General features: G+C 66.3%; 47 protein-coding genes and 2 pseudogenes (1 of these 49 running past the window's edge). 25 read left to right on the top strand and 24 right to left on the bottom strand.

Translation table 11 applies throughout. The annotated features are described in order from the left end of the window. The 4 genes from A5688_RS07630 to A5688_RS07615 all read left to right on the top strand — a co-directional run. Window positions 1–148, top strand: partial view of a sulfurtransferase gene (locus A5688_RS07630; RefSeq protein WP_067912603.1) — the 3' end only. It extends 707 nt beyond the left edge of the window; 148 of the gene's 855 nt are visible here — the last part of the coding sequence; its start codon lies beyond the left edge, outside the window; the stop codon is at window positions 146–148. A 202-nt stretch (window positions 149–350) separates the two neighbouring features. Continuing rightward, entirely contained in the window at window positions 351–1,133 is a 783-nt protein-coding gene (locus A5688_RS07625; protein WP_067912605.1) for an SDR family NAD(P)-dependent oxidoreductase, read from the top strand. Further along, window positions 1,130–2,008, top strand: a complete 879-nt coding sequence (locus A5688_RS07620; protein WP_067912609.1) for a TIGR03619 family F420-dependent LLM class oxidoreductase — start codon at window positions 1,130–1,132, stop codon at window positions 2,006–2,008. Before A5688_RS07625 ends, A5688_RS07620 begins: the two co-directional genes overlap by 4 nt. Continuing rightward, entirely contained in the window at window positions 2,008–2,736 is a 729-nt protein-coding gene (locus A5688_RS07615; protein ID WP_067912612.1) for a hypothetical protein, read from the top strand. The genes A5688_RS07620 and A5688_RS07615 overlap by 1 nt, the downstream gene beginning before the upstream one ends. Here the strand turns inward: A5688_RS07615 and A5688_RS07610 are convergent. From A5688_RS07610 to A5688_RS07600, 3 genes are read right to left on the bottom strand one after another with little or no spacing between them, the layout of a single operon-like run. Further along, window positions 2,733–3,155, bottom strand: coding sequence for an ArsI/CadI family heavy metal resistance metalloenzyme (locus A5688_RS07610; protein WP_067835567.1), 423 nt, complete (start codon window positions 3,153–3,155; stop codon window positions 2,733–2,735). The two genes, A5688_RS07615 and A5688_RS07610, sit on opposite strands and share 4 nt — an antisense overlap. A gap of 2 nt (window positions 3,156–3,157) precedes the next feature. Continuing rightward, window positions 3,158–4,678 (bottom strand): ACR3 family arsenite efflux transporter, encoded by a 1,521-nt coding sequence (arsB, locus tag A5688_RS07605; RefSeq protein ID WP_120312497.1) that lies wholly within the window; start codon window positions 4,676–4,678, stop codon window positions 3,158–3,160. Beyond that, the gene (locus A5688_RS07600) at window positions 4,675–5,034 is read right to left on the bottom strand and encodes an ArsR/SmtB family transcription factor (protein ID WP_067835571.1); all 360 of its coding nucleotides are present in this window, start codon (window positions 5,032–5,034) and stop codon (window positions 4,675–4,677) included. Before A5688_RS07600 ends, arsB begins: the two co-directional genes overlap by 4 nt. A 128-nt stretch (window positions 5,035–5,162) precedes the next feature. Here A5688_RS07600 and A5688_RS07595 point away from each other — a divergent pair, with 128 nt between their 5' ends. Further along, the gene (locus tag A5688_RS07595; RefSeq protein ID WP_067835574.1) at window positions 5,163–5,690 is read left to right on the top strand and encodes a lipoprotein LpqH; all 528 of its coding nucleotides are present in this window, start codon (window positions 5,163–5,165) and stop codon (window positions 5,688–5,690) included. A 44-nt stretch (window positions 5,691–5,734) separates the two neighbouring features. Then, window positions 5,735–6,724: an alpha/beta fold hydrolase gene (locus A5688_RS07590; RefSeq protein WP_067912632.1), complete on the top strand. Its 990-nt coding sequence runs from the start codon at window positions 5,735–5,737 to the stop codon at window positions 6,722–6,724. 75 nt (window positions 6,725–6,799) lie between these two features. Here the strand turns inward: A5688_RS07590 and A5688_RS07585 are convergent, their stop codons facing one another. Next, the gene (locus tag A5688_RS07585) at window positions 6,800–8,002 is read right to left on the bottom strand and encodes a cytochrome P450 (protein WP_067912618.1); all 1,203 of its coding nucleotides are present in this window, start codon (window positions 8,000–8,002) and stop codon (window positions 6,800–6,802) included. Between the two features lie 15 nt (window positions 8,003–8,017). After that, window positions 8,018–8,668, bottom strand: a complete 651-nt coding sequence (locus tag A5688_RS07580; RefSeq protein WP_067912620.1) for a TetR/AcrR family transcriptional regulator — start codon at window positions 8,666–8,668, stop codon at window positions 8,018–8,020. 216 nt (window positions 8,669–8,884) lie between these two features. On the opposite strand from A5688_RS07580, the gene A5688_RS07575 reads away from it, so the two are divergent. Then, entirely contained in the window at window positions 8,885–9,670 is a 786-nt protein-coding gene (locus tag A5688_RS07575; RefSeq protein WP_120312495.1) for a spirocyclase AveC family protein, read from the top strand. Between the two features lie 12 nt (window positions 9,671–9,682). Further along, window positions 9,683–10,795, top strand: a complete 1,113-nt coding sequence (locus tag A5688_RS07570; protein ID WP_067912623.1) for an ABC transporter substrate-binding protein — start codon at window positions 9,683–9,685, stop codon at window positions 10,793–10,795. A 3-nt stretch (window positions 10,796–10,798) separates the two neighbouring features. Here A5688_RS07570 and A5688_RS07565 read toward each other — a convergent pair whose 3' ends face one another. The 3 genes from A5688_RS07565 to A5688_RS07555 are packed head-to-tail and all read right to left on the bottom strand — an operon-like array spanning window position 10,799 to window position 13,863. Then, entirely contained in the window at window positions 10,799–11,773 is a 975-nt protein-coding gene (locus tag A5688_RS07565) for an LLM class flavin-dependent oxidoreductase (RefSeq protein ID WP_067912626.1), read from the bottom strand. A gap of 45 nt (window positions 11,774–11,818) precedes the next feature. Further along, complete coding sequence (locus A5688_RS07560) at window positions 11,819–12,880, bottom strand: NAD(P)H-dependent amine dehydrogenase family protein (protein WP_068268109.1); 1,062 nt, start codon at window positions 12,878–12,880, stop codon at window positions 11,819–11,821. Between the two features lie 11 nt (window positions 12,881–12,891). After that, a complete protein-coding gene (locus tag A5688_RS07555; protein ID WP_067913970.1) occupies window positions 12,892–13,863 on the bottom strand; it encodes an LLM class flavin-dependent oxidoreductase in 972 nt (323 codons plus the stop codon). Window positions 13,864–14,092: 229 nt separating this feature from the next. Here A5688_RS07555 and A5688_RS07550 point away from each other — a divergent pair, with 229 nt between their 5' ends. Continuing rightward, window positions 14,093–15,190 (top strand): NAD(P)H-dependent amine dehydrogenase family protein, encoded by a 1,098-nt coding sequence (locus A5688_RS07550; RefSeq protein WP_068268108.1) that lies wholly within the window; start codon window positions 14,093–14,095, stop codon window positions 15,188–15,190. Window positions 15,191–15,222: 32 nt separating this feature from the next. Further along, window positions 15,223–16,428 carry a MalY/PatB family protein gene (locus tag A5688_RS07545; RefSeq protein WP_067914449.1) on the top strand — a complete coding sequence of 402 codons (1,206 nt, stop codon included), beginning with the start codon at window positions 15,223–15,225 and terminating at the stop codon, window positions 16,426–16,428. 31 nt (window positions 16,429–16,459) lie between these two features. Here A5688_RS07545 and A5688_RS07540 read toward each other — a convergent pair whose 3' ends face one another. Continuing rightward, complete coding sequence (locus A5688_RS07540; RefSeq protein ID WP_067838419.1) at window positions 16,460–17,188, bottom strand: DUF2652 domain-containing protein; 729 nt, start codon at window positions 17,186–17,188, stop codon at window positions 16,460–16,462. A gap of 111 nt (window positions 17,189–17,299) precedes the next feature. Between A5688_RS07540 and A5688_RS07535 the strand changes: the two genes are divergently transcribed. Further along, complete coding sequence (locus tag A5688_RS07535; protein WP_067838428.1) at window positions 17,300–18,205, top strand: haloalkane dehalogenase; 906 nt, start codon at window positions 17,300–17,302, stop codon at window positions 18,203–18,205. Window positions 18,206–18,316: 111 nt separating this feature from the next. Further along, window positions 18,317–18,931 carry a TetR/AcrR family transcriptional regulator gene (locus A5688_RS07530; RefSeq protein ID WP_067838430.1) on the top strand — a complete coding sequence of 205 codons (615 nt, stop codon included), beginning with the start codon at window positions 18,317–18,319 and terminating at the stop codon, window positions 18,929–18,931. 60 nt (window positions 18,932–18,991) lie between these two features. Here A5688_RS07530 and A5688_RS07525 read toward each other — a convergent pair whose 3' ends face one another. Then, the gene (locus A5688_RS07525; protein WP_067914492.1) at window positions 18,992–19,720 is read right to left on the bottom strand and encodes a 3'(2'),5'-bisphosphate nucleotidase CysQ; all 729 of its coding nucleotides are present in this window, start codon (window positions 19,718–19,720) and stop codon (window positions 18,992–18,994) included. Window positions 19,721–19,868: 148 nt separating this feature from the next. Here A5688_RS07525 and A5688_RS07520 point away from each other — a divergent pair, with 148 nt between their 5' ends. Further along, entirely contained in the window at window positions 19,869–20,459 is a 591-nt protein-coding gene (locus A5688_RS07520; RefSeq protein ID WP_431602699.1) for a hypothetical protein, read from the top strand. A 27-nt stretch (window positions 20,460–20,486) separates the two neighbouring features. Here the strand turns inward: A5688_RS07520 and A5688_RS07515 are convergent, their stop codons facing one another. After that, window positions 20,487–21,662, bottom strand: coding sequence for a thiolase family protein (locus A5688_RS07515; protein WP_067838434.1), 1,176 nt, complete (start codon window positions 21,660–21,662; stop codon window positions 20,487–20,489). Between the two features lie 148 nt (window positions 21,663–21,810). Here A5688_RS07515 and A5688_RS07510 point away from each other — a divergent pair, with 148 nt between their 5' ends. After that, a complete protein-coding gene (locus A5688_RS07510; protein WP_067914455.1) occupies window positions 21,811–22,941 on the top strand; it encodes an NDMA-dependent alcohol dehydrogenase in 1,131 nt (376 codons plus the stop codon). Window positions 22,942–22,961: 20 nt separating this feature from the next. Continuing rightward, window positions 22,962–23,357, top strand: a complete 396-nt coding sequence (locus A5688_RS07505) for a DoxX family protein (RefSeq protein WP_067838439.1) — start codon at window positions 22,962–22,964, stop codon at window positions 23,355–23,357. Between the two features lie 285 nt (window positions 23,358–23,642). On the opposite strand, the gene A5688_RS07500 is transcribed toward A5688_RS07505, so the two are convergent. Then, on the bottom strand, window positions 23,643–24,224 hold the full coding sequence (locus tag A5688_RS07500) for a TIGR03086 family metal-binding protein (protein WP_067838442.1): 582 nt from the start codon (window positions 24,222–24,224) through the stop codon (window positions 23,643–23,645). A gap of 158 nt (window positions 24,225–24,382) precedes the next feature. Here A5688_RS07500 and A5688_RS07495 point away from each other — a divergent pair, with 158 nt between their 5' ends. Continuing rightward, window positions 24,383–25,279 carry a DMT family transporter gene (locus tag A5688_RS07495; RefSeq protein WP_067914458.1) on the top strand — a complete coding sequence of 299 codons (897 nt, stop codon included), beginning with the start codon at window positions 24,383–24,385 and terminating at the stop codon, window positions 25,277–25,279. A gap of 38 nt (window positions 25,280–25,317) precedes the next feature. On the opposite strand, the pseudogene A5688_RS07490 reads toward A5688_RS07495, so the two are convergent. Continuing rightward, a pseudogene (locus A5688_RS07490) lies at window positions 25,318–25,434 on the bottom strand (bleomycin resistance protein); the annotation flags it as partial. 195 nt (window positions 25,435–25,629) lie between these two features. Between A5688_RS07490 and A5688_RS07485 the strand changes: the two are divergent. The 3 genes from A5688_RS07485 to A5688_RS07475 all read left to right on the top strand — a co-directional run bounded on the left by A5688_RS07485 (window position 25,630) and on the right by A5688_RS07475 (window position 29,617). Continuing rightward, on the top strand, window positions 25,630–26,382 hold the full coding sequence (locus A5688_RS07485; RefSeq protein WP_067838453.1) for a sensor domain-containing protein: 753 nt from the start codon (window positions 25,630–25,632) through the stop codon (window positions 26,380–26,382). A gap of 218 nt (window positions 26,383–26,600) precedes the next feature. Then, on the top strand, window positions 26,601–27,935 hold the full coding sequence (locus tag A5688_RS07480) for a magnesium transporter MgtE N-terminal domain-containing protein (RefSeq protein WP_067838455.1): 1,335 nt from the start codon (window positions 26,601–26,603) through the stop codon (window positions 27,933–27,935). Next, complete coding sequence (locus A5688_RS07475) at window positions 27,932–29,617, top strand: Nramp family divalent metal transporter (RefSeq protein ID WP_067838456.1); 1,686 nt, start codon at window positions 27,932–27,934, stop codon at window positions 29,615–29,617. The genes A5688_RS07480 and A5688_RS07475 overlap by 4 nt, the downstream gene beginning before the upstream one ends. On the opposite strand, the gene A5688_RS07470 is transcribed toward A5688_RS07475, so the two are convergent. Further along, entirely contained in the window at window positions 29,607–30,629 is a 1,023-nt protein-coding gene (locus tag A5688_RS07470) for a TIGR03617 family F420-dependent LLM class oxidoreductase (protein WP_067914461.1), read from the bottom strand. The two genes, A5688_RS07475 and A5688_RS07470, sit on opposite strands and share 11 nt — an antisense overlap. Before the next feature lie 185 nt (window positions 30,630–30,814). On the opposite strand from A5688_RS07470, the pseudogene A5688_RS26770 reads away from it, so the two are divergent. Further along, window positions 30,815–31,003: pseudogene (locus A5688_RS26770) on the top strand (excalibur calcium-binding domain-containing protein); the annotation flags it as partial. Between the two features lie 40 nt (window positions 31,004–31,043). After that, window positions 31,044–31,544, top strand: coding sequence for a hypothetical protein (locus A5688_RS07465; RefSeq protein WP_207546620.1), 501 nt, complete (start codon window positions 31,044–31,046; stop codon window positions 31,542–31,544). A 9-nt stretch (window positions 31,545–31,553) separates the two neighbouring features. Here the strand turns inward: A5688_RS07465 and A5688_RS07460 are convergent, their stop codons facing one another. Together A5688_RS07460 and htpG are read right to left on the bottom strand one after the other, a co-directional pair. Continuing rightward, window positions 31,554–31,769 (bottom strand): hypothetical protein, encoded by a 216-nt coding sequence (locus A5688_RS07460; RefSeq protein ID WP_067838464.1) that lies wholly within the window; start codon window positions 31,767–31,769, stop codon window positions 31,554–31,556. Between the two features lie 68 nt (window positions 31,770–31,837). After that, window positions 31,838–33,763 (bottom strand): molecular chaperone HtpG, encoded by a 1,926-nt coding sequence (gene htpG, locus A5688_RS07455; RefSeq protein ID WP_067838467.1) that lies wholly within the window; start codon window positions 33,761–33,763, stop codon window positions 31,838–31,840. Between the two features lie 104 nt (window positions 33,764–33,867). On the opposite strand from htpG, the gene A5688_RS07450 reads away from it, so the two are divergent. Continuing rightward, complete coding sequence (locus A5688_RS07450; RefSeq protein ID WP_067914467.1) at window positions 33,868–34,488, top strand: TIGR03085 family metal-binding protein; 621 nt, start codon at window positions 33,868–33,870, stop codon at window positions 34,486–34,488. Between the two features lie 153 nt (window positions 34,489–34,641). On the opposite strand, the gene A5688_RS07445 is transcribed toward A5688_RS07450, so the two are convergent. From A5688_RS07445 to A5688_RS07435, 3 genes are all read right to left on the bottom strand, one after another. After that, window positions 34,642–36,174 carry an AMP-binding protein gene (locus A5688_RS07445; protein WP_067914469.1) on the bottom strand — a complete coding sequence of 511 codons (1,533 nt, stop codon included), beginning with the start codon at window positions 36,172–36,174 and terminating at the stop codon, window positions 34,642–34,644. Window positions 36,175–36,180: 6 nt separating this feature from the next. Further along, on the bottom strand, window positions 36,181–37,023 hold the full coding sequence (locus A5688_RS07440) for a thioesterase family protein (RefSeq protein WP_067838476.1): 843 nt from the start codon (window positions 37,021–37,023) through the stop codon (window positions 36,181–36,183). 120 nt (window positions 37,024–37,143) lie between these two features. Then, entirely contained in the window at window positions 37,144–37,857 is a 714-nt protein-coding gene (locus A5688_RS07435) for a VIT1/CCC1 transporter family protein (protein WP_067838479.1), read from the bottom strand. 315 nt (window positions 37,858–38,172) lie between these two features. Here A5688_RS07435 and A5688_RS28075 point away from each other — a divergent pair, with 315 nt between their 5' ends. Continuing rightward, window positions 38,173–38,829, top strand: a complete 657-nt coding sequence (locus A5688_RS28075) for a chitin-binding protein (RefSeq protein ID WP_082955207.1) — start codon at window positions 38,173–38,175, stop codon at window positions 38,827–38,829. A 96-nt stretch (window positions 38,830–38,925) separates the two neighbouring features. Here A5688_RS28075 and A5688_RS07425 read toward each other — a convergent pair whose 3' ends face one another. The 5 genes from A5688_RS07425 to A5688_RS07405 all read right to left on the bottom strand — a co-directional run bounded on the left by A5688_RS07425 (window position 38,926) and on the right by A5688_RS07405 (window position 44,446). Next, the gene (locus A5688_RS07425) at window positions 38,926–39,561 is read right to left on the bottom strand and encodes a class I SAM-dependent methyltransferase (RefSeq protein WP_067914476.1); all 636 of its coding nucleotides are present in this window, start codon (window positions 39,559–39,561) and stop codon (window positions 38,926–38,928) included. After that, window positions 39,558–40,490 (bottom strand): class I SAM-dependent methyltransferase, encoded by a 933-nt coding sequence (locus A5688_RS07420; RefSeq protein ID WP_067914478.1) that lies wholly within the window; start codon window positions 40,488–40,490, stop codon window positions 39,558–39,560. Before A5688_RS07420 ends, A5688_RS07425 begins: the two co-directional genes overlap by 4 nt. 522 nt (window positions 40,491–41,012) lie before the next feature. Continuing rightward, window positions 41,013–41,444: a nitroreductase family deazaflavin-dependent oxidoreductase gene (locus tag A5688_RS07415; RefSeq protein ID WP_067914481.1), complete on the bottom strand. Its 432-nt coding sequence runs from the start codon at window positions 41,442–41,444 to the stop codon at window positions 41,013–41,015. 105 nt (window positions 41,445–41,549) lie between these two features. Next, window positions 41,550–41,876 carry an STAS domain-containing protein gene (locus tag A5688_RS07410; protein ID WP_067914484.1) on the bottom strand — a complete coding sequence of 109 codons (327 nt, stop codon included), beginning with the start codon at window positions 41,874–41,876 and terminating at the stop codon, window positions 41,550–41,552. Continuing rightward, window positions 41,876–44,446 (bottom strand): SpoIIE family protein phosphatase, encoded by a 2,571-nt coding sequence (locus tag A5688_RS07405; RefSeq protein ID WP_067914487.1) that lies wholly within the window; start codon window positions 44,444–44,446, stop codon window positions 41,876–41,878. The genes A5688_RS07410 and A5688_RS07405 overlap by 1 nt, the downstream gene beginning before the upstream one ends. A 226-nt stretch (window positions 44,447–44,672) precedes the next feature. Here A5688_RS07405 and A5688_RS07400 point away from each other — a divergent pair, with 226 nt between their 5' ends. Beyond that, window positions 44,673–57,014 (top strand): BTAD domain-containing putative transcriptional regulator, encoded by a 12,342-nt coding sequence (locus A5688_RS07400; RefSeq protein WP_068268107.1) that lies wholly within the window; start codon window positions 44,673–44,675, stop codon window positions 57,012–57,014. Then, a partial coding sequence (locus tag A5688_RS07395) for a Type 1 glutamine amidotransferase-like domain-containing protein (RefSeq protein WP_242663196.1) occupies window positions 56,995–57,671 on the top strand: 677 nt, incomplete at its 3' end. The genes A5688_RS07400 and A5688_RS07395, both read left to right, overlap by 20 nt.

Here is a 57,671-nt window from a genome sequence, read left to right as displayed (position 1 = left end):
GGTGGCCGCCTACTGCGGCTCGGGCGTCACCGCCGCGGTCACCATCGCCGCGCTCGCCGCGATGGGCCGCGATGCGGCCCTGTATCCGGGTTCGTGGTCCGAATGGTGCTCGGACCCCGACCATCCGGTGGAACGCGGCGACGCATAGCCTCCCGCCGGCCGGCGCCTCCCGACCATGAGGTGAATTTCCAAAGCGCCAGCACATGCGCTAGCGGTTCTGCGAAACACCTCATGGTCGGAGCGGTGGTCCGCCCGCGCGAAGCCGCCTCGATCCCGGCAAACATCACCGCGGGCAAGATTCGCGAATTGTTAGACTCTGCCCGCATGAATCCGCTTGGGAAGAACCCGCCATGACCGGCCGACTCGAGGGCAAGGTCGCGATCATCACTGGCGCCAGCACCGGCCTTGGACCCGTGCTGGGCTCGCTGTTCGTCCGTGAAGGCGCCAGGGTGTTGCTGGCCGCACGGCGCGAAGAGCTGGTTCACGCCGCTGCGCACGCGGCGGGCCCCGGCGCCATCGCCGTGCGCGCCGACGTCACCGACGAGGACGACGTCGCGGCCATGGTGGCACGGGCGGTCGACGAGTTCGGTCAGGTCGACATCCTGTGCAACAACGCTGCCGCGCCCGGGCAGGATCGCTGGATCTGGGAGCAGACGCTGGACAACTGGAACTCCACCATCGCCATCGACGTCACCGCCGCGATGCTGTGCACCCGCGAGGTCTTGAACCGTTCGATGCTGCAACGCCGCCGCGGCGTCATCCTGAACTTCTCCTCCACCGTCAGCTACTCCGGCATGGTCCGCAAAACGCACTACGTCACCGCCAAGGCGTCACTGCGGGCATTCACCAAGGCCGTCGCGCTCGAGGTCGGCCCGCATGGCATCCGCTGCAATTGCATCGTGCCCGGTGCCATCGACACCGAGCTGTGGCGCAAATGGGTGCAGCGCACCGCGGACGAGCAGGGCGTCGACGCCGAGACCGTTCGCGCGAAGCAACTCAAAGGCGTTGCCTTGCAAGATATCTCCTCGGCCGAGGATATCGCCAACCTGGCGTTGTTCCTCGCCGGCGACGAAAGCCGCACCATCACCGGCCAATCGATTCCCGTCGATGCCGGGGGGTACATGCAGGGATGAGCGGACACGCCAAACTGTCGGTGGCAACCCCGGTGGTCACGATGTTTCCCGGAAGCAGCGGCGACTGGGAGAAGCACGCCAGCATCGAGGATGTGGCTCAGATCGCCGAGGCCGCAGACCGGTTCGGCTACCACCACCTGACCTGCAGCGAGCACATCGCGCTGCCCGCGGCCGAGCGGGCCCGCCGCGGCACCCGCTATTGGGATCCGCTGGCCACGTTCGGCTACCTGGCCGCACGCACCCGGCGCATTCGGCTGGCCACCAACGTGCTGGTGCTCGCCTATCACCATCCGCTCGAGATCGCCAAACGCTATGGCACTCTGGACCAGATCAGCGGCGGGAGGCTGATTCTGGGCGTCGGCGTGGGCAGCCTCAAAGAGGAATTCGATCTGATCGGCGCACCCTTCGACGATCGCGGTCCGCGCGCCGACGACGCTCTACGGGCGCTGCGCGCGTCGCTGTCGGTCGCCGAACCCGCCTACCACGGTGAGTTCTATTCGTTCGACGGCCTGGTGGTCGATCCGTGCGCGGTCCAGGAGCGCGTGCCAATCTGGGTAGGCGGGCGGACGCTGCGATCGCTGCGCCGCGCCGCGACGCTGGCCGACGGTTGGGCCCCCTTCAACGTGAGCCTGCAGCAGGCCCGGGATTGGCTGGGCCGCTGTGAATTTCATCCCGGGTTCGACATCGTCCTACCCGCTCCCGCGCTGCTGGACCCGATCGGGGCGCCTGAGCGCACCCGCGACCTGCTGGGCGAAACCACCGCACACGGCGCGACGATAATCAGCGCCGTCTTCCGGCACACCTCGCTGCAGCATTACCTGGAGAACCTGCAGGCACTCGCCGAACTCCATCCCCCCGCAGGGGTTTTCACGTGATGCGGGTCAGGGCGGGCATATTCAGCCTCACGGCCGCGGCGCCGGCCGATGACGACGGCAGTTATCTGCGCTGGCATCTGCTGGACCACATGCCCGAGCAATACCAGCTGCCCGGCATCGTGCATGGCTTGCGCTGGATCGCTGACGGCGAGTACCCCGACCACCGCCTCGCGGCCGACGGGCCGCTGGGCGAGATCGGCAACGCGGTGCACTACCTGGTGGGCGATCCCGTCGAGAAGACCTTCGACGACTTTGTCATCCTGGGCCGCGCCCTGCGCGACAACGGCCGCTTTCCGGTGGTGCGACCGTCGCTGCAAGTAGCCGGTCTGCGCCTGCTGCAGTGGCAATCCTCGCCGCACGCGCTCGTTTCGCCCGAGGTGGTGCCGTTTCGGCCGCACCGCGGCATCGTGCTGATCGTCGAAGAACCCACCGACGGCCGACCGGACGACTGGCTGCAGTGGTTGCACACCGAGCACTATCCGGCACTGCTCGCCACCCCGGGCACGGCCGGCGCGTGGACGTTCGGTTCCAGCGCCGGATGGAGCCACCTGCCCCGAGGATGGCGAACCGATCATCAGTACGTCACGGTCGTCTACCTCGACGACGATCCGCTGACAACCATCGGCGCACTGGCACCCATCATCGAAGAGCGTTGGCGCTCAACGGCGGTGCGGCCGGTGTTCGCCGGACCGCTGCGCACCATGATCAGTTGGGACGCCTGGCCCTAAACCGCCTGCGGGGCGCAGCAGGTGGGCTCCGATTGGTCGGTAGGTCCGAAGGTCTCCGAATCCGCCTTCACGGTGTAGATCTCCCAACGTTCACCGCCGGGACCGCTGACCCACACTTTGTCTTGCGTGGCGTAACAACACGTGGTGTCGACCTCTTCGTCGGTCAGCAGTCCGACCTCGGCAAGCCGTTGGCTCTCCGTGTTCACGGTGTCGGTGGAGGCGACCTCGACCCCGAGGTGGTTGAGGGTGCCGCCGTGGCCGGGGTTCTCCAGCAAAACCAGTTTGAGCGGAGGCTCGGCAACGACGAAGTTGGCGTAGCCGGGTTTGGTCTTGGCCGGCTCGACGCCGAAAAGTTTGGTGTAGAAGGTGATTGCCTCGTCGAGATTGTCGACATTGAGGGCCAATTGAACCCGTGACATGATCATTTTCCTTTCGTGACGGGTGTCTGGATGGTCATGGTGGTCCCGAGCAGCTCTGCGATGAGAGCACGAACATGCTCGGCGATGTCCTGACGGATGGCCCGCACCGTCTCGACCGGCTGCCCGGCAGGATCGCGCAGGCGCCAGTCGCGGTAGGAGACCCCCGGGAAGTACGGGCAGGTGTCACCGCAACCCATGGTGATCACGATGTCACTCGTCTGTACCGCGTCGGCGGTGAGAATTTTCGGGGTGTCGGTGATGTCGATGCCCCATTCGGCCATCACCGCCACCGCCGCGGGATTGATGTGATCGGCGGGCTCCGTTCCCGCGGAGCGCACGTCGATGCGGTCGCCTGCCAGGTGACTTAGCAACGCCGCGGCCATCTGCGACCGGCCGGCGTTGTGCACACAGACAAACAGGACGCTGGGCCTGTCGGCGCCGGCCGAGGAACTCCCGGCCGCACCGAACAGCCGCGGTCGCAGCGCCAACGAGACGTAGACCAGTGCGACCAAGACCGGGACTTCGATCAGCGGTCCGACCACACCGGCCAGGGCCTGGCCCGAGGCGGCGCCGTAGGTGGCGATCGCCACCGCGATCGCCAGCTCGAAGTTGTTTCCGGCGGCGGTGAACGCCAGGGTGGTGGTGCGCGCGTACCCGAGCCGCAGCAGCACTCCCAGCGCGTATCCCCCGGCCCACATGATCGCGAAGTACGCCAGCAGCGGCAACGCAATTCGGGCGACATCCCAGGGCCGGGAGGTGATTTGGTGGCCTTGGAGCGCGAAGAGGATGACGATGGTGAACAGCAACCCGTACAACGCCCAGGGGCCGATCCGGGGCAGGAACCGACTCTCATACCAACCGCGGCCTTTGGCGCGCTCGCCCAGACGACGCGACAGGTATCCGGCCAGCAGCGGTATGCCCAGGAAGATCAGCACGGATTTCGCGATCTGCCAGGCGGATACATCGATGCCCGTCGTGTCGAGTCCCAGCCAACCCGGCAGCACCGACAGGTAGAACCACCCCAGAGCGGCGAACATGACGACCTGGAAGATCGAATTCAGCGCGACCAGTACGGCGGCGGCTTCGCGGTCCCCGCACGCGAGGTCGTTCCAGATGATGACCATCGCGATGCAGCGCGCCAGCCCCACGATGATCAGGCCCGTGCGGTACTCCGGCAGGTCCGGCAGCATCAGCCAGGCCAAGGCGAACATCACGGCGGGCCCGACCAGCCAGTTCAGCACCAGCGACGTCACCATCAATTTGCGGTCCGCGGTCACGGTGCCCAGCCGGTCGTAGCGCACTTTGGCCAGCACCGGGTACATCATCACCAGCAGCCCGATCGCGATGGGCAACGAGATCCCGTCGACCGCAACGGCGCCCACCGCCCGTCCCAGGCCTGGGATGAGCCGGCCGAGCAGCAGGCCCGCCACCATGGCGATCGCGATCCACCCCGGCAGGAATCGGTCCAACGTCGAGAGCCGGGCGCTTAGCGGCGAGCCGGTGCCGATCCGCGTCTGGGTCATGACCCGCATCCCGCGGCCACTGGTGCGTCGACGCTCAGCACCGACGAAAGTTGTTGTAATGCAGCGGGAATTACCCAGTAGTAGACCCAGGTACCGCGTCGTTCACAGTCCAACAGCCCCGCCGAGCGCAGCGTCTTGAGGTGGTGGGAGATCGTCGGCTGCGAAACGTCGAACGTCTGGGAGATTTCGCAGACGCACGCCTGGCCACCGGGGTGGCTGGCGATCAGACTCAGCAGTCGCAGCCGCACGGGATCGCTGAGCGCCTTGAACATCGCCGCCAGCTCCACGGCGTGCGGCTCGGCCAAGGCGGCCGCCCCCAACGCCGGGCAACACGCCACCTCGGATTGATTCGACATACATCTATATAAGCATGTATCGAATCAAGGCGCTAGTGGTGGCGTTTTTCCCGTGCTCCGGTTTTAGTCAGGTAAGGGAAACGAACGGGCCCTATAGTCCTCGTGACGTCCTAGTCAAAGGGGGTGCCATGACCAATCCCGACAGCCGCCGCGGTCAGCGGCGGGTCGTTCGCGCGGCCACCGCGCTCGCCCTGGTGGCGTTGGGGGCCGGGCTGCCGGCCTGCTCCAGCAAGGGCGATCACCCGGCTGCCACCACGAGTTCAGGTCCGGCGTTGGCAAGCACGACCGTCATGATCGATGGGAACAAGCACACGATCATCGCCGCTGTGGACTGCACTCGATCGGCGGCGCAACCGAATGCGTCTCCCCCGGAATCGGGTGACCTCACCACCCGGATCAACGTGCATGACGATTCGACGTCGGTGTCGCTGGCCGTCTCCGACGAACAACCGCCCGCCATCGATGGATTCGGGATCTCGCTGAAAATGGACAACGGCCAGTACCAACTGCCCTACCAGGGAACCAAGTCACCGAATCAGGTCCAAGCGACCAAGGACGGCAAGAGCTACACGGTGACCGGGACGGGCCAGGCGACGACACCCGGCCAAAGTGGGTTGAGGGATGTGACTTTCGGCGTTCACGTGACGTGCCCGTAAACGCGTAGTTGTCTGCCGCGACCACCTCTGCGATGCTGACAAGCTTGGACATCTTCACGCAGTGGAAAGACGGCGGCACCGAGCTTCGTTGGCGCTCGACAACAGCCGCCAACGATCGCACCGAGGTCGCGGTGTTTAGTCGCCGCTGCGGCACTCCGGGTGCGCCCGCCCTGGTGCTGGTGCACGGATTTCCGACCAGCAGCATCGACTACTTCGCGCTGGCGAGTGAGTTGAGCGCGGAGTTCGACATCTACCTGTTGGATTTTCCCGGTTACGGGCTGTCCGACAAACCACCCGAGCCGTATGTGTATTCGCTCTACGACGACGCGCGCCTGCTCGTCCACGCGATCATCGAGGTGTGGAAGCTGACCGAATACCGCATGCTCACCCATGACCGAGGCAGCAGCGTCGGCATGATCGCGCTGGGCATGCTGGCCGCACAGGATCCGCCGGCCGTGCCCCTCGACCTGATACTGACCAACGCCAACATCTTCCTTCCGCTGTCCAACCTCACCGCGTTTCAGACCGCGCTGCTCGACCCGGCGACCGCGCGAGCCACCGCGGCGGCGGCGACGCCCGAGATGCTGGCGGCCGGCATGGGCGCGAGCACGTTCATGCCACGACGCACGCTGGACGATCCCGAGATCGCGGCGCTGGCGAAATGCTTCGCCCACAACGACGGCATTCGCGTGCTGCCCGACACCATTCAATATCTTCACGAGCGCGCGGCGGACGAAACCGGTTGGCTGGAGTCACTTTCCGTCAGCGACGTCAACACGACGGTGGTGTGGGGCGTGCACGACAACGTGGCACCGCTGCGGGTTCCCAACCACGTCTGGCAGGCGTATCTGAAGAACAAGCCGGGCCGCAACCGCTACTGGGTGGTGCCCGGCGCCGACCACTACCTGCAGTGCGACGCCCCGGGGCACCTGGCCCAGATCGTGCGCCTCACCGCCGAAGGTGGGGATATTCCGTTGCAGACGTTGGGCAATCAGCCCGACGGCCCGGTGTTGGTGGACCAGAGCGACACCTAGCCGCTGACACCGCGAGTGTGCGGCCAGCCGCACGTTCGGGCTCGAGTGTGCGGCCAGCCGCACACTCGGCGCGCCCTACCTGACGAGGACCGGCAGGCGGGCCCACCCGCGCACGCTGGCGGTGTGCGCCCGTTGGGCGTTCGCATAGTCGACTTCCCAGTCGGGCCAGCGTTTGAGGACCTCTTCGAAGGCCACCCGCGCCTCGAGCCGCGCCAGCGCCGAACCGAGACAGAAGTGCAGGCCCTGCCCGAAGCTGAGATGGCTGCCGCGGCGGTGGATGTCGTAGCGATCCGCATCCGGGAAGTGGCTCTCGTCCCGGTTCGCCGAGGCGTTCAGCAGGAGCATGAACGACCCTTCGGGAACCTTGCGACCGTAGTGCTCGGCATCGCGCGCGACGTAGCGAGCCTGCACCGGTGACGGCGGCTCGTAGCGCAGCGTCTCCTCGATCGCGCCGGGGATCAGCGTCGGATCCGCGACGAGCTCGCGGCGTTGATCCGGGTGATCCGACAACAGCTGGCCCATGAAACCGATTAAACGGGCGGTGGTTTCGTTGCCGGCGCCGGCGATCATCGCGGTGTAGGACAGCACCTCGGTCCGCGACAGGGGACGCCGCGTGCCGTCGGGTTCGTCGATCTCGGCCCGCAACAGTTCGGTCATCAGGTCGTCGGAGGGGTTACTGGCCCGCCACTCGATGTACTCGGCGAACAACGCGATGGAATTCGCGAACACACTCGCATCGACCGCGGCGGGGTCGCTGTCCTTGGTCATTTCGATGTTGGCGACGCTTTGGTCCCGGATCTTCTCCTGATCCGCCTCGGGAATGCCTAAGAGGTATCCGATGGTGCGCATCGGCATCATCGCGCCGAGGTCGGCGATGAAATCGAAACCGCTCCCGCCGACCAGCGGGTCGAGCTCGCGGACGCAGAACCCACGCACCAGGTCCTCCACCGCCAGCATGCGCCGGGGCGTGAAAACACGGGACAGCAGTTTGCGGTGCAGATCGTGCAGCGGCGGATCCTCGAACAGCAGAATACCCGGGGGCACTTCGATGTTCGCGAACAAGATGTCGGCGGTGGTGCCGCGGCCGGAGCGGTACGTCTCCCAGTTCGGTAGTTCGCGCACCACGTCGTAATATCGGCTGAGCGCGTAGAAGTTGTACTTCTCGTTGTAGTACAGCGGCGCTTCCTCGCGCATCCGCTTCCACACCGGGTATGGGTTCGAGTCGATCTCGACATCGAATGGGTCGTAATACAACTCGACGGCGCTGGGGCTTGTCATGGTCGGATCCCTAACTCAATCGTTGCGGTGCAAGAAGCCGTGCAGAAGTGCTTGAACGAGTTCCTCGACGATCACCTCTCGCGGCGGTTGCCTGTTCCCGAAGTAGGTCGAACGCAGGGCGGCCATCCCGGCGATCATCGACACCGTCGAATGCGCGGGCAGGTCGGGGTGGTCCGACCGCAACCCCCGCAACTGCATGCCTTCGACGCTGATCTGGCCGAGCACCGTGATCGCCCGCCGGATCTCGGCAATGCCCGCGTCGGCCTGCTCCTCGTCGCTGAGCGTCTCTGACGCCATCAATGTCAGCAGCAGACCCTTGTGTTCGACGAACACGTCGTAGAGCTGCGATACGAACTGCCGCGTCAGCTCCTGCTCGTCGGTCTCCTCGGGAACGACGGACTGCCAGGTCTGACCGAATTGGTCTACGAAGCTCACGAAGGGCACCACAAGTGCCTCGCGGAACAGCGCCGCCTTCGAACCGAAGTTGCGGAACAGCAGGTGTTCGGTGACCCCGGCGGCCTGGGCGATTTCGCGGGTCGTGGTGCTGCGATAGTCCTGGCGGGCGAACAGTGCCCGGGCGGCGTCGAGCAGCAGTCTGCGCGGCTCCCCACGGGGCCGACGCGCCACCGTAGCCGGTATCGCCTGCCTAGTTGCTCGCTGGGGCACCGAGGTCCACTCCCGTCGAAACGGCCCTTCTTTGGGGATAGTATCCGCTATCTACCTAAGATAGTATCCACTACCTTAAGGCTTTGTCGGAAGGGGTGCGACCGTGGGCGCTGTCATCATGCTCGGCACGCTGTTCGGGCTGATCGTCCTGATTTTCGGGCTGGTGCTGCGCTTCGATCCCGAGGCACGGCGCGCGCCGCGCGACGAGGGCCGCCAGTGAAAACCGAGATGACGCCGGTGATGGCCGGGGCTCAGTACTTTTCCTACGTCGCGAGCATCGCGTTCTTGATCATCGGGATCTACCTGAGCTATCGTCGCCGCCGCATCCACCCGCTGTTGCTTCTTGGCATCTCGGCGATCTCGTTCTCCTGGATCGAGTCGCCCTACGACTGGGCGATGTACGCACAGTTTCCGCCCGGGCTGCCCCGCATGCCGTCCTGGTGGCCGTTGAACGTGACGTGGGGCGGGTTGCCTCTCGCCGTCCCGATCGGCTACGTCTCCTACTTCATCATTCCCGCCGTCACCGGAGCCGCTCTCGGGCGGTGGCTGAGCGCAAAGTTCAACTGGCGCAGGCCAATTACCCTGCTCGTGGTCGGTCTTGTTGTCGGTTTCTGCTGGGCACTGTTTTTCAACGGCTACACCGGGGCCCAGCTCGGCAACTTCTACTACGGCTACGTGATTCCCGGCCTCGCGATCTTCGAGGGCACCAAGCACCAATACCCGCTGTACGACTCGCTGGCCATGGGCATCCAGATGATGCTCTTCACGTATCTGCTTGGACGCACCGATGAACAAGGACGAAACGTCATCGACATGTGGGCCGACAAGAGATCGAAGAGCCGCGGGCAGTCTGCGGTGCTATCGGTCGTGGCCGCTATCGTCGTCGGACACCTGGTATACGGCGCGGTCTTTGCGCCCCACCTCATTACCAAGCTGGGCGGCTGGGTGACTGCAGGCCCAACGGAGCAGCTGTACCCCGGCGTACCGAACCAACCCAAGTAAGCGGGAGGCCCAGTGGGTTACGAGAGCACCGCCCAGCCGATCAAGATCGGCTATTTGATGGACTTCCTCCTGCCCGAGGGCTTTCCGCAAACGTACTTCCAGGACCTGACGCAGCCGTTCGATTTGGTTTTCAAGAAGGGCGTCGAGCAAGGGTTGATCGATCGGCCGATCGAGATCATCTACCGCGAAGTGGAGGGTCTGCCCAAGGGGTCGGTCAAGGCGGTCATCGACGCCTACGGTGAGTTGTGCGACGAGGGCTGTCTGGCCGTTTTCGGCCCGAATATCGGCGACAACGCGATCCCGGCCCGCGAAGCGATCGAGGAGCGTTTCAAGGTCCCCTGCATCAGCGTGACCGGTTCCGACGCCGCGCTCGGCGAGTGGTTCTTCGCGTTTCCGATGGGCTCGCATACCGACGAGCCGATTTTCTGGTCCGACCTGCTGGCCAAGGGCGGTCACACCGAGGTGGGCGTGCTCGTCGAGCAGTCGCTGGTCGGCGAGGCCTATCTGAAGAATTTCCGGGATGCGTGCCGGCGCAGGGGTATTCGGATCGTCGCCGAGTCGTCGATCGCCCAGACCGCCGGGGACGTGACGGCCGCGGTCCGGGCACTGCATGACGCCAAGGCGCAGGCGATCGTGCATTGCGGATTCGGCTTCGGGATCGTGTTCGTCAACCCGGCGCTGCAGGGGCTGGGCTGGGATCCGCCCCGGTTCTGCGGCACCGCTTTTCAGAACGCCTGGCTCAATCCGATCATGTGGAACGCTTTCATGGGCTGGACCGGGGTCGACCAGTACGACGAGGGCAACACGGTCGGGCAGAGCTTCCTCGACGACTACGACGCGGCCTACGGTCGGCGGCCGGAATGGTGTGTGCCGGTGGTGAATCGAGATGTCGCGCACACGCTGCTGCGGGCGCTCGCCGACGCTCACCCGTTGAGTCCGCGCGGGGTGAAGGAGGCGCTCGAACGCGTCAAGATGATGCCGGCGGCGTCCGGCGCCCCGGGAACACGGGTGTCGTTCGGTAACTGGTCTCGCCGCGCCTGGGTGGGCGCGGGTTACCTGGTGGCGCGCCGGCTTGACGCCGACGGCGTCAACTCACACCTCGTCGATCGGTTCGGCGAGGAGTAGCCGTCAGCCGAGCGCCTCGGGCAGCACCACTTCGCCCACCCGCTGCAGATACGGCCACGCGATGTCCGGCGGCAGCCCGCCACACAGCGGCGACAGGTTGAGCACCTGGCCCGCTTTCACCCGCGAAATCGCCTCGGGGACAGAGATAATCACGTGCGATGTGCCCGTCTCGCGCAGTTCGTCGACCGTGTTCACGTGCGAGAAGCCGGCCGTCGTCTCGTCCCCCGGATTCCACGCGGCGTAGGTTTTCACGTCGTGCAGCAGATGCTCGCCGATCTCCTTCCACGCCTGATCCAGGTCGTCGGCGACGAACACGACCGAGGGCGTGTTGCGGTCGGGAAACATCGTCGGCCCCGGCTGATGGCCGTGCTCGCGGCACGCCTCTTCGTAGGCCTCCTGCATGCCCGGCGCGTTGGCGTTGCCCAGCATGCCCAGGCCGTACCGGCCGGCCCGGCGGGCCGCGGCGACCGTTCCCCCGCCCCACATCAGTCCCGGCCCGCCTGGGGTCAGGGGGCGCGGTGTCACGGTGATGCGCCGTCCATCTTCGACGACGGTTTCGCCGGCCAGCAGTCGCCGCAACAGCGCGAGCTTCTCGTCGCAGACACGACCGCGTTTCTTGATCGGGACACCGAAGTGCTCGAACTCCTCGGGCCGGTAGCCCAGGGCCAGGATGTACGACGCCCGCCCGTTGCTGAGGATGTCCAGGACCGCCATGTCCTCGGCGAGGCGGACGGTCTCGTAGAACGGAAGGATCAGGATCAGGCTGAGCGCCAGCCGTTGCGTTCGCGCGGCCACCGCCGAGGCCAGCAGAAACGGTGACGGCAGGTAGCCGTCCTCGGACCCGTGGTGCTCGCACAGCACGGCGGCCAGACCGCCGTGTTCTTCGGCCCAGGCACACATGTCGGGTGCCGCGGCGTACAGATCGGTTGGGGGCGCGGCCCATTCGGGATCGCGCATGTCGAAGCGCAGTGTGTACACGGCAAACTCCTCGCTGGCCCAAGCTTTGCGACGTACGTTACACGTTCAGTCGAAGGCGTAAAGCGGCAGCGTGGTCGGAATGTCCAGCGAGCTGAGCAGGCCCGGGGGCGCGTCGACGACGTACGGGATCGCGTTGACGACGCGCATCGCCGTCGACGCCATCGCGGCCCGCCCCGCCCCGTGGCCCGCCGTCTCCCCCAGCGTCATCTCGCAGTGGATGTCGGGATCTCCTTCGATGTCGACCCGATAGGTGGCGTCACACTCCGACGTCGGCCAGTCGGGGGCGACATCGCGCGCCATCCGAATGATGTGCTCGATCACGATGGCCTCACGGCCGTTGACCACTCCCGCGGCGCGGGTGCGCACCGCACCGCAGGTGCCCGCCTTGACCGTGCCGAAGGCGACCTCGATGTCGCGGTCGGTCAGCTCACGGCCGAGCGAACCCCGGATCTCCTCCACCTCGACACCGAGACCCTCCGCGATGAGGTAAATCGGTGCCTTCCATGCCAATTCGATGAATCCCGGCGTCTTCAGCATCGGCTCGAAATCCAGCGGCCGGCCAAAGCCCATCCCGTCCATCATCACGTCGGCCACCGGGTAGTGATCGTTGAGCGCGACCTCGCTGGCCGTGATCCGGCGGATGCGCTTGGACTGGGTCGTCATCAGCAACGCGAGCTGATCGGAAGCGAACCCGGGGAAGATGCCCGACGCGTAGAACGACGCCTGGCCGCTTTTGGCCGCCGCGTCCAGCTCGTCGCGCCAGAGGGGCGCGAAATAGGACGGCGGGTACACCAGGCTGGTCGACGACGTCGACACCACGTTGATGCCCGCCGCCAGCAGGCGCACGTAGTCGGGTACGGCCGCGCCGTCGCGGTCGGGCCCGCTGGCCGCGTACACCACGCAGTCCGGCTTGAGAGCGATCAGCGCGTCGGCATCGTTGGTGGCCGGCAGCCCCAGCGGTTCGCCGCCGGCCAGCTCGCCGGCGTCCTTGCCGACCTTGTCGGGTGAATGCACCCACACGCCAACAAGTTCCAGATCCGGCCGACGCCGAATGGCATCGATCGCGTTCGAGCCGACTCCCCCGGTCGACCAAACGACAACACGCATGGGCACTCTCCTCACTGGTCGTCCGCAACGGCGGCCGCGGCCCGCTCGAGATAGGGCCACGCCACCTCCGGTGCGATGCCGCCGCAGAGCGGGTGCAGCGGCAGCAGTCGCCCGGCACGCACGTAGTCGATCGCCTCGCCGGCCGTGAAGATGCGGTACGGGCCGCCGTCCTCGCGAAGCGCCGCCACGCTGTCGGCACGGGTGATGCTGGCCACCGAATCGTCATGCGGCCGGTAGGAGGCCGCCGTCTTGGCGTCGTGCAACAGGTGCGGTCCCAGCTCATCCCAGGCTTCATCGACGTCGTCAGCGACGAAAACCGCTGTCGGTGCGCCTGATTGGGGAAACTGGACGATCCCGGGTTCGTGTCCGTGCGCGCGGCACTGGTCCTCGTAGTACTCCTTGAGGCCCGGCGAGGCGGTCTGGGAGATGAAGCCCAGGCCGTGGCGGCCCGCCCGCCGTGCGGCGGCCTTGCTGCCGCCGGCAATGAGCACCATGGGTCCGTTGGGCGATCCGCACGGCGGGGTGACGTGGACCGTGCGCCCCCGATATTCGACGGGCTCACCGCGCACCAGCGGACCGAGCACGTCCAGCATCTCGTCAGCGGCCCGACCACGCGTGGTCATGTCGATGCCGAAGTGCTCGTATTCCTCGCGTCGATGTCCCACACCGAACGCGTAGGACACCCGCCCCTTGCTGATCAGGTCCAGCACGCTGATCTCTTCGGCGAGCCGGACGGGATCCCACAACGGAATCGGCACCGCGGCCAGCAGGATCGCCAGCGTGCGCGTCCGGGCCGCGATCGCCGACGCCAGCGTCAGCGGCGCGGGCAGATGACCGTCGGCGGCCCCATGGTGCTCGGAGAGCACCGCCAGCGCGGCGCCCCGCGTCTCGGCCCGCTCGCACATGTCGATGGCCGCCGCGTACAGATCGGTGGCCGATGCAGCCCACTCGGGAGCGCGCATGTCGAACCTAAGTGTGAACATCAGCGTGGGCCGCCGTGAAATGTCGCTCGGAGGCGGGCAAAACTTCGGTCTACCCTCACACCCGGCAGATTAACCTAAGATTTGTTCATTAGGATAGTACTTACTCTCTTAAACCCTTGACCGTGCGGCACAGCGGCTGTTAGCTTCCGAGTCGAACGTTGGGTAACTGCCGGCGTAAGGGCAACGGCCGCCTCAGCTTTCATCGCGCACGCACCTGAGGAGGAACAAGATGACGGCACAACGCGTGGTGGTCTGGGCGACGGGCGGGATCGGTTCGATCGCGATCCGCACCATCCAACGGCGGCCCAATCTGGATCTGGTCGGGGTGTGGGTGCACTCCCCGGACAAAGACGGCAAGGATGCCGGCGAGCTGGCCGGCGGCGAGCCGATCGGGCTGAAAGCCACCAATGACGCGGAGGCGCTGATCGCGCTCAAACCCGACTGTGTCATCTACGCGGCCAGCGGGCCGGAGCGCGATGCGCTGGCCATCCCCGATTACGTCCAGCTGCTCGGGGCCGGGATCAACGTCGTAACGACCAGCACCACGCGGTTGGTCAACCCGCACGCCTACGAGCCCGCGGAGTGGCGCGACCAACTCGTCGCCGCCGCCAAGCAGGGCCATGCTTCGCTGTATGCGTCGGGAATCGAGCCCGGCTTCGCCGCCGACTATCTGCCGCTGGTGCTATCCACCCAGTCGTCGTCGATCGACAAGATTCATGCGTGGGAGATTGGCCTGTACGACGACTACGGGGTGCCCGACATCATGAGCGACGCACTGGGATTCGGTCGCCCGCTCGACTACCAGCCCTGGATCGGCTACCCCGGCGCCATCGCCGGCGAATGGCAGGGCCAGATCCGGTTGATCGGCGACGCGCTGGGGGTCGAAGTCCAGGAAGTTCGCGAGTTCTTCGACCGCGCGCTCACCAACCGGACGCTGGAGGTCGCCATGGGCACCGTCGAGGCCGGCACCTGCGGCGCGCTGCGCATGCGGGCGACGGGCGTGGTCGACGGCCGGGAGGCGATCGTCATCGAGCACGTCACGCGGCTCGCGCACGACGTCGCCCCGGACTGGCCGGAAGGAATCGGCGACCTGTCCTACCGCGTCCAGATCAGTGGCGACCCGGACATCGACTGCACCCTGGCGGCGACGCTGAAGGACCCCGGCAAGGCCGGTATCGGCGGGATGACCTCCGGGGCGGGCGCCATGGTCGCCACCGCGATGCGCGTCGTCAACGCCGTGCCGTATGTCGTTGCCGCCCAGCCCGGATTGCTGAGTTCGGTGGACCTCCCGCTGACGATCCCCACGCACGCGTTCGCCACGACGTAAGAACGCCTGCACCCGCGGCTTAGTCTGCCGAAGTGACGTTTAACCCACTCGAGGAATTGACGCTAGAGCAACTGCGACTGCGCACCAGCATGAAATGGCGCGCGCATCCTTCCGACGTGCTGCCGCTGTGGGTCGCGGAGATGGACGTCAACCTGGCCCCGACGGTGGCCGAGGCGCTGCGGACGGCCATCGACCGCGGCGACACCGGATACCCGTGCGGAACGGCGCTGGCGGAAGCGGTCAGCGACTTCGCCGGGCGGCATTGGCAGTGGCATGGCCTGGACGTGAGCCGCACCGCGCTCGTTCCCGACGTCATGCTCGGCATCGTCGAGGTGTTGCGCCTGGTCACCGATCGCGGTGACGCCGTCATCGTCAACCCGCCGGTCTACGCGCCGTTCTACGCATTCGTGGCGCACGACGGCCGCCGCGTCATCGAGGCGCCGCTGGCCGAAGGGCGAATTGACCTCGACACCTTGGAAGATGCCTTCGTCCGGGCCCGGGCGGGGGCGGCCAACGACGCGAAGGTCGCCTACCTGCTGTGCAATCCGCACAACCCGACCGGATCGGTGCATACCGCCGACGAACTTCGTAAGGTCGCGGAGCTCGCCCGGCGCTTCGGTGTCCGGGTGGTCTCCGACGAGATCCACGCACCCGTCATTTTGCCGGGATCGCAATTCACCCCCTTTCTCACCGTCCCGGGGGCCGAGAACGCCTTCGCCCTGACCTCGGCGTCGAAGGCCTGGAATCTTTCCGGCTTGAAAGCCGCGCTGGCCATCGCCGGCCCCGAGGCGGCCGCCGACCTGAACCGGATGCCGGAGGAGGTCAGTCATGGGCCCAGTCACCTCGGCGTCATCGCCCATGCCGAGGCGTTTCGCTCCGGCAGCGACTGGCTTGACGCGACCCTGCAGGGCCTGGACCAGAACCGGACACTGCTGGGCGATTTGGTCGCCGAACACCTTCCCGCGGTGAAATATCAATGGCCGCAAGGCACTTACCTCGCGTGGCTGGATTGCCGGGAACTCGATTTCGACGAAGACGTGACCGATGGTCTCGCGGTGGTTGCCGACCTGTCCGGGCCCGCCCGCTGGTTCCTCGATCACGCGCGGGTGGCGCTCAGTTCCGGCCACGTATTCGGAACCGGCGGAGCCGGACACGTGCGATTGAACTTCGCCACCTCGCGAGCCATTCTCGCCGAGGCGGTATCGCGTATGGGCCGGGCCCTGGCCGACGCTCGGTAGTCGACCGACGCCCGGCCACAAGGGTTTTCGGCTACGCGGAGATCTCCTCGGCGCCGCGGCCCAGGTTGCGGAACCCCTGGGCGGGCTCCTTCATGCCGAGCGCGAACGGCAGGGCGTCGATTTCGAACTTCGTCGTCGCGCCGAGCCGGCGGAAAAAACTGCGCCGCGGCGTCGCGACCGGGACCCGTAACGCCCCAAGATCGATGTAGTGCGTTGACGTCTCTCCAATTCCGTCGAAGACGTGGACCAACGGCAAGCACAGCTCGCGCATCGGCTCATCGAGGCATTCCGCGACCGGATCGGTCATCAACACGTATTCGGCAACCGGCACCATGTTTTTCAGCATTCGGTGCACGAGAATGACGTCGACACCGGCCAGCTCGACGTGGCGCTTCACCTTCTGGTCCGCCACCTCGCCGACGTGCACGACGAACTTGAGTGAGAGCTTGTCGAGCTGTTCGCAACTCGCACACTCGCAGGCGATGTCGTTTTTCATCCGCTCGCGCCGCTCCAGGAACGACGCGCGCATCCGTGACAGGCGGTCGCACACCACCACATTGGCGTGCCCGTCCGGCGCCCAGAAGAACGCGGCGTCACCCTCGAGTTTGGCCAGCTTCAAACCCTTGGCCGCGTTGATGACCGACTCCAGCAGGCCCGCAACCGTAAGCTGGGCATGGGCAAGGTGCGTCCGGTTCCATTGCATGTAATTCGTGTAGCCGCCGATGTCGGCTATGAGTAGAACCGCGCGCCGAATTGCCATGAACTAGCGAGTTTAGTAGTCCGCAAGGCCCAGCTCAATGAATCTGCTACTAGACGAATTCGCGTCGGCGCGAGAGGCTATCAGGGGTGCCGGTTCACCGGAGGAGCTGATATGCATGTGCTGCGAACCCCGGACTCCCGATTCGAAAACCTGGAGGACTACCCGTTCGTTGCGCACTACCTTGACGTAACCGCGAGCGACACCCGGCCGCTTCGCATGCATTACCTCGACGAGGGCACGATCGAAGGGCCGCCGATCGTTCTGCTGCACGGCGAGCCCACGTGGAGCTACCTCTATCGCACGATGATCCCGCCTTTGACCGATGCCGGGAACCGCGTGCTCGCGCCCGATCTGATCGGTTTCGGCCGTTCGGACAAACCCAGCCAGGTCGAGGATTACACCTACCAGCGCCACGTGGAGTGGGTGACGTCGTGGTTCGCGCACCTCAACCTCAGGGACGTCACGCTGTTCGTGCAGGACTGGGGATCCCTGATCGGGCTGCGCATCGCCGCCGAGCAGTCCGACCGGGTCGGGCGGCTGGTGGTGGCCAACGGTTTCCTCCCGACGGCGCAACGGCGCACCCCGCCAGCCTTCTACGCCTGGCGCGCCTTCGCGCGCTACTCCCCCGTCCTGCCCGCCGGTCGCCTTGTCAGCGCCGGGACCGTTCGCCGGGTGCCGTCGAAAGTCCGGGCCGGCTACGACGCACCCTTCCCCGACAAGACCTATCAGGCCGGCGCCCGCGCGTTTCCTCAGCTGGTGCCCACCTCACCCTCCGATCCGGCGATTCCGGCCAACAGGAAGGCCTGGGATGCCCTCGGCCGCTGGGAAAAGCCGTTCCTCGCCATCTTCGGAGCCCGCGATCCCATCCTCGGGCAGGCCGACAGAGCCCTGATCAAGCACATTCCCGGCGCCGCGGGCCAGCCGCACGCACGCATCAACGCCAGCCACTTCATTCAAGAGGACCGCGGACCCGAACTGGCCGAACGCATCCAGTCGTGGCAGCAGGCCTGGCTCTGAGCGCCACCGGCGGGCGTTGACCGCCATTTGTCGCGGCGGGAGCCAATTGACAACGCGCTAATCGTTGTATGGTTGGCCGGATAAGCGCCGGACGGGGTGAGGTCTTTTCTCATGGGCAGGAAAGGGTGGGGCGGCGCGCCGCCGGCCGACGACCAGGAGGCGCGCAAGCGCATCGTGGACGCGGCCATCCGGAGCATGGAGCGCAGGGGCCCGCAAGGGACAAGTCTTTCCGTCATCGCCGGCGACCTGGGCATCACCCGGCCCACGGTGTATCGCTATTTCGACACCATCGACGAACTCGTGACGGCGGCCGGCGATGTCGCCCTGGGCGGGTGGACGGCCCGCATCGCCGACCTGACGTCGGGCCTCGACGACCCGGTGGATCTGCTGGTCGAGGCGGTGGCCTATCTGGTCGAGCGGCTACCCCAAGAACCCCTGTTGATGACGCTGCTGGAAACCGACCGGACTCGCCTGCTCAGCCAGCAGATGGTGATGGGCGAAGCGATCGCACGGTCACGAGTGTTATTGCAGCACACCGGAATCGACTGGGGGGCGTTGGGTTATCGCGGCGTGGACTTCGACGATCTGGTCGAGTATCTGCTGCGCATCATTCAGTCCATGGTCCTGATCCCACCGCAGCGCACCGGGACTGAACTGCGGGCGATGCTGCGGCACTGGATCGGTCCGGTGGTCATGACGCCGCCGCCCCCGGCGGACCGGAATTGATTCCACCACAGCCATATTGGAGGTTGGCCGCAGGAAAGTACCGGTGCCGCACCGCGAGATTCAGCGCGTAGCCGCGAGTACGGCTTCCGCCAGTTCGGGACGGCAGACCACGAGGTCCGGCAGCTTGGGGTCGGGCTGGTTGTACGCCAGGGCGGACCCGTCGATGCGAGAGGTGTGCAACCCGGCGGCTCGTGCCACCGCCACCGGCGCGGCCGAGTCCCATTCGTACTGGCCGCCGGCGTGCACGTACACATCGGACAACCCCTGGACGATCGAGGCGACCTTGGCGCCGGCGGAACCCATCTCCACCAGGACGCCGTCCAGCGCGTCCCGCACGTTCAGAGCGACGGCGGGTGGACGAGTGCGTGAAACCACGATGCGCGGCTTACCCGGCGCGGCGGGAGGAAAATCGACGTCCGGGGTCGCCAGCGTGATGCCCTGTGCCGGCAGCGCCACGGCCCCGGCGACCAACTCACCGGACTGCCAGAGCGCGACGTGCACCGCCCAGTCGTCGCGTCCCAGCTCGGAGAATTCCCGCGTGCCATCCAGCGGATCGACGATCCAGACGCGCTCCGAGCGCAATCGCACCGGGTCATCGGCGCCCTCCTCGGACAGCACCGCATCATCGGGCCGCTCCGCCGCAAGCGCCTCCATCAAAAGGTCGTGGGATCGCTTGTCCCCCGCGGCTTTCCGGTCACCTGCTTCCGCAGCGGCGAACTCTTCTCGGACCCCGAGCAATAACCGACCGGCCTCGGCGGCCAACCGTGCGGCCAGATCATGGTCATTCATCGGCAACTCCACGAAATCCTCAATATGTTGGTAGCGATGACCAACTTTACCCTGTCATGTCCCCCGGGTGGGCACCGCCCTGCCGGAAACATTTCGTCCGTAATCTGGTGGTGTGAGCGGCAACGCCAACGTCCCTTTATCGAGGCGGTTGCGGCACACCTCGCGGGGGCGTTTGATCGGGGCTTGGGTCGTGACGGCCGTCGTGCTGATCGGGGTCCTCATCGTGGTGGGCGTGCAGCTGACCCACAGCCACCGGAGCGCGACGGCGCCCGGCACCCAGCCGTCGCCGTCAGCGCCGGAGAGCTTCGCCATCCCGGGCTGCTACAACCCGTCCGTCCTGCCGGTCGCGCGCCCGAGGAAGCTCAACGTGTTGGGTTGCGCCAGCGTAGCCGTTGCGCTGCAGGACATGTCGTGGAGTTCGTGGGGACCGCAGGGCGCGGACGGGACCGGCACGGCGCTGTTCAAGCTCTGTGATCCGAATTGTGCGGCGGGCTCTCAGCTGACCGAACCGGTGATTGTGCACGCGTGGAATCCGCAGCCCCCGCGGCGCGAAGCCATCTGCCAGGCCGGCTTGAAGATTTTCGCCGACATGATATTGGCCTTCCCCAAAGGCGTTCCGCCGCCGAACGTGCAGAAGATGAACACCCAGTACAACGGACAGCCGGCCGTGCACTTCGCCAACTACTCAAGCGGCGACACGCGCGGCACCCAATTCATCGGCTACACGTTCTGCAACTAGCCGGTGGTGCCGCGCCTGAGGCGTTGCTCAGACCTCGATGACGACAGCGCCGCCCTGGCCGCCGCCGGCACACATCGCCGCGACGCCGATGCCGCCGCCGCGGCGGGCCAGCTCGTAGGCCAAGGTGGTCACCATGCGTGCACCGGAGGCCGCGATGGGGTGACCGAGGCTGCAGCCGCTGCCGGAGAAGTTCACCTTCTCCTCGTCGATCCCGTATTCCCGGCACGCCGCGATCGGCACGGATGCGAAGGCTTCGTTGATCTCCCACAGCGCCACATCGCTGGGAGTCAGTCCGGCCCGCTGCAACACCTTCCCGATGACCTTGACGGCGCCCAGACCACAGTCGCGGGGCGGTACGCCCGCGGCAGCCCACGCCCTGACCGTGCCCATCACGTTGAGCTTCTCGGCCTGGGCGTAGTCGCTGTCGACGAGCGCGACCGCGGCCGCGGCGTCGTTGGTGCCGCTGCTGTTGCCAGCCGTGATCGAGAAGCCCTCGATCTCGGGGTGCAGCACCTTGAGGCCGGCGAGCTTCTCGACGGTGGTGTCGCGGCGCGGATGCTCGTCGACGGCGAACTCGGTGACCGAACCGTCAAACTGGGTGATCTTCAGCGGCAAGATCTCGTCGACGAACTTGCCGGCGTCCATTGCCGCGATGGCGCGCTCGTGGGAGCGCGCCGCCCAGGCGTCCATCTCCTCACGCGTGATGCCGACCGCCTGAGCGGTGTTCCAGCCCACGGTGATCGACATGTCCTTCGCGGGCGCGTCCGGGGTCTCCACGTGCGTCGGCGGCATCCAGCGCTCCTCGAACTTCAGTTCGGGCCCGGGGATGCGCCAGTTGGTCAGCGGCGTCATCGACAGCGACTGCACGCCGCCGGCGATCAGCACGCGCTCCATGCCGGAGCCGATCTGCGCCGCGGCGTTGCCGATGGCCGTGAGACTTCCCGCGCAGTGCCGGTTGACCGACTGTCCGGGAACGTGCTCCAAGCCCGTCGCGGTCGCCGCGTAACGCGCGAGATCTCCACCACCGTAATGTGATTCGGCAAAGATGATGTCGTCGATATCTTGGGGGTCGACGCCCGACCTGCGGACCACCTCGGGAAGGACGGCGGTGATCAGGGTCTCGGGCGGCGTGTTGACCAGCGTGCCCTTGAACGAACGACCGATCGCGGTCCGGACGGCTCCGACAATGACGGGAGTGGCCATTTTCTCAACCTCGTTGTTGTGGGCGGTCAGACGCCGCGAATCGTATCAAATACTGTATAGCCAATAGTAATGGTCTAAGTTCGGTACGCCGGGCTCGTGTGACGGCGCTAACAGTTAAGCGGTTCGGGTAAAAACGGAGGCCAAGCCGTTGAAGACCAAGGGTGCGCTGGTCTGGGAACTGAATGAGCCATGGTCGATCGACGAGATCGAAATCGGCGATCCCCGGCACGGCGAGGTGACCGTCCAGCTGGAGACGGCCGGGTTGTGTCACTCGGACCACCATTTGATGACGGGCGACTTCCCCATCCCGAGCTACCCGGTCCTCGGCGGTCACGAGGGCGCCGGCGTCGTCACCGAGATCGGGGACGGCGTCGAGCACCTGGCCGTGGGCGACCACGTGGTCATGTCGTTCATCCCGTCGTGCGGCAAATGCACGCCGTGCCAGACGGGCCTGCGCAACCTGTGCGACCTGGGCATGGGGCTGCTGTCGGGTCAATCGGTCTCCGACGGGTCGTTCCGCGTCACCGCGCAGGGTCGCGACGTCATTCCGATGTCGCTGCTGGGCACATTCGCGCCGTATGTGGTGGTGCACCAGACATCGGTGGTCAAGATCGATCCCACGATCCCGTTCGACGTGGCCTGCCTGGTGGGCTGCGGGGTCACCACCGGCTACGGCTCGGCGGTGCGCAGCGCGGCGGTCTCTCCCGGTGAGGATGTCGCGGTCATCGGCATCGGTGGTGTCGGCGTCGCCGCGCTGCAGGGCGCCCGCATCGCCGGGGCCCGGCGCATATTCGCCGTCGATCCCTACGAATGGAAGCGCGAGCAGGCGCTGAAGTTCGGCGCCACAGCGGCTTTCGCAGACGTCGACAGCGCCGCGGCCGGTATCGCCGAGGCGACGCGGGGCCAGATGTGCCGCAAGGTGATCGTCACCGTGGGCCATGTGCAGGGGAAAGACGTCGAGTCGTGGATGGGGCTGACGGCCAAGGGCGGGGTCTGCTGCCTCACCGGCATGGCCAGCGTGCTGGCCAACGATGTCACCCTCAACCTGGCGGGACTCTCCCTGCTGCAGAAAAGCCTGCAGGGCAGCATCTTTGGCGGCGGCAACCCCCAGTACGACATCCCGGCGATTCTGGAGCTGTACAAGCTGGGACAGCTCAACCTCGACGACATGGTCACGCGCGAATACACCCTGGAGCAGATCAACGACGGCTATCGCGACATGCTCGAGGGCCGCAACATTCGTGGCATCATCCGCTATACCGACGCGGACCGCGCGTAAGCGATGGGCACAATGGTGGCATGACGACCAGACCCCTCGCCGTCCGTGATGACGCCACTCAGCAACTCGCCTACCGTGTCGCGGCGATGCTGCTCGGCGTGGGGACGCTGCACTTTGTGGCACCCGCACCATTCGACACGATCGTTCCCGCCGAGTTGCCCGGAAGCGCGCGGTTGTACACCTACGCGTCGGGAGTGGCGGAGGTCGGCGTCGGGGCGGCACTGCTGCCGCGACGCACCCGGCGATTGGCCGCGCTCGCGGCGGCCGTGCTGTTCATCGGGGTCTTCCCGGCCAACGTCAACATGTGCCGGTTGTGGTGGAACAAGCCCTGGCCGATGCGGATCGCCGCCCTGGCCCGGTTGCCGCTGCAGGTTCCTATGATCACCACCGCGCTCAAGATCCACCGCAACAGCTGAGTTCCCGCGCCCCAGCCGTCCCCGCCGTCCCGCAGTTTTCACTTACGCCACAGCCGTCCCTGCCGGCGGGCATGTGCGAGTTGCCCGGCTTTCAGCGACAACACGTGCGCTGGGCGGCCGGCACCGGGCTTCCCCGGCCGGGTCCGAAATTCCTCGGCTGGGTTTGTCGCTCAGAGGCGGGCAATTCGTACCTCGCCTGGTGCGGGGACTGGTATTGCAGCTGTGACCGCCGAAATGGCGAAATCGACTGCTGGACAAGCAAAGACCACGCGCCCAATGTAGATTTCAGCCGGCGACCGAGCGGCCGAGATAGGCCATCAGCCGGGCTGTCGGCGTGCAGTCGTCGGGCGCGATTCGAGCCGGGCCGAAGCCGCCCGGTCGCCGCAGCATCCCCTCCGGCACCGACTCCACCAGCCCGCGGCACAGCCCCAGCAGGTCGGCGGGCAGCTCGATCAGCCGACCCTGTGAGCGATCGATGTCCCAGGCGTGCATGGCCAGGTCCGAGACCGGATAAGTCAGCGCCCGACGCAGCGGAACCTCACCTTCCGGCGATACCCGCATCCCATCCAGATCAGCGCTTGGCAGGGCGGCTTCCAGCCGCGTCGCCAGCTCGCGCAGGCGCGCCGCCGGATCGTCGCACAGCCAGTCCGCGGGCTGCGAGGGCCGGTCCCAAATCTCGCCGTCCTCCACGAGGGTCACGACTTTGGCCGCGCTGCCGGTGACGTGCCCCACCAGCTCGCGCACGCTCCAGCCCTCGAGGTTGGACGGCTGCTCCCAGCTGTCCGGTGAAATCCGGTCGACGGCGTCGATGAGTAGATCGAGCGCCTCGGTAGCCATCACGCCGATCCGGGAGTTCGTTGCGTCCATGACGTGTATCTCCTTGTGGGGCAGCTTCGGCCTTCCGCCACCATCGCCCGCGTGCCGTTCAGAAGTCTAGGGCCGCAAGTCCTCGACGAGTCACCCGGTTGAACTCCTCAACCGCGCACGCTAAGACTTGACGTCGGCTGATTTCACAGGAGGGCCGCTTGGGTAAAACAGACATCGCCGCGTTGCTCGCGGTGGCGGCCGCACTGATGGTCGGTGCCGGAGATGTCGTCCAGCAGCGCTCCGCTCAAGACGTCACCGATGAGCCGGTCGGCACCTTCGCCCTGTTTCGCCGTCTGCTGCGCGACCGGCAATGGTGGACGGGCAGCCTGGTGGCCGGCGCCGGGTTCGGGTTCCAGGCCGCGGCCCTGGGCCTGGGCTCAGTGGTGCTGGTGCAGGCGCTGCTGGTTACCTCGTTGCTGTTCGCATTACTCATCAGCGCGAGGGTGAACCATCGCAGAATCACTCGCCGGCAAGGCATTTGGGCCGTGCTGCTGGCGGCGGCGGTGGCGGTGGTGGTGACGGTCGGCGACCCTCAACAGGGGGCCCCGCGAGGCTCGGTGCAGACATGGACCATCGTGGCGTTGGTCATGGGTCCGGCATTGATCCTGTGCGTGATCGGCGCGCGGATGTTCCCGGGCCCGGTCGGCGCATTGCTGCTCGGCCTGATGTCCGGCTCGCTGTGGGGACTGTTCTCGGTGTTGACCAAAGGCGTGGTCGACCAGCTCGGTCGCGGCATCCCGGCGTTGTTGCGCGCACCCGAGTTGTACGTGTGGGTGGTGCTGGCGATCGCGGCTACCGCCTGGGAGCAGTCGGCGTTTAGGGCCGGACCGCTCACCGCGTCGCTTCCGGCGGTGACCGTCGCCGAGCCCATCGTCGGATCGGTGCTCGGTGTCACCGTGCTCGGTGAGACGCTGCACACCAACGACGTCGGCCTGGTGGCCTTGGGCCTATCGGTTGCCGTGATGGCGGCGGCGACGGTGGCGCTGGCCCACAGCCAGGCCAACTACGCCCCTCCTTCTGACGAAAAGCCCTCTCGCGCAACAGAGAAAGCCTGACCTCAACCCAGTCGTGAGCCGACCCGGTGCAAGGTCCCGTCCGGATCGACGTATGCGCGGGCGTCGAAGCCGAGCCGGCGGTGCCGGCCGAGTGCGACGTCCAAGTCTCGCACGGGGACTATCGGCGACACCGAGGCGAAATTGACTGCGGACACGCAACGAACATAACGCTTGGCCCGAATTCGCCCGCGCCAGCCGATCACTGCCGTAAGCTCCGCAAACGGCCTCTGAATGGCCGACGCAGCCGAAAGCGCGCAACGCTTCAGGAGTCACCTCGAGGAGAAAGGCCCCTCGCTCATGCGTCAGCTGGCCACCGCGGTCGCCGGGCTGCTGTCGGATGCTCCATGTACATGACGAGCCGGCTGAGTGCGGCAGGTGTGGTCGCCGCGGCCGGAATACTCCTCGCCGGGTGCGGCGGCGACAACGCAGGCGGCAGCGCATCGTCGTCGACCACCGCCACGACCGCGGCGGCGAAAACTCCCCTGGCGCAGGCCGCGCTGCCCGACCTGGTGCTCTCGCCGAACGATATCGACACCGCGCTGGGCGTCACGGGATCGTCGAGCGACCCGCCGATCACCAAGTTGTTGGAAGATCCCGTCATGCGCGCGGACTACACGTTCCCCGCTGAATGCAGGTACACCATGCACGCGGCGTCGGCGTCCGTCTACGCCGACGGTGGCAGCACCGCGGTTTATGGCTACCACGACCAAGCGCCGGCTCCCGCGGGGGCCGATCAATTGGAAAGCCCTGACGTGTACCAGTTTGTGGTGCTCTTTCCGTCCCCCGAGCAGGCGAACGCGTTCTTCACGACGTCGGCCCAGCGCTGGCCGGCCTGCGCCAACCGCCAGGACACCGTTCCCGCCGCCGACGGCAAACCGGAACTTCAGTGGAAGGTGGGCCAGGTTTCCAACGCGGACGGAGTGCTGAGCGCCCCGGTGACCCTGACCATCATCGGAAACGGCACGAGCGTGACCGTACCCTGTCAGCGGGCGCTGACCGTTCGCAACAACGTCGTCATCGATGTCGACGCGTGCCGTAAGGACGTCGGGAACCTCGGCGTCAGCATCGCCAACCAGATCGCCGGAAAGGTCGACAAGCAATAGCTTTCGCCGCGGCGCAGAATTCCCAATAGCCTTCTGCTGTTTACCCGTTGGCGGTGGTACTGCACGGCGCTAGAGGGTATGCCCAGGTGTTCGAGACGGCCACCGGACCCGTACCTGCCCTTCGGTGAATCCGATTCGAGGCCCTACCGGGCGTCGCGGTGCCTGGTTTCGGGGTAGGTTGTCCGCGGGTTCGGTCATACCGCCTCGAGGAGGGATACATGGGCACATCGGAAAAGGCGTCCAAGCCGCGCGCCGGGCAGCCAGTCATCCACCTCTCGCAGCTGTTGCGCGCGCCCGTGCTGGCGCGCTCCGGCGAAACGGTGGGTCGGGTCGAGGACGTGATCGTGCGGCTGCGGGGAGCCGAGGAGTATCCGCTGGTGGCCGGGATCGTGGCCGGGGTCGGCGGACGCCGGGTCTTCATCGGCGACAAAACCATTGACGATTACTCCGCGGACCGAGTTCTGTTGACCAAGAACAAGGTTGACCTCCGGGGATTCGAACGCCGCGAGGGTGAGGTGCTGTTGCGCACCGACGTGTTGGGCCACCGGTTGATCGACGTGGCCACCGTGGAGCTGGTGCGCGCCTACGACGTCGAGCTGGAACAGACCGCCGAAGGCTGGACGGTCACGCGCCTGGACACCCGCCGCCCACCACGATTGTTCGGGCTGATCAAGCATTCGGGCGGGCACGCGTCTCGCGATTGGAAGGCGTTCGAGCCGCTGATCGGCCACGCCCGGTCGGACGCGGTGCGGCGTCTGTCGGATCGCTTCGGCGACCTCAAGGCCGCCGAGATCGCCGATCTCCTCGAGGAGGCGGACAAGGCCGAGGGCGGCGAGATCCTCGACCGGGTGCACAGCGACCCGGAACTGGAAGCCGACGTCTTCGAGGAACTGGATCCGGAAAAGGCCAGTCGACTGCTCAATGACATGCCGGATAAGGAGGTCGCCGCGCTGCTGGGCCGGATGCGCGCCGACGATGCCGCCGACGCGATCGCCGACCTGCGCCAGTCGCGGCGCCGGCGCGTGCTCGAGCTGATGCCCGCACCGCAACGCACGAAGGTCATCACGTTGATGGGGTTCAACCCCGAAAGCGCCGGCGGCCTGATGAATGTCGACTCGGTGACATGTTCGTCCACCGCCACCGCGGGCGAGGCGTTGGCGTTGATCGCCGCGTCGCGCAGCATTCAACCGGAAGCGCTCATCAAGGTGCATGTGCTCGATGACGACAAACGGCTCGACGGCGTCGTATCCGTCATCACCCTCTTACAGGTCGATCCCGCTGAAACCCTTGCGGCCCTGATGGATTCCGACCCGGTGCGGGTCAACGCGGACGCGGATCTGACCGATATCGCGCTGCTGATGGCCGATTTCAACCTCTACTCCATCCCCGTCGTCGACGAGCAGGATCGCCTACTCGGTGTGGTGACCGTCGACGACGTCCTGGAGGCGACCATTCCCGAAGACTGGCGCCGCCGCGAGCCCGCGCCACGGCCCATCCGCGAGATCGCCGCCACCGACAACCGTGACACACCGGCGGGAGGTAGCCCGCAGTGAGCTCCGGCGGCGAGAACAGCACCCAGGCCGACGCGCAGGCGGTCGAGGTTCAGCGCACGGAGCCGGCGCAGCCGCGGCGCACCGCGGTACTCGACAGCGCACATCTGGGCGACATCGAGGGTGCGTTCGGGCGCATCAGCGTCGGGGAAACCGAGCACGCCCGGACCTGGCGCACGCGGCTACTGACCCTGCTCGCGATCGTCGGGCCCGGAATCATCGTGATGGTCGGGGACAACGACGCCGGTGGGGTGGCCACCTACGCCCAGGCCGGCCAGAACTACGGCTACTCACTGCTGTGGGTGTTGCTGCTGTTGATTCCCGTGCTCATCGTCAACCAGGAAATGGTGGTCCGGCTCGGCGCGGTCACCGGGGTCGGGCATGCCCGGCTGATCAATGAACGCTTCGGTCGCGGCTGGGGCTGGTTTTCGGTCGGCGACTTGTTCTTGCTCAACTTCTTGACGATCGTCACCGAGTTCATCGGCATCAGCCTGGCCGCCGAGTACATCGGCGTCTCCAAATACGTGGTGGTACCGATCTCGGCGGTGGCATTGGTGGCGATCATGGCCAGCGGCAGCTTCCGCCGATGGGAGCGGGCGATGTTCGTTTTCATCGCCGTGACGCTGCTGCAGATCCCAATGCTGCTGATGTCACATCCACAGTGGGGACACGCGGCGAAGTCATTTGTGGTGCCCAGCATTTCGGGTGGGATCAGTTCGGACGCGGTGCTGCTGATCATCGCCATCGTCGGCACCACCGTGGCGCCGTGGCAGCTGTTTTTCCAGCAGTCCAACGTCGTCGACAAGCGCATCACCCCCCGGTTCATGGGCTACGAACGCGCGGACACCGTGCTGGGCGCCTTCGTGGTTGTGGTCGGCGCCGCGGCGCTGGTGATGACCGGTGAGTGGGCGGCGCGCTCCACCCACACCGTCGGCGGCTTCACCGACGCGGGCGCCACGGCGCATCTGCTGGGCGAGCACCGCCCGGCACTCGGCTGGATCTTTGCCATCGTGTTGATGGACGCCTCGATCATCGGGGCCGCCGCGGTGACCCTGGCCACCAGCTACGCCTTCGGAGACGTGTTCGGGCTGAAGCACTCGCTGCACCGCGGCTTCGCCGACGCCAAGCAGTTCTACCTGTCCTACACCGCGATGGTGGTGGTGGCCGCGGCCATCGTGCTGATTCCGGGCGCCCCGCTCGGGTTGATCACCACCGCCGTGCAGGCCCTCGCCGGACTGCTGCTGCCCAGCGCCAGCGTTTTCCTGCTGCTGTTGTGCAACGATCGAGAAGTGTTGGGGCCCTGGGTCAATCGGTCGTGGCTCAACTGGGTCGCCGGGCTGATCGTCGGCACCCTGCTGCTGCTGTCGGGGATCCTGATGGCGACCACGTTGTTCCCCGACCTCAACGTCGTCGCGGTCGCGGGCTACCTGACGCTGGCGCTGGTCATCCTCGCGGCGGCCGCGGCGCCGGTGCTGCGCTGGCTGGCCCGCCGTCAGCCGTCGCGACCCCAGCAACACCTCCCGGCCCGCGGCGTCGACCGCAACACCTGGCGCATGCCGCCGCTGGCCCTGCTCGAGCCGGTCACCTGGTCACCCGGAACCCGGTTGGCGATGATCGCGCTGCGCGCCTATCTGGTTGTCGGGGCGTTGCTTCTGGTGGTCAAAGCCATCCAGCTCAGCCGCTGACCGCTCGTATCCGGCGGGCGACCTCGCCGTACCGCTCGAAGCGCTCCTGATCTGCGACGGCGTTGTACATCACCAACCGCGTTGCCTTGCCGGCGTACTTCTCGGTCAGCGCGTCGGCCAGCCCGTCCCAGGTCGATTCGGTGGCGAAGACCGCGATGTGGTCGTCGCTGACCTGGGCCGCCATCCCGGCGAAGTCCCCCGCCTTCTGCTTCTCCCGGATCCGGGCGGTGGTGCCGTCGAACCCCGCCTCATCCCAGATGAACGCGTAGTTGGGCGTGCTGCCGTAGAACGCCATGCTGGCGCGCACGACTTCGCGCTGCTTGTCCCGCTCTTCGTCGCTGTCGCCGACGATGGTCATGACGGGCACGATGATCGCGAGGTCCGACGGTGAACGACCCGCCTTCGCCGCCCCTTCGGCGACCGTCGGTAGCACGTGACGGGCCAGGTAGCCCGGCTCGCCGATCGGATGGACGTGGACACCGTCGGCCACTTCGCCCGCCATCCGCAGCATCCACGGATTGACCGCTGCGATATCGACTTTGGGGTCCGGAGCGTCGATGGGTCCCGGGCTCCACTGCGGGGTGATGAAGTCGAGATCGTAGAAGTCGCCGTGGTGGTCGAGGGTGCCGGAGCGAAACGCCGCGAAACACGCCTTCACGGCGAGCAGGTAGTCGCGCAGGCGCGGCCCCGGCCGCTCGAAGGCCGTGCCGTAGCGACGCACGACGTGGGTACGCACCTGGGTTCCCAGGCCCAACCGGAACTTCCCCTTGGTGGCTTCCTGAAGTTCCCACGCCGCCGCGGCGGTAACGAAGGGACTGCGCGGAAAGGCCACCGCGACACCCGTCGACAACTCGAGGTCGGGCGCCGCCTGCGACGCCACGGCGGCGTTCAGGTATGCGGTGCGGCCCGTCTCGGTGAACAGCAGACCGGAGAACCCGGCGGATTGGGTCCGCCGGGCAAGGTCACCGATTTGGCCGAGCGGCTGGGGAGTTGTCATCGCGTCGACATGCATGGTGGGAGCGTACGTCGCGCGCGGGCCCGCAACGCGGGGCCGTTGACCTCTTGCCCGACAGCCTGCTTAGGGTGTTAGCTCTGTAGTCGTCAGCAACCATCGTCGTTTTCGCTAACAGGAGGCTCCCGAACGTGCTTCGTGGATTGTTAATCGTCGCAGCAATCACAGCGGGAATTGCGGGAACCCCGGCGGCCGTGGCCGCTCCCCCGACGACCACCACGTCGCCCTCGCCGACGACCGGCGGCAGCGCCTACTACCCCAACTGCAGGGCAGCCTGCGCCGCGGGTGCCGCTCCGATCTATCGTGGGCAGCCGGGCTACCGATCCGGCCTCGATCGGGACAACGACGGCATCGCCTGCGAAGTGTGTCACTGAAATGGGTTGGCGCGTAATGTGTTTCGATACCCCATTCCGGATGTGCGCGGTCATGGTCGTGGGGTGCGCGGGGCTGATGGCGTGCGGGTCGCAGCACGCCGCGCCGCCCAAAACATCCGGCCCTACCTCGACGACATCATCGGTACCGGCGAGCACGAGCGTCCCGCCCAGTACCCCTGCCGCCGCGCCCGTTTCCCCCGGCACCACCGGCCTACAGCCGTGCGTCGGGTTGTCGATATGCACCCCACCGCCGCCGGACGCCGAGGGCAATCCGCCGTGCTACTACTCCGACGGCTGGCGTGCCGATGGCTCCGGCGCCGGGATCGAAGTGTGGTACTTCCGCGATCCGAACAATCCGGCGCAACCGGACAAGGTGACGGCGTTGGTCCGCAAGAAGGACAGGACCAACGAATCGCAGGACGCGAACATTGCGGCCGACCAACAGGTGCATCTCTTTGAATTCCCTGCCATCGCACAATCCGCGGTCGACGAGGTCCTGTTCGTCAGCGGCGCCGGTCGTTGCTTCGTGATCGGGCCATAAGCCCGACGTTCAGCGCCGTTCCGGCCGGCGGCTCACCGGGGCGGTGAAGCCCTCGGTGTCATCGAAGAAAGCCCATTGCCCCTCGTCGTTGACCTCCATGCGCCAACCCAGCTCAGTTTTACCGCCAACCGAGTTGACGAACCAGGCGTGCGCGGCCTCCGCGTTGGCAAAATTCTTCGCCGCGACGACCCGGCCATGTGGGTCGATAACGCGAAACTCAGGCATGGGATCTAAGTATCCCTGCCAGCGCGTTTTCAATCCCGGAAATCGCCCATTTGCCGGTGAACGCCGGGTTACACCGTGCGGGCCAACCGGTGGGCAAGGATCTCGGCAAACCTCGCCGGATCGTCGAGCGCGCCGCCTTCGGCAAGAAGCGCTGTGCCGTAGAGCAATTCCGCGGTCTCCGCCACCGAGGGATCGTCGCTGCGGTCCTGGTGCGCTTGGCGCAGGCCGGTGACGAGCGGGTGGTTGGGGTTGAGTTCGAGAATTCGCTTCCCCACCGGAATGTCCTGCCCGGACGCACGGTACATGCGGGCGAGCGCCGGGGTGATCCCGAAGGCATCGGTGATCAGGCAGGCGGGCGAGTCTGTCAGGCGGGTGGACAGCCGAACCTCCTTGACGTGGTCGGTCAAGGTGTCCTTGAGCCAGGCGAGCAGGTCGGCGAATTCCTTCTGCTGTTCCTCGCGCTCGGCCTCGCTCTCGTCGCCCTCGGCGCTGAGATCCACCTCGCCCTTGGCGATCGACTGCAGCGGCTTGCCGTCGAACTCGGTCACGGTGCCCACCCACACCTCGTCGACCGGATCGGTGAGCAGGAGCACCTCATAGCCCTTGGCCTTGAACGCCTCGAGGTGCGGCGACTTCAAGATCTGCTGACGCGAGTCGCCCGTGGCGTAGAAGATCTGGGTCTGGCCCTCCTTCATGCGCTCCACATATTGTGCGAGCGTGGTGGCCTCCTCTTCGCTGTGCGTCGAGGCGAATGAGGAAATGTGCAGCAGCGTCTCCTGGTTGTCGAAGTCCGACAGCAGGCCCTCCTTGACGACCCGGCCGAATTGGGTCCAGAAGGTCCGATAGTCCTCCGGGCGCTCGGACTGCAGATCCTTGATCGTGGCGAGGACCTTCTTGGTCAGCCGGCGCCGGATCGCCTTGATCTGCCGATCCTGTTGCAGGATCTCGCGCGACACGTTGAGCGACATGTCCTGTGCGTCAACGACGCCCTTGACGAAGCGCAGGTATTCGGGCATGAGCTCGTCGCAGTCGCCCATGATGAACACGCGCTTGACGTACAGCTGGATCCCGGTCTGCGCGTCCCGGTTGAACAGGTCGAACGGGGCGTGCGACGGGATGAACAGCAGCGCTTGGTACTCGAAGGTGCCCTCGGCCTTCATCGCGATGACCTCGAGCGGGTCGTCCCAGGCGTGCGCGACGTGCTTGTAGAACTCCTTGTACTCCTCCTCGGAGACTTCCTCTTTGGGCCGGGCCCACAGGGCCTTCATCGAGTTGAGGGTTTCGGTCTCGATGGTGATCGTTTCCTCGCCGCCCTCCTCGCTCGCGGGGGTACGGCGCTCGACCTCCATCCGGATGGGCCACGCGATGAAGTCGGAGTACTTCTTGACCAGGCTCCTGATCTTGAAGTCCGCGGTGTAGTCATGCAGCTCGTCCTCGGCGTCCTCCGGCTTGAGGTGCAGGATGACCGAGGTTCCCTGCGGGGCCCCGTCGACGGATTCGATGGTGTAGGTGCCCTCGCCGCTGGATTCCCACTTGGTGGCGTCGCTCTCGCCGGCCTTGCGGGTGAGCAGTTCGACCTTGTCAGCGACCATGAAGCTGGAATAGAAACCGATACCGAACTGGCCGATGAGTTCCTCTGAGGCCGCGGCGTTCTTGGCCTCGCGCAGTTGCTTGCGCAGCTCGGCGGTGCCGGACTTGGCCAGCGTGCCGATCAGATCCACCACCTCGGCGCGGGTCATCCCGATGCCGTTGTCGCGGATGGTCAGGGTGCGCGCGTCCTTGTCCACATCGATCTCGATGTGCAGGTCGGAGGTGTCGACGTCGAGATCCTTGTTCCGGAACGCTTCAAGCCGCAGCTTGTCCAGGGCGTCGGAAGCGTTGGAGATCAACTCCCGCAGGAACGAGTCCTTGTTGGAGTAGACGGAGTGGACCATCAGATCTAGCAGTTGGCGAGCCTCTGCCTGAAATTCCAACTGCTCGACGCGTGCGTTCATGAGATTCCCTTCGACAACATGACGCTCCAAATTTACCGAGCTGTGGGCCGGCGGTGTGCGGTGGACCCATGCTGTTCGGCGGCCGCCGGCTCTAGGCTGAACGCATGTCTGTTGCTCAACGCGAACGTGCCGCCCTTGTCGAAACCATGCGCGGCGCCGGTCCGGACGCGCCCACTCTCTGCGAGGGCTGGAAGACGCGGGACCTGGCCGCCCACCTGGTGATCCGTGAATATCGGCCCGACGCGGCGCCCGGCATCATGATCCCCTTCTTCGCCTCCCACACGGAGAAGGTGCAGAACCAGGTGGCCGAGCAGAACGATTGGGACGAGCTGGTGGGCAAGCTCGCTGCCGGCCCACCGGTCTACTCCCCGCTGAAATTGCTCGACCCGGTGGCCAACGTGGCCGAGATGTTCATCCATCACGAGGACGTGCGACGGGCGCAGCCGGGCTGGCAGCCGCGCTCGCTGGAGCCCGCCCTGAGCAAGATGCTGCGGCGCACCCTGCCGCTGATGGCCAGGTTCACGCTCGCCAAGGTGCCCGGCCGGGTGGCGTTGCGCACCCCGGAGGGCAAGACGGTGCTCACCGCCGGTCAGGGGCCGGCGGTGACGGTGACCGGGCCGCCCGAGGAACTACTGCTGTTCGCGGTGGGGCGGCAGGCCCAGGTCGAATTCGACGGCGACGCCGCGGCGGTGCAGGCCGTCCGCGATGCGCCCAAGGGGTTGTAGGGCCGGCGATCACCGCGGCCTGCGCGGGGTCTCGGGGGGCATAACCGCGATTCGAAACTCGATAGCGCATGCGCTAGCGGGTTTGAGGCGGCCTTATTACCCAAGGACTGCGTGGTCACCCGAAGGCGCCGGGGTCCCCCAAACGCGTCGCCGTCACCCAAACGCGTCGCGCAGGTCTTTCTTGATCACCTTGCCGAATTGATTGCGCGGCAGGGTAGCCACGACCACCAGGTGCTCCGGGTGTTTGTATCGGCTGAGACCCCGTGATTGGCAATGTCGCACAAGGGATTCCAGCGACACACCGTCGTCCGTCGCGGGCACCACGACGGCGCAGACGCGTTCGCCGGTGCGCGGGTCCGGGATCCCGATGACGGCGACATCGGCGACGTCGGGATGGGTGGCCAGCGCATTCTCGATTTCGAGCGCGGAGATGTTCTCCGCGTTGCGGATGATCGCGTCCTTGGTGCGGCCGGTGACCCGGACGTTTCCGTCGGCATCGATCAGGCCGAGATCGCCTGTGCGCAACCAGCCGTCGCTGTCGAACGCGTCGGCGTCAAGCGTCGGATCGGCGTAGCCGAGGAAGCATTGCGGCCCCTTGAGGCGCAGCTCCCCTTCCTGTCCGGCGCCCAATTCGACGCCACGGCTATCGACCGCGCGGACCTTGACCCCGGGCACCGGCGCCCCGACGGTATGGTCGAGCACCTCGGGCGCCGCGGTGAGCGACGGCGAAGTCGCGCAAGGAAACTCGGTCATCCCCCAGGCATTGGCGATTCCGGCCAGGCCGAACGCTTCGCGGACCTGACGCCCCAGTTCGGCGGTGACGGGTGCGCCTCCGGCGAGGCAGCCCCGGACCGACGGGAACAGCGGCCGATCGCCATGGGCCCGTTGGGCTTCGAGGAAGGCGACGAAGAACGGGGTCGCGGTGCCCAGGAACGTCGGATTGTGTGCGGCGATGACCCAGGGCGTAATGGCCGGGTCGAACGTCTCGAACAGGGCCAGCCGCATGCCGGTCAGCAACGCGGTGGCCAGCATCGCGGCCCCACCGATATGCGCTATCGGGAAGGCGATCGGATCCACGTCACTGCTGTTGGCCCCCACCATGCCGACCACTCCCGCCGAGCCGGCGATGACCGACGTATCGGTATGGCGGATCCCCTTGGGAGCCGCGGTGGTTCCCGAGGAGTAGTAGATCCACCGGGCGTCGTCGGCGGAGACGGGCGGCGCCGGGAGTGCCCCGGTACCGGCACCCGGCAGCCGCAGCTCACCCGCGGCCGGGGGCGTTGCCAGGTCGAGGGCGATGACCTGAAAACCCCTGTCACGCGCCAACTCCCGAGCCAGCCCACCATGGTCGAATCCTCGCCAAACCTGCGGCGTCACAAAGACTTCGGTGGCCAGCTGACCGGTGATGAAGCCAACCTCGCTTTCCCGCAGTATCGGGATGATCGGATTCTGCACCGCACCGAGTCGGGCCAGCGCGGCCATCACCACCATCGTTTCCAGCGTCGTGGGCAGCTGCCAGGACACCACCGTTCCCGCGCGGACTCCGCGTTCGGCGAGGGCGGCGGCGGTTTCGCACGCGGCGTCGCGCAGCTGACACGCGGTCAGGGTGCGCCCGTATTCATCGGCGAGCAGCGGCCGGCGTGATCCTCGCTGCGCCGCCTCGGCAATCAACGCCCAGAACGTCACTCGACCTCACCCGGCTGACGGATCGGTGGAGGGCGGACGAAATCCCGCGTGCGCGACCGCGACGGACAGGCCGGTGCCGATCGGTCCCTTCGCGTCCACCAGGACCGCCGAGCCGCTGGCCACCCCGTCGTGACTGTGATGGGTCAGCGAGGCGAGCCCGATATGGTCGCCCTCGGGCAGTCGGCTGAGCGCGAGCGTGTAGTCGACGTTGATGAACTGCAGGGAGTTGGTGCCCCAGTTGGCAATCGAGGCCGTGATGTCACCGGCCATCGCCGCGCGGGCGAAGGCGCTGAGTGGTTCGTCGTCGATCAACGGGCGCGTCTCGTGGATCCAGGTGTATTTGGGGCCGTCCGTCTGAGGCCAGTCCGGGTCGGGATTCTGCATGTCGGCGCCCCAGCCGTAGGTTCGCATGAACAACGTCGAGTAGGCCTCGTCCAGCGGGATCGGCGGCATCTGCACCGGCGGTGACCAGACGTGCCCGTCGGGCTGCGGGCCGCGCCGCAGAAACAGCGCGCTCGCCTGGGCAACGGGGGCGCCGTCCTGGGTGATCACGGCCTCGACCAGCCGCAGTCGACGTCGGTCCTGCCGGACCTGCGTGTGCACCTCGAGGGGGGCCAACGCCGTGGGCCGGGGCAGGTCCACAGTCAACCGCGCCGGCTGCAGTTGCGCATCCTGGACCGCATCCTCGACCGCCCATGCCAGCAGCCCGCCGACGACATGGCCGCTCAACGACGGGCCCCATCCGCCGCGCGCGATTTTGGTTGGCACCAAGTAGTTCTCGTCGCGCTCGAAGTAGGGCGCCGGTTCCGCCCATTGAGCTTCATCCGGCACGATATTGGGCTCGGCCACTGCATGACCCTTCGCGTGATGGGATTGCGGGCTCTGCTGAGGGCCGCAACTGTCGATGTTACAGTTGCGCTTCCAGTCGCTGGATACGTCCCGCGCCGCGGCATTCCGTAGGTCCGGCGATCAGCCGATTGCGGCGCCCACCAGATGACCGATCAGGTAGGTAACCGCCAACGCGAGGCTGCCGCCAATGGCGTTGCGGAGCACCGCACGGCCCTTGGGCGCTCCGCCCAAACCGGCCGAGACCGAGCCGGTGATCACCAGCGCCACCAGTACCGCGGCGACGGTGACAGGGACTCGCCACGTCGCCGGCGGGGTCAGGATAGCGATCAACGGCAGCAGGGCGCCGATCCCAAATGAGAGTGCCGACGACGAGGCCGCCTGCCAGGGGTTCGTCAGCTCCTCGGGATTGATGCCCAGTTCGACCTCGGCGTGCGCGAGCAGCGGATTGTGGTCGGTGAGTTCCTCGGCCACGGTGCGAGCGGTCGCGGACGTCAGACCTTTCGCCTCGTACAGGGTGGCGAGCTCGTCGAGTTCAGCGACGGGATCGTCGCGCAGTTCGCGGCGCTCCTTGTGCAACAGCGCTTTCTCGGTGTCGCGCTGGGTGCTGACGGAGACGTATTCGCCCAGCGCCATCGACACCGCTCCGGCGACCAGTCCGGCGGTGCCGGCGGTCAATATCGGGGCGCGTTCGACGGTGGCCGCCGCGACCCCAACGACGATGCCCGCGGTGGAGACGATGCCGTCATTGGCGCCCAGGACGCCCGCACGCAGCCAATTCAACTTCGAGGACACCGAACCGACGTGCGGTTCGTGCGGATGTGACGCATTCGACACGGCCGCAACGATATAGAGGAAAACCCTGGTCCACCAGCCAACCTAGCCTTCCCAAACCCGCGCGCCCGCGCCGGCGACCGCATCGGTCTGCGGTCAAAAACCTGCTGGTGTCCGGGGTGCGGCACGCGTGACGCGCGGCGCTGAACCGGGGTGGCTGGTGGCGGCAAACCGATGCGGGGTGGTGTGCCCGACCAGAAGTTCTGCATGGGCCAGACACAGCCAGTCCATAGGAAAGCTATCTAGCGTCGGGGTTGTAACGGGGGGTGCTTCAAGGAACTTCCTTGCAAGAAATCCCTGGTGGATAGGTGAAGCATCATGAAGTTGAAGCAACTTGTCGGAGGGGTGACCATCGCCGGAGCGCTCAGCGCTGCGGCCCTGGGAATGGGCGCCGGGTTTGCTAACGCTGCTCCCGGGGGGCCACAGCCTCCGGGTAATCATGGCGGGCAGGCGCCCGGTGGCGGCCACGCTCCCACTGGTCCCAATGATCCTGGTGGTCCCGGCGGCCCGGGTGGCCCGGGTGGGCCTGGCGGTCCCGGTAATCACCCCGGCGGCCCAGGCGGACCCGGTGGTCCGGGCGGACCCGGCGGCCCGGGTGGCCCGGGTGGACCCGGCGATCACCCCGGCGGACCGGGTGGCCCGGGTGGACCCGGCGATCACCCCGGCGGACCGGGCGGTCCCGGCGATCACCCCGGTGCCCCCGACGGGTTCGGTGGACCCGATCCTCACCCTGGCGGCCCGTGGCATGGGGATGCCCAGCGTGGCTACTTCCGCGGGGCGCCGTGGGGCGAGGGACCTGGCCCTTGGGGCCCGGGCGCGCCGCCGCGGCCCGCGTGGGATCGACCGCTCCCTCCGCCGGGTGCCCACTGGGACTACGGCCCGATCAACTACTGGGGCTACCAGGAAACGCCTATCTGGGATCCCGGTTTCAACCAGTGGGGCTTCTGGTTCTTCGGAGTGTGGATCCCGCTGTGATCGATAGCTGACAAGACGCCCGCTTCGCCGAAAGGCGAAGCGGGCGTCATCGCTATATGGGTTGACTCCGAGCGGTTTTCGTGCTCGGGGTCGGCTCTAACTTTTCGTGCCGACAGTCAACAGGTCGGGCACGAGCGCCGTCCACACCGGTCTCGGGATCCGGTGTTGATCAGTGATCACAAACCCGGCGTTCTCGAACAACGTCCGCATCTCGGGCGCGGACGCATTGTGTTGGGGCTTCCACCGAGAGTCCGCGGATGACTGCAGCCGCGGTTGCCGCGTGCTCAGCGCCGACACGGCCACCAGGCCGCCAGGCGCCAGCACACGGTGGAATTCACGCAACGCCGCCGGCTGGTCGAAGAAGTGAAAGGCCGAGGTCGTCACGACGGCGTCGAGGGCGCCGTCGGCGAACGGGAGTTGTTCGGCCGGGCCGCGCATCCATTGAACCCGATCCGACCTCGCACGAGCCTGGCCGAGCATGCCCTCGGACATGTCGACGCCGTAGATCTCGTCGGGCTGCAGTTCACGCTGGATTCGGTCGCTTAAAATCCCTGTGCCGCAGGCGACATCAGCGATCTTGCGAGCCCCGTGGCTGCGCAGCTGGGCTATCACCTCGTTGTGCGGAGGCCGGTACACCCACTGTTGCAGGAACGGCAGATCGTAAGCCGGCGCGAGAAAGCTCCATATGCGTGTGACGGCCTCGTTCAGGCCCCGGCGCTGCGGTGCGGTCATTTGTTCAGCTCCGAGCTGTAGTAGATGGTGTCGGCCATCGACACGGAGTCGTTGGTCTGCGGGATGGCCTCGAGCCCGGAGTCGGCCAGTAGCTCACTCATCCGGACGCCGTCGGACCGCCATCCCAGGTTGTCCAGATAAAAGGCAACGTCGTTGCGCTCACCCTGGTAACCGAGGTCGCCGAACTCCAGGTCGAAGCCATGTTCACGCCATTTGGCGGTGGCCTGGCGCATCATTTCCTGGGCCTTCTCGGTGTCTACCTCGGACATGTCCGGAATAGCTTCGCACGCCAGCCGGCTGCCGCCGGCGCTGAGTGCGGTGATGTTGTCCAGCAGCCGATCTTGCGCCTCCGGCGGCAGGTAGCCGAAGAGCCCCTCCGCGATCCACGCGGTGGGCTGACTCTTGTCAAAGCCGGCTTCCACCAGGGCCTTTGGCCAATCGTTGCGCAAATCGACGGCGACCGTGCGCAACTCGGCCCGTGGGGCGGCGCCCAGCTGGGCCAGCGTGGCGGCCTTGAATTCGATGACCTGGGGCTGGTCGATCTCGAAGACCGTCATATCGGCCGGCCACGCCAGCCGGTAGGCGCGCGTGTCGAGGCCCGAGGCAAGGATCACGGCCTGCCGTATCCCGGCCTGCGTCGCGGCCTGGAAGAACGAGTCGAAGAATCGGGTCCGGGCCGCCATCGCGGCGGGCATGTGCTCGAGCTTCCAGCCCGATCCGTGGTCGTCGACATCGGCGGCGACCAGGTCGCCGGAGACCCAGCGTGTGAAGAAGTCCACGCCGACCGCACGAACCAGCGGCTCGGCGAATCGGTCCTCGATCAACGGGTTGTCGGCGTTGGTCGCGATCGCCCGCGCGGCTGCGACCATCGTCGCGGTCGCGCCCACGCTGGTCGCCAAATCCCAGGTGTCGTTGTCTGTGCGTGGCATGCGGTTGCTGTCCCCCTCGGAGTCATCGGTTACTTAGCTGGTATAACGACCGCCGGACGCGTGGAGTTCCCACGCCCCGCCGCCCAGCTATTTCGCCGGTCCGAGCGTCGCGTTGCCGCGGTGAGACGAGGTTCCTAGCGCGGCCCGGGTCCGCCCGGTCCTCCGGGTCCGCCTGGTCCCCCAGGTCCACCGGGTCCGCCTGGTCCCCCGGGTCCATTTGCGGCCGGGAGGAGGAACACGCATTGATTCAGCTCGACGCTCCAGCCCCAACCGGGGGCGCATTCACCGTCGGCGCGGCCGATGGCCGCCGTTCCGATCACCGGCAACCCGGTCAACACGACAGCGACCGCACCGATCATGCAGCGCCGCAAGTAACGTCTCATCGCCATCTCACTTCGTCCGTTCGGGCAGGGCGGGCGGGGATGACCGATCGCATCCGCTACCCGCGCCCATCATTGTGCGGCAATCGATCCGTCATCGTGCCGAATTGGCGAGCTTGAATGCCGTTGTCCGCCCGTGTGTTCAGTCGGTCATCAACTCGAAGACCGGGATGAGCCGGTCGGTGCGTTGCTGGTATTCCCCGAAACCGGGGGCACGCTCGACCACCACTGAATAGACCGAATCCCTTTCGTCACGCGGCAATTCGCGCGCGGTCGCGGGCTTCGCAGCCTCCGTGCCGATCTCGACAGACACGTGGGGGTTGGCGCGAATGTTGTGCACCCAGGAGGGATTGTTGTCCCGCCCCGCCGCGGACCCGACGACATAGATTTTGCCGTCGATATCGAAGTAGGCGACGGGGTTGACCCGTTGGGCGCCGCTGCGCGCACCGGTCGAAGTCAGCAGCAACAACGGAAAGCCCTCGAACTGGCCGCCCACTTTACCGCCATTGCGGCGGAACTCTTCGATGTTCTGCTCGTTGAATTCACGTTCCGCGCTCAGCGCATCGTCACCCATTGCGCCATCGTGACATGTGACGCCGCCGTCGGCCAACTGGTGATCGTTTTATACTGTGCTGCAACGTGATTCAACAAATCCGGGCGCGCCGCCCGCCTAGGTGCGTCACTGCCCCGCCGTCGGCGGCGCGGATTCGATGGTGGTCAGTTCGGTGAGACCGCTGACCCTGAGGACGGGCATCAGGATCGGGTGCGCGACGAGCTCGATGCGGTCGGCGTGCGCCGCCAGGGTGTTGATGGCCGCGCTGTCCAGGTACTCGACCGCACTGAGGTCGACGAGTAACGCCCCGTCACCGCCGGTGGCCTCGGTCGCCGCGCTGGTCAATGCCACGCTGAACGTGTCGATATTGCTCAGGTCGATCTCCCCCGCCGCAACCAGCACGAATCGTCCGTCGCTGCCGCGCGCGGTGTCGAGCGTGAGCGGGGTGGTCATCAGGTGATCCTCGCGGATAGGTGAACTGTCGTTCCGTCGGCGTCGGGACGGATATCGACCTCCTGCATGAGGGTTCGCATGAGGGGGATGCCCCGGCCTCGATGAGGATAGGAAGCCGGTTGCGGAGCCTTCCACGAGCCGGTGTCCGTGATGGTCAGTTGGACCTCGTCGCCGAGGGCGACCGCTCCCAGGCGAATCGTGCCCTGCGGTCTGTGGCGATGACCGTGTTCGATGGCGTTGGCGACGGCTTCCCCGGCGGCGACGAGCACGTTCAGGGTCTGATCCGGGTCCAACCGAACCCGGGTCAGCCAGTTGCGCAAGGCGGTGCGGGTGGGCGCGAGCTGAGAGACGTCGGCGGGAAACTTCAGCTCCAACGGCGCCGGATGGCGGTAGAGCAGCAGAACGACATCATCCTGGTACCCGCCCTCCGGCGCGACGCGGGACATGACCTGGTTCGCCAGATCCTCCAGTTTCAACCCGCGCGAGTCCTGCGCGACGGCCGCGACACGGGAGATGCCATGGTCGAGCGGGATGCGGCGCCGTTCCACCAGACCGTCGGTGTACAGCAGCAGCGTCGAACGCGCGGGGATGGTCACTCGGGCCTCGGGGCGGATCCAATTACCCCTTATGCCCAGCGCGATGGTGTGGCCCTCGTCGAGTATCTGGGTGCTGCCGTCGCCGTGCACCAGGATGGGCGGCGGGTGACCGGCGCTGGAGTAGACCAATTCACCGGTCTCGGGGGTGAGCACGGCGCACACCGCGGTGGTGCATTGCGCACCGGGCAGCCGCGCGGCGAAACGATCCATCCCCGCGAGAGCCGCACCGGGGCTTGGGTTTTCGAAGAGGAGCGCACGGCAGGCGCTGCGCACCTGACCCATCACGGTGGCGGCGGCGAGGCCGTGGCCGACGCAGTCGCCGACGATCAACGCGATGCGCCCGTCGTCCAGGTCGACGATGTCGTACCAGTCACCGCCCACCTGAAGAGGTCTCGTGGCGGCCTGATAGCGCACCGCGAAGCCGTTGGGAAGGTCGGCGGGGCCCAGGATCGCGTGCTGCAGGGCCAGCGCGGTTTCGCGTTGCTGATCGACCTGGTGCACCCGCTGCAGACCCTGGCCCAAGCGGCCGGCCAGGACCGTGAGCAAGGTCTGGTCCTCGAGGGTGAACGGGCGCTGATCGGTCAGATCCAACCAGACGACGAGCACACCGTCGGGGTGCTGCAGGGCAATGCCCGCCGTTCCGGGATACGCCGCATTGGAGGTGAGCAACTCGCCGTCGCGCAGTGAGCTGAGCGCCTGCTGGGTGTGCGACGGCAGGTCGGCCCACCGCGTGGGCTCGCCCACCGCTACCACCCGCGGCGGGCCGTAGGCCGTTTCCGTGGAGGAACTTTGCGTCGGGAAGGTGACGGCCAGCACGCGGCGCGCCCGCCAGAGCCGGCGCAATTCCTCGGCGGCGGCTTGCACCGCCTCATCGACGGTGTCGGCCTGGGCCAGTTCCTGGTTGAGCGCGTGTTCACGGCCCGCCGCCAACGCCAGCGCTATCGCCGCGTGCCGGGCGAAGTCGCTGACGAGGTCGAGGTAGTCCTCACCGAACGCGGGTCGATGCGGCTCGCGTGCGACGGCGATGACGCCGAGCACCGCGCCGTCCGCAATCAGCGGCATGACGATCGCCGAGCGTTCACCGACGTCGGTGAAGCCCTCGATCGGGTACTGGAAGGAATCCGTGATCAGCGGTAGGCCGCGGCGGGCCACGCCGCCGGTGGTCGATGCGTCCATCGGAACCTGCCGGCCGATCACCTCCGAGGAGTACCGACCCGCGGTCGCGGCAACGACCAGGGTGTCGACCAGGTCGACCGGCAACTCGGGCTCCTTGGGGACCAGCAGGATGGCCTGCTCGGCACCGGCCAGCTCCAGCGCTCGGTTCACGATGAGCTGCAGCGGCCCCGTTTGCGGGTCTCCGGACAGAAGTGCGGTGGTGATCTCGCGGCTGGCCTTCGTCCATCTCGCCGACTCACGCTCTCGCTCGAAGAGACGGGCGTTGTCGATAGCGGCGGCCGCCGCCGTGGCCATCGCGCGTACGGCGCCTTCCTGCGAGTTGGAGAAGACTCGACCCGGCCGGTCGTCGGCCAGGTACAGGCTGCCGAAGTTGGCCGCCCGCACCGTAATCGGGATTCCGAGGAGCGCGTGCATCGGCGGCTCGCGTCCGGCCAGCTCGGCGGTCTCGGGATGGGTACTCAGATCGTCGACGCGCAGACCATCGCCGACCGGGAGGTCGCCGAGCCGCCGGGCGGTGTCCGCGTCGATTCCCGCATAGACGAAAGAGACGAGCGTGCCGTCGGAGGCGCGGATGCCCAGGGCGGCGTAGCGGGCGCCGGTCAGCTCCATCGCGGCTTTGAGGACTCGATGCAGCGTCACGTCCAGATCCAGATCCGAGCCGATCTCGACGATGACGCGCACGAGTTGTTCCATCTGGTCACGCGCCGCCACCAGCTCATCGAGCTGGTCATGCATGCGGCTCACCAGTTCGCGCCGGCCCTGCCAAGTGAAGGCGGAGTCACTCCGGTCGCTGTCCATAGGTACCAACGGTAAACGGTCGGGTAAACGCCAATGTTCGGGCCGCAAGACGCCGCCCCAGCTCGTGCGCGGATTGGCGAGCACCGGCTCGGTAGCTGGCCGACATCGGCCGAGGTCACGTCAGGTTGTGCGCGGTGGACGAACTGCAGGCAGCGTGGCTTTACCCGATCTTGACCGAGTATTGAATTTGCCGCCGAAGATAGCTGGGGTGAGTACGCTTTCATCGGTGGAACTGGGGGTTTTGGGACCACTCCAGGTCCGGCAGGACGGAGCGCCCGTCGCGATACCGGGCGCGAAATCGCGCGCCATCCTGACGATGCTCGGACTGCACGGCGGTTCCGTCGTACCGGCCGACACCCTCGTCGAGCTGCTCTGGGGCCAAGACCCGCCGCGCACCGCCGCCAAGGCACTGCAGACCCACATCTCTTCGCTGCGTCGCGCCCTGGGTGACGGCTTCGTTCTGACCCAGGGGGCGGGGTGGGCCGTCGCCGACAGCGAAATTGACGCCTCGCGCTACCAAGCGGCCGCCCGGCTGGGACGCGATGCCGCCGCCGCGGGCGACACCAGCCAGGCGCTCGCGCGGTTCGACGAGGCCCTCGCCCTGTGGCGCGGGATTCCCGAACTTCCCGACGGCCGGCGCGGGACATCGGAAAAGACGCGGTGGATCGAGGGTCATGCCGCGCTGGTCGAGGATCGGACGGACGCGCTGCTGGCCACGGGTCGCGCCGCGGAAGTCATCGGGGATCTCGAGGCCGCGGTGGCCGAGGCCCCGCTGCGGGAGAGGCGATGGGGCCAGCTGATGCTCGCCCTCTACCGCGCCGGCCGCCAAGGCGAGGCCCTCGGCGCGTATCAACGGGCACGATCGCTGCTAGCCGACGAGCTGGGCGTGGATCCCGGGCCGAAGCTTCGCCGGCTCGAGGCTGCGATCGTGGCGCAGGACGCCTCGCTGGATATCGCTGTGGCACAACACGCTCCGTCGGTGACGCGCGCCGTGACTTTTTTGCTGACCGACATCGAGGGGTCGACGGCGGCTTGGGAGGCGGAGGCCGGCGCGATGGCGGGGGCGCTGGCACGCCACGACGAGCTGGTCGAACAGGTTGTCACGTCGAGGGGCGGCCGGCTGATCAAGACGCGCGGCGAAGGCGATGCGACGTTTTCAGTCTTCGACCGGCCTTCGGCGGGGGCCGCCGCGGCAATTGAGCTGCAAGACGCTATCACGCACGAGCCGTGGGCGCTGCGCGATCCCATCCGCGTCCGCATGGCGCTGCACACCGGCGAGGTCGAGCTTCGCGACGGCGACTACTTCGGCCGGGCGGTCAACCGGGTCGCGCGGCTGCGGTCACTGGCCGAGGGTGGCCAGATCCTGTGCTCCGGAGCGACCGCCGAGCTCGTCATCGACTCGCTGGCCGACGACGTGATGCTGACCGACCTGGGGATGCGCCAGCTGAAAAACCTGACGCGCCCCGAGCATGTCTTCGAACTGCGACTGGAAACCATTGCCGGACAATCGGAATCGCAAGCATTCGAAGCGCCGATGGCGCGGCCCAACTTCCCCGCGGTCCTGGTCGGGCCGGGGCCTTTCGTGGGACGTGGCCGAGAACTCGAGGGGCTGCTTTCGGCGTGGCAGATCGCGCTCGCGGGCGGTGTGCGCACCGTGCTGATCGCCGGCGAACCCGGAGTGGGCAAGACGCGTCTGGCCGGTGAGTGGTCGCAACAGGCCTACGCGCAAGGGGCCGTCGTGCTGTACGGCCGGTGCGACGAGGACCTCGGAGCGCCCTACCAGCCGTTCGCCGAGGCGTTACGTTCGCTGGCGCCGTGCGTGGGTGCTGACCGGCTGAGGGGGCTGCGCGGCGTCGAAGCGCTGCTACCACTGGCGCCCGGGCTGGCCGATGCCCTGCCCGACCTCAGTCCCCCGGCGCACCCCGACCCCGACACCGAACGCTACGCACTGTTCGATGCCGTCGTCGCGCTGCTGGAAGTCGCGTCCACGAGCGCACCGGTCGTCTTGATCCTCGATGATCTGCACTGGGCGGCCAAGCCGACGCTGCTCCTGTTGCGGCACCTGCTGCGATTCGGCGACCACGCCCGCCTGCAGATCGTCGGCACCTACCGCAGCACCGACCTCGACCGCTCCCATCCCCTCGCCGCGATGCTCGCCGACCTGCACCGCGACGGGACGGCCAACCGGCTCACCCTCGGCGGACTGGACGAGGACGACGTGACGGCCTACGTCGCCGAGGCCGGCTACGACGACGAGGAACTCGCCCACGCGTTGGCCTCGGTCACGGGCGGAAACCCGTTCTTCCTCATCGAGGCCCTACGCCATGTCGACGAGAGTGGCGGCGTCTGGGATCAGAGCACCCTGCCGCAAGGCGTACGAGAAGCGGTGAGCCGCAGACTTTCTCGACTGCCCACCGAGACCAACAAAGCCCTTGCCGCCGCCGCGGTTATCGGCAGCCGGTTCGCCTTGGAGCTCGTCGAGCAAGTGGTCGGAAGCGACCTCGTCGACGCGTTCGACGAAGCACGCCAAGCCGGAATCGTCATCGAAGAGCCCGGCGGCTTCTACCGGTTCAATCACGCGATCGTCCGGCAGTCACTGCTGGCCGAACTGGCATCCGTGCGACGCATGCGATTGCACCAGCACATCGCCGCGACCCTGGAGACGATGCCCGGCGCCGACGACGAGCTGCTAGCCGAATTGGCTCATCATTATTACGAATGTGCTTGGGCGGGCAACGCGGCCAAGGCGGTCTTCTACTGCCGGCGCGCCGCAGACCAGGCGATGGCGCGGCTCGCCTACGAGGGTGCCGCCGACCTCTACCATCACGCACTGCACGCGCTGGAGGAGCTTGACGACGAGCTGCCCGATCGCGACGAGCAGACCGCCGAACTGTTGGTCGCGCGTTGCGAAGCCCTGTTGGCAGCGGGAGACGTGACTTCGGCGGCGGGTGCCGTGTCCCAATTGCAAGACGCAACAGTGGATTCGGCGCGACTGGCGGCATGGGCAACGTGTTTCGACGGCCAACTCTCGATGTTGATTCACCCCGAGCGGTTGGACGAGGTCGAATCTGCGTTAGGCGCGGCCGCGGCCAAACTCGCCGAGTTGGACGACGCCGCAGGGGAAGCCAAGGCGCACACAGTTCGGGCGACATGCCTCGCTCGCCTCGGGCGCATCGGCGACAGCGAGGCCGCCCTCGACGATGCGTTGACCGCGGCGCGGCGGGCGCGCGAACACCGCCGGGTGAACGCGGTATTGGCGGGCGCGCCGCTCGCCGCGCTGTGGGGCCCCAATCCGGTTCCGCGCGCAGGCGGGCGCTGTCTCGACGTGGTGCGACTGCTTCGGATCACGACCGACTCCCCCGCCGTCGAGGCCACGTCGACGCGATGCCAGGCCGTTTTGGAGGCCTTCCGCGGTCGCGCCGCGGCGGCCCGGCGGATGATCGACTCGGCCCGGCGGACGGTAACCGAACTGGGCCTGCGCCATGCGCTGCTCGAAGTTGAGCAGTTCGCCGGCATTGTCGAACTCATCGTCGACGATGCCGCCTCCGCGGAGCCGCATTTGCGTAAGGCCTACAACGGTTTCCGTCGCATGGGGTTGGACGCCGACACCGCCGAGACCGCCGCGCTGCTCGGTAGGGCGTGCCTTGCTCTTGGGCGGGATGATGAAGCTCGTGAATTGTGCACCGAGAGTGAGCGTCTCGCCGGGCACGCGTTGAAGGCGTCGATCGCATGGCGGACGCTGCGGGCGCACCTGCTGGCGCGCGGCGGGGACTACGAGGCCGCCAGGCAGGTGGCCGAAGACGCGGTCGCGTTGGCCGAGCGCACGGACGCCCTGGTTGATCACGGCGACGCATGCCACACCCTGGCAACGGTTTTGGGCGTCGCCGGTGATAGCTCGGGGGCGCGAGCCGCGGCCGAGCGAGCGGTCGATTTGTATGAGCGCAAAGGCGCTGCGGCGCTGGCGGAGAGGGCGCGTCGGATTCTCGGCGAGGGCGGCGTGCCAACTGCCCCGGCGCCACCCGAGAAGCCGGTTGTTGATCTCGAGAATGCATGCGTACGAGTGACCGAACGCGTCATTGCTGCCATTCATAGCGAGGCCTGGGATGCGCTCAAGGAGCTGTATGCGCCTGAGGGCCTCGTCGAGAGTCGTCGGAAGATCGTCGGTTTCACGACCGACCTGGCACCGGCGGACTGGGCACATCAGAGCAGGCGTGCTGTCGAGGCGGCCAACCTACGGTTCAACCAAGTCGCTATCGCTGTGCGAGGCGAGCGCCTGGCTCTCGCTCGCGTAGTGGTAGGCAGTAACGACGCGAGCCCTGGGGCGCCACGAGACGAATTTCTGTCGCTGTGCGGCATCGACGAGTCGGGTCGAATCGCGCTTCAGCTGTGGTTCGACGTCGAAGACACGGATGCCGCTGTCGCTGAACTCGATGCTGCGCAGGCACGGCTCGAAGCACGACGCCCCGACGTGCGCAGAGTGGAGAACAGGGCAGCGTCGGTATTCGAGCACGTGTGGTCGCACTTAGCGACTCGTGACTGGGACGCGATGGCGCAGACCGTGGCGGAGAACTACGTCGGCATCGACCACCGACGGATCCTGAGTGCCGAAACCCAACACAGCCGAGATCGGGTGATCAAAGATTTGCAGGCGGCCGTCGATGTCGGCTTCACGATCTCGATGGTAAGCGCCATTGCGATCCGGGGAGAGCGTCTCGTCCTCGCACGAGTTCGTGCCGAAGGCAGCGACCCGGACGCGGCACGAAACGACGCACTGAACGTCGTCGGCATTGACGACGACGACCGGATTGCGGTCGTCGTTACGTACGACCTCGAAGACCTCGACGCCGCCATCGCTGAGCTCGATCGCCGGTACCTCGGCGGTGAAGCGGCCCCTTATGCGGGCACTTGGTCGGTTGTGGCGGGAACCTTCGCGTCGGTCAGCAGGAACGAATACCCCGCGGTGGCGCCCGATTGCTTGAGTCTCGACCATCGCCGATCGGCAGCATTCGCGCCAGGCGAATTGGACCAATACATCCGCGCCGGCTGGGATCTCGACCAGTCCATTCGGTCCTACGTCGAGGTTGTGCATCGGCTTAGCGAGCTTGGCGCGGTGTGCACCTATTCGGCGCGAGGCGCTTCCCATGAGGGCTTCGATGCCGAGTGGCGAGAGACCGCACTGGTAACAGTCAAAGGCGACACGGTCAACCGCTGCGAGCTATACGACGAGACCGATATCGCTGCTGCCATAGCAAGATTCGATCAGCTCAGCCGACCGGAACCGCGGCTCGAGAACACAGCAAGCCAGGTGTACGGCCGCGTGAACGCGTACTTCACGGCCCGCGATTGGGATGCCATGGCAAATGCCCTGGCGGAGAACATGATCAACGACGATCGTCGACACATGGTGAATTCGGGCATCCGGCGCGGCCGGGATGTCGAGATCGCCAACGGTCAAGCCTTTGTCGAACTCGGCGGCGAGAAGATCACATCGAGCGTCGCCGCGACCCGTGGCGCACGCCTCGCGCTATGTCGTTCGACTATCTTTGGGCACGATCGGCAATCTGGGGAATTCCGTATCGAGTTTCTCAGCGTGGTTGAGATCGATGCCGGCGAGCGGTTGGCCGCCCACGTCGCATTTGACCTCGAAGACTTCGACGCGGCCATCGCGGAACTCGATGCGCGCTACCTTGCCGGTGAGGCGGCTGCCTGTTCGCAGATGTGGTCGGTCGTCACGCAAGCGATCTATGCGCTCAACCGCCGCGAGATCCTTCCCACGGTGCCGGATTGGGTCAACATCGACCACCGGCGTGGGCCTTCGTTTGCGCCTGGTGAACTTCCTGCATTGCTCGCTTCGTGGAACCTCACGCACAATCTGAGCAGCTTCGTCGAGGCCGCGCATCGGCTGAATAGTCATGGAGCGGTGGTCAGTACCGTCTCGCATGAGACCTCACCAGAGGGTCTCAACGCCGAGTGGCGGGCCATCTGCGTGCTTATGATCGACGGCGACCGGATTTGCCGCTCCGAGTTCTTCGACGAGGCAGACCTTGACGCCGCGCTCACGCGGTTCGATCAGCTCAGCCGGCCCGCGCCGCGGCTGGGAAACGCAGCAAGCCAAGTGGTAGAGAGTTTCCTGGCGAACTTCGCGCCCCGGGACTGGGAAGCCATCACGGCGATGATGGCCGACGACTACTTGGTCGATGATCGTCGACGAGCCGTGAACGCCGGCGTTCGATATGGCCGAGGTGCCGCGACCGAAGACTTCAGGGCGGCGGCGAACGTCGGGTTCACCGACGCGACGTCGACCCTCATCGCGACCCGCGGCACACACCTCACCCTCACCCGTATCCGCTTTTCGAACCGAGACCAGAGACCCGAATCATTCCGAATCGAAACCCTTCTCGTTGCGGAGATCGACGCCAACCGGAAGCTGGCGGAGGCGGTCGTGTTTGACCCCGACGACTTCGACGCTGCAATGACGGAGCTCGACAGACGCTACGTCGCCGGCGAAACTGCCACGCAAGCACAGACATGGTCGGTCATCAGTGCCAGCTACGCCGCGATAAATCGACACGAGCAACCACCGACAACGGCGGACTGCATCAACGTCGATCACCGGCGGGAGATCGCGATGGGGCCCAGCGACCTGATGGCTTACATGAACGCCGGACTGGACGCCGGCCAGGACGTCACTTCCTACGTGGCTACTGTCCATCGGCTGAACGGTGGCGGAGCAGTCATCACTTACGCCGCACAGGAAGCTTCACGCGACGGCTTCGATGCCGAGTGGCGGGGGGTTGCAGTCTTAGCAGTCGACGGTGCAATGGTGAGCCGCATCGAGCTATTCGACGAGGAGGACCTGGACGCCGCGCTCACGCGGTTCGATCGACTGAGCCGGCCGGCGCCGCGGCTGGAGAACGCCGCAACGCGTGTATTCGAGCGCCTTTACGCGTACGTCGCGGCCGGCGACTGGGACGCCGTGGCTCGAATAACCGCGGAGGATGTCTCGGTCGACGATCGCCGGCGAGTGGTGAACGCCGGGATCCTGCATGGTCGAGATGCCAACATCAAAGATGCGCGGGCGACCGTCGATGTCGGCTTCACGATGTCGATGGTGGGCTCCCTGGCAATCCGCGGTGCGCGCCTTGCCCTCACACGAGTTCGAGTCTCGGGCCACGACCCCGACGCGATTCAAAACGACGCCCTCAGTATCGTCGAGATCGACACCGAAGAGCGAATCGTGGCTGACGTCGTGTTCGATCTCGACGACCTCGATGCCGCCATCGCCGAACTCGACGCGCGGTACCTCGCCGGCGAAGCGGCGACATACTCGCAGGCGTGGTCACTGATCGCGAATGCCTACGCCTCGCTCAACCGCCACGAACTTGCCGCCACAACACCGAACTTCGTGAGCATCGATCACCGACGGGCGGCAGCGTATGCACCCGGTGACCTCCTCTCATACATCCGCGCCGGATGGGATCTCGGCCAAGACATCCGCACGTACATCGAGGCCGTGCATCGTTTGAACAACCAGGGAGCGGTTGTCACCCACTCCGCCCATGGACGCTCGCAAGACGGCTTCGACGCCGAGTGGCGGGGCGTCCAAATCCTGACGGTCGATGGCGACATGATCAGCCGCAGTGAGCTTTTCGATGAGGCGGACATCGACTCTGCCCTCGAGACGTTCGATCAGCTCAGCCGCCCGGCGCCGCGGTTGGAGAACGCGGCAAGCCAAGCGGGCGAACGGCTATACGCGTACTACGCGTCGCGCGACTGGGACGCGATGGCCGGAATCTTGGCGGAAAACACCGTGGTTGACGATCGTCGGCACATGGTGAATTTCGGACATTGGCGCGGTCGCGATGTGGTCGTCGCCAACCACCGAGCTATCGCGGAGTCGGGAGCGAACATAACGTCGACCGTCATCGCGATCCGCGGAAGTCGCCTCGCCCTGCTTCGTGGCCGCAACCACGACCTGCAGGGCCAAGAGTTCGACGTCGAGTTCCTTACCATCGTCGAGACCGACACCGACGACCACATCGCGACACACATCGCGTTCGATCTCGATGACGTCGACACCGCCTTCACGGAACTCGAAAGTCGTTACCTCGCAGGCGAAGCAGCTGCTTACGCAGATACGTGGTCGGTAATAGCAGGCGTGCACGCTATGTTCAACCGGCACGAACTTCCCCAAGAAGACTGGGTCACGATCGACCATCGGCGAGGCACACCATTCGCCGCCGGCGACATGACGTCAGCCATCCACACCCTCTTCGATCTCACCCCCGACTTCAGGGTGCATATCGAAATAGCGCATCAAATCAACAGCTTCGGGGCCGTGATCACCAACTATGCGCACGGGTCCTCGCCCGATGGCCTGGAAGTCGAGTGGCGCTTGGTGATGCTTCACATTGTCGATGGTGACCGACTCGCCCGTTGCGAGGTGTTCGACGAGACGGACGTGGACGCCGCACTCGCGCGGTTCGAAGAGCTCAGCCAGCAGGCACCGCGATTAGAGAACCAAGCGAGCCGAGCGGTTGAGCAATTCCTGGCGCACTTTGCCGCCCGCGACTGGGATGCCATGGCCGACCTGATCGATGAAGATTTCTGCTCGGATGACCGCCGTCGAGGCATAAACGCCGGAATGCGACGCGGTCGAGATATCGAGATGGCGAATTGGCGGGCCACCGCAGAGGTTTGGAGGTCTGATGTGCGGGCCGCGGTTGTTGCGATCCGCGGAGAGCGCCTCACGCTCTTCCGTTTCACCTTCGCCAGCCAAGATTCGCTGCCCGCAGCGTTCCAAGCTGCGGCACTCTCCGTCGTGCAGGTCAACGAGGACAACCGATTTGTGGCCACGGTCGTCTTCGACCCCGACGACTTTGAAACCCCCTTCGAGGAACTCGAAAAGCGTTATCTCGCGGGTGAAGGCATCGCCCATCGGCATACGTGGTCGACTCTGTTACGAAATTTCGCGGCGTTCAACAACCACGAGCTACCCGCGACGACGCCAGGCTGGGTAAATCTTGACCACCGGCGAGGGCGAGCGTTCTTGCCGGGCGACCTGGTTCCATACATCCATGCCACATGGCAACTCGCGCCGCAGGCCAAGATCTACGTCGATGCGGTGCATCGGCTGAGCAACCTTGGAGCAGTCGTCACCCAGAGGACGCATGGGACGTCGCCGGACGGCTTCGACGCCGAGTGGCTTGAGGTGACCCTTCTGACTCTGGACGGTGACCTGATCAACCGCTGCGAGGTCTTCGACCAGGCGGATCTCGATGCCGCCATCGCACGTTTCGAGGAGCTCCGCCCACAGCCGCCGCGGTTGAAAAATCCGGTGCACGAGCGCTTCCTGGCACTCTTCGCCGCCCGCGACTGGGACGCCATGGCGCAAATGTTCACCGACGATTACTCCAACGACGATCGCCGTCGAGTGGTGAATGCCGGGATCCGGCGCGGTCGAGATGCCGCGATCGAAGACCTGCGAGTATCCGCTGATGTGGGGTTGCTGGGGAACGTTACGGCGCACATCATCGCGACCCGCGGCGATCGCCTCATTCTCACGCGCTTTGAAGCCGCGGGTCCCGAGCACCCGGCGACTCAACTCGATGTGCTCCAGGTCGTTGAGTACAACGCCGACGAACAGATCACCGGAGCCGTCCTGTTCGATCCCGACGACATCGACGCCGCCTTCGCCGAGCTCGAAGGTCGGTACGCCGGGGGTCTAGCGGCCGCCCATGCTCGCTCCTGGTCGGTGATCACGCAAGGCTACGCGGCCCTCAACCGCGGGGAAATACCTGCGACTCCCGACTTGGTCGACATCGACCGTCGGAGCGGGGCAACGATGGCGCCCGGTGACTTGATCGGGTACCTACGTGTAGCGTTCGGCGATACGAACTTCACCAGCCTCTATGTCGAGGTCGTTCATCGGCTGACTTCCGTCGGCGCGGTTGTCACCCATGTGGCGAAGGGGACGTCGCTACAGGGTTTCGACGCCGAGTGGCGGATGATTATCGCTATCACTGTCGAAGGCGGTGTGGTCAATCGCTCTGAGTTCTTCGACGAAGCAGATCTCGATGCTGCGCTTGCCCGCTTTGACGAGCTGCAACCGCAGGCGCGGCCTTTGGCAAACGCGGCAAGTCGCACACTTGACCGCTACCTCGCATACTTCCGGGCCCGCGACTGGACGGCGATAGCCGAAGTGCTGACCGACGACAGTTACGTGGACGATCGCCACGACGTAGTGAATTCCGGGTTCTGGAACGGTCGCGATGCCGTGATTGCGAACCTGCGGGCCTTGGCCGATGCGGCCCCGGTGCAGGCAACAGTGACCGCGACCCGCGGGGAGCATCTGGTCCTCACTCGCATCTGCTCTCCGAACCGGAATCTGCACTACGGGGAGTTCAGCAGCGACATGCTCATCCTCGCCGAGATCGACGCCGAGGAACGGATCGCGGCGCAACTCACATTCGGCGTCGACAACGTGGACGCTGCATTCGATGAACTCGAAACCCGTTACCTCGCCGGAGATGCGGCCGCGCATGCGCACATCTGGTCGCTCATGGTACCGACTTACGCCGGGTTCAACCGGCACGAGATACCCGCAACCACAACCGACTTCGTTAACATCGATCACCGGCGCGGGATAACATTCGAGCCAGGCAAGATCGTCCCGTACGTCGAGGCCACGTGGGACGTCGCGCCGGACCTCAAAATGTGCATTGAGACGGTGCATCGACTGACCAACACTGGATCGGTCATCACGCATACCGCACGGGGGACCTCCCATGAGGGTTTCGATGCGGAGTGGCGTGAGACCGTGTTTTTCACGTTCGAGGGCGATCTGGTCAAACGCTGCGAGATGTTCGACGAGACAGACGTTGAAGCCGCGCTCGCTCGCTTTGAGGAACTGCAACCGCGGCCGCACCACCTGGAAAATGCGGCGAGCCAAGTGAATGAACGGTTTTGGACGTGCCTCGAGACGCGAAATTGGGCCGCGATGGCCGAGGTGCTCGCCAAGGACGTTGTGTCGTATGACAACCGCCGGGTCGTCAACTCCGGTGAACTGCGCGGACGCGATGTGAACCTGGCAAACCTGGGGGCAGTCGCTGAGGTGGGTTTCGAGGGCGTTGTCTGGACGGCCCACGCGACTCGTGGTCAACGCCTTGCCCTCTCCCGCATTCGGTCCTCCGCCCACGGACTTGAGCCCGGTGAGATCAGCGCGGACATGATCGGCGTCGTGGAGGTCGACGGGGACAACCGGATGATTGTTCACTCCATATTCGACGCCGACGACGTCGACGCCGCCTTCGCCGAGCTCGAAGGTCGGTACATCGCGGGCGAAGCAGCCACCCACGCGCGCGTGTGGTCGTTGGTGGCGCAAGGCCACGCTCAGTTCAATCGCCGCGAGCCTCTCGCGATGACGCCGGACGTGGTTTACATCGACCATCGACGGGGCGTGACAATCGAGGGCGCCGATCTTGCCACAACTGTTCGTGCCGTGTGGGACCTTCTCCCGCAGGTGCACGTCCACATCGAGAGTGTGCATCGGCTGACAAAACTCGGCGCCGTCGCCACCCAAGTGGTGGAAGGGACCTCACAAGAGGGCTTTGACGCCGAGTGGCAGACGATCACCATTTTTGCCTTCGAAGGTGACCTGCTCAGCCGATACGAAGTCTTCGACGGGGCGGAGCGCGACGCCGCGCTGGCGCGGTTCGACGAGCTGCAACCGCACAAACGACCGCTTGAGAATGCTGCGAGCCGAGCAGACGATCAATTCTATGCGCATGTCCGGCTTCGCAACTGGGCGGCGATGGCCGAAGTCCTGAGCGACAACTGTTCTGTCGAGGATCGCCGCCGCGTGGTGAACATCGGTGTCTGGCAAGGACGCGATGTCTTGATTGCAAATCTCCGAGCTCTGAGCGATGCTGTGGCGGACGCAACGTCGACCGCAATTGCAATCCGCGGGCAGCAGCTCGCCTTGACCCGAGTGAGGGCGCCGAACCGCGATCTGCGGCAGGGAGATTTCAGCGTCGAAATGCTCGGCGTCATCCAACTCGGCACCGACCATCGGATCGCGGCGTACGTCTTGTTTGACGTCGAAGACATCGAATCCGCCTTCGCGGAGCTCGACGCTCGATATCTCACCGGCGAGGCGGCCGCCCACGCGCAAACATGGTCGGTCATCGCACAGGAATGCGCCGCGTTCAACCGGCACGAACTCCCGTCGGCGGACTGGGTCACCATCGACCATCGGCGGCTCGTGACAATTGATGCAAGTGATCTGCTCCCAAACATCCGCGCCACTTGGGACCTCATGCCAGATATCAGTGTCCACATCGAGGCGGTGCATCGCCTCAGCGATTTCGGCGCCGTCGTCACCTACACCGCGCGTGGGACCGCGCAAGAAGGCTTCGTCGCTGAGTGGCGGATGATCCATCTTTTGATGGTCGAAGGCGACCGGATCAATCGATCCGAACTATTCGATGAAGCAGACCTTGACGCCGCCCTCGCGCGGTTCGATGAGCTCAGTCCCCCAACGCCACTCGTTGACAACGCCGGTGACTGAGAGGACGCCAGAACTTCAGCCGCTCTATCTGCTGGCGGACAGTCAGCTGCTGTATTGGCGGCGACAGGACCAACTGCTCCTCGAGACGGCCCTCGATGGATTGGCTGCGGACGCACCGCTTACCGCCGCGTATATCGGTGCCTCCAACGGGGATCGGCCGGAGTTCTACGAAATCTTCGAGGCGGCAATGGAAGGGCTCGGAATCACCGACCGTCGCATGATCGTGTCGTCGTTCGGCCCCGACGATCGCGACTTCCTGGAGCGTGCCCGGTTGATCGTCCTGGCGGGCGGCGACGTGCGTCTGGGCTGGAACACCTTCGAGGTCACCGGCATGAAGGAGGTGATTCTCGGCCGCTATGCCCAAGGGGCGGTTCTGGTGGGCATATCGGCCGGCGCGGTCCAGCTCGGACGCTATGGGATCGCCGGGACAGCGCAATCCCCCGAGACCGAATTGTTCGATGTGTTCAGTCTGGTCCCCATGATCATCGACGTGCACGACGAGCAAGCTGAATGGGCGCGACTATCACGGACGGTTGAATTGCTGAAGGGAGCCGTCACCGGGCTCGGAATCCCCTCTGGCGGCGGGGTAATCGTGCACCCGGATGGCACCGTCGAGCCCCTGCGCCGTCCCGCGCACCATTTCGTTTTCGGAGGCAC

It is taken from the genome of Mycobacterium mantenii (genome assembly GCF_001667865.1).
Taxonomy (GTDB): domain Bacteria; phylum Actinomycetota; class Actinomycetes; order Mycobacteriales; family Mycobacteriaceae; genus Mycobacterium; species Mycobacterium mantenii_A.
The sequence above is the reverse complement of the archived record's forward strand: the minus strand, read 5'-3'. Positions and strand labels throughout refer to the sequence as shown.

Excerpts from the sequence above, each read along its gene's own strand:
- A5688_RS07460 (WP_067838464.1), bottom strand. The coding sequence starts at position 31,769 with ATGCCTGAGTTTCGCGTTATCGACCCACATGGCCGGGTCGTCGCGGCG.
- A5688_RS07585 (WP_067912618.1), bottom strand. The coding sequence starts at position 8,002 with ATGACAAGCCCCAGCGCCGTCGAGTTGTATTACGACCCATTCGATGTC.
- A5688_RS07505 (WP_067838439.1), top strand. The coding sequence starts at position 22,962 with ATGACGACCAGACCCCTCGCCGTCCGTGATGACGCCACTCAGCAACTC.
- A5688_RS07415 (WP_067914481.1), bottom strand. The coding sequence starts at position 41,444 with ATGGGTGACGATGCGCTGAGCGCGGAACGTGAATTCAACGAGCAGAAC.
- A5688_RS28075 (WP_082955207.1), top strand. The coding sequence starts at position 38,173 with ATGAAGTTGAAGCAACTTGTCGGAGGGGTGACCATCGCCGGAGCGCTC.
- A5688_RS07540 (WP_067838419.1), bottom strand. The coding sequence starts at position 17,188 with ATGGCAATTCGGCGCGCGGTTCTACTCATAGCCGACATCGGCGGCTAC.
- A5688_RS07525 (WP_067914492.1), bottom strand. The coding sequence starts at position 19,720 with ATGAATGACCATGATCTGGCCGCACGGTTGGCCGCCGAGGCCGGTCGG.
- A5688_RS07515 (WP_067838434.1), bottom strand. The coding sequence starts at position 21,662 with ATGGCCACTCCCGTCATTGTCGGAGCCGTCCGGACCGCGATCGGTCGT.
- A5688_RS07625 (WP_067912605.1), top strand. The coding sequence starts at position 351 with ATGACCGGCCGACTCGAGGGCAAGGTCGCGATCATCACTGGCGCCAGC.
- A5688_RS07600 (WP_067835571.1), bottom strand. The coding sequence starts at position 5,034 with ATGTCGAATCAATCCGAGGTGGCGTGTTGCCCGGCGTTGGGGGCGGCC.
- A5688_RS07480 (WP_067838455.1), top strand. The coding sequence starts at position 26,601 with ATGGGCACATCGGAAAAGGCGTCCAAGCCGCGCGCCGGGCAGCCAGTC.
- A5688_RS07535 (WP_067838428.1), top strand. The coding sequence starts at position 17,300 with ATGCATGTGCTGCGAACCCCGGACTCCCGATTCGAAAACCTGGAGGAC.
- A5688_RS07550 (WP_068268108.1), top strand. The coding sequence starts at position 14,093 with ATGACGGCACAACGCGTGGTGGTCTGGGCGACGGGCGGGATCGGTTCG.
- arsB (WP_120312497.1), bottom strand. The coding sequence starts at position 4,678 with ATGACCCAGACGCGGATCGGCACCGGCTCGCCGCTAAGCGCCCGGCTC.
- A5688_RS07405 (WP_067914487.1), bottom strand. The coding sequence starts at position 44,446 with ATGGACAGCGACCGGAGTGACTCCGCCTTCACTTGGCAGGGCCGGCGC.
- A5688_RS07610 (WP_067835567.1), bottom strand. The coding sequence starts at position 3,155 with ATGTCACGGGTTCAATTGGCCCTCAATGTCGACAATCTCGACGAGGCA.
- A5688_RS07615 (WP_067912612.1), top strand. The coding sequence starts at position 2,008 with ATGCGGGTCAGGGCGGGCATATTCAGCCTCACGGCCGCGGCGCCGGCC.
- A5688_RS07470 (WP_067914461.1), bottom strand. The coding sequence starts at position 30,629 with ATGCATGTCGACGCGATGACAACTCCCCAGCCGCTCGGCCAAATCGGT.
- A5688_RS07425 (WP_067914476.1), bottom strand. The coding sequence starts at position 39,561 with ATGACCGCACCGCAGCGCCGGGGCCTGAACGAGGCCGTCACACGCATA.
- A5688_RS07530 (WP_067838430.1), top strand. The coding sequence starts at position 18,317 with ATGGGCAGGAAAGGGTGGGGCGGCGCGCCGCCGGCCGACGACCAGGAG.
- A5688_RS07620 (WP_067912609.1), top strand. The coding sequence starts at position 1,130 with ATGAGCGGACACGCCAAACTGTCGGTGGCAACCCCGGTGGTCACGATG.
- A5688_RS07560 (WP_068268109.1), bottom strand. The coding sequence starts at position 12,880 with ATGCGTGTTGTCGTTTGGTCGACCGGGGGAGTCGGCTCGAACGCGATC.
- A5688_RS07595 (WP_067835574.1), top strand. The coding sequence starts at position 5,163 with ATGACCAATCCCGACAGCCGCCGCGGTCAGCGGCGGGTCGTTCGCGCG.
- A5688_RS07420 (WP_067914478.1), bottom strand. The coding sequence starts at position 40,490 with ATGCCACGCACAGACAACGACACCTGGGATTTGGCGACCAGCGTGGGC.
- A5688_RS07500 (WP_067838442.1), bottom strand. The coding sequence starts at position 24,224 with ATGGACGCAACGAACTCCCGGATCGGCGTGATGGCTACCGAGGCGCTC.
- A5688_RS07450 (WP_067914467.1), top strand. The coding sequence starts at position 33,868 with ATGTCTGTTGCTCAACGCGAACGTGCCGCCCTTGTCGAAACCATGCGC.
- htpG (WP_067838467.1), bottom strand. The coding sequence starts at position 33,763 with ATGAACGCACGCGTCGAGCAGTTGGAATTTCAGGCAGAGGCTCGCCAA.
- A5688_RS07465 (WP_207546620.1), top strand. The coding sequence starts at position 31,044 with ATGTGCGCGGTCATGGTCGTGGGGTGCGCGGGGCTGATGGCGTGCGGG.
- A5688_RS07555 (WP_067913970.1), bottom strand. The coding sequence starts at position 13,863 with ATGTTCACACTTAGGTTCGACATGCGCGCTCCCGAGTGGGCTGCATCG.
- A5688_RS07410 (WP_067914484.1), bottom strand. The coding sequence starts at position 41,876 with ATGACCACCCCGCTCACGCTCGACACCGCGCGCGGCAGCGACGGACGA.
- A5688_RS07485 (WP_067838453.1), top strand. The coding sequence starts at position 25,630 with ATGACGAGCCGGCTGAGTGCGGCAGGTGTGGTCGCCGCGGCCGGAATA.